Genomic DNA, 45,452 nt, shown 5'->3' with positions numbered 1-45,452 from the left:
TTAGGATACTTGCTTCGCAAGTTCTATCCGCCACCTCAAAGCAGTGCTTTGAGCACTCAACCACTGCGTCTTGCTCGGCAATCCCAAAATAATTAAGAGGCTAGGACTTTTGTCCCAGCCTCGTTTTTTGCAGATTGAAGATAAAGTCATCTTAGCAACTTTCCTTAGGTGAGTACGGACGTCAGCGAACTTCGAAGAAGTTCCATGACTAAATTAAGATACAAAGGGCGCGGCGGATAAAGTCAAAATAGGAAGTTTGACGCAGAATTTTTAGATTCTAGGAAGACTTATCTTTTTGACACGATCCGCAGCCCGTGTTCAATTCGTTTTGAACCCATTCGCTTTTCAAATTTTAGGCTCATACTAAAACAGTTCCCCGAACTGTTTTACTTCCAAAACTCCCGAGTGCTAGAAACAATCGTGTTTCTAGCACTTTTCTCACGGTGGAAAGTTTCTGTTGAAATGATTCTAATAGTATTAATTATTTTAATTTTTTCAACACCACTTAGGTTGTTTTATGTAAAATGCAATTTTTGATTAGAGTTCACTATCTGATAGGCTAAAGGTGTCCCCGTGCTGGAGGTCCCCATACTCATAGCCACGCTTGAACCAACGCATCCGTTGTTCCGAAGTCCCGTGGGTGAAGCTATCTGGCACCGAGTAGCCATAAGCCTGCTTCTGTAGAGTGTCATCTCCGACAGCATGGGCCGCGTTCATAGCTTCCTCGATATCCCCAACATCCAGGAGATTTCGGTCTTGAATTGATCGTGCCCAGACACCTGCTAGATAATCGGCCTGCAACTCGATGCGGACACTGATGGCATTGCGTTCTTTTTCAGAAAGTCCTTGCTGCATGCGGTGGTATTTGCCAAGGATTCCCAGCTCATTTTGCACGTGGTGACCAACCTCGTGGGCGATGACGTAGGCCATGGCGAAGTCCCCACTAGCCTTGTATTTACTCGTTAATTCCTTGTAAAAGCTAATATCCAAATAGATCTTTTTGTCTGTCGGACAGTAGAAGGGACCCGCCGATGCTTGTCCAACTCCACAGCCTGTCTTTGTCCGTCCAGTATAGAAGACTAGTTTGGGCTCATGGTAGGTGCGCCCTTCTGCTTGAAAGACCTTGTGCCAATGATCTTCTGTTGTCCCAAGGACTTTGCTGACGAACTGGACTTCCGCATCGTCGATATGAGCCTGATTGGTGCGCGTGATGTGGCTGGATTGGTAAGGTTGCGAAGTTCCTGAGTTAAAGAGGCCACCTAAACCTGCTCCCCCTCCAAGCAGAACCATCAAGAGGATAATGACGATCTTGCTCTTGAAGCTGCCCGGGGATAGAAGGACTTGCAAGATCCCCCCACCAAGGTTGTTGCCGCTCGACTGCGTATAGCCTTGCCCACGACGGTCCTCAATATTTCTACTTTCTTTTAGGTCATCACTTTTCATATGCGTCTCCTTTTGTTTTATTGTACCAAAAATGAGGCGAAAACCAGAGTGATAACGCTTTATATTTCCTTTTTTCTGGAGGTGGGGATTTCTGATCTTGTCAAAATGCAGAAAACTTGCTATAATGGGGTGAACGGAGGCGTTATGGCATTAAAAAAAGCAAGTCTAGCGTGTACGGTTTGTGGATCACGCAACTACTCCATCAAATTGAGTGGAACGCCCAAGCCAACACGTCTAGAAGTCAACAAATACTGCAAACATTGCAGCAAATATACCATCCATAAAGAAACACGATAGGAGAGAGTTGTGAAATTCATTAAAGATATTTTCGTCTTACTAAAAGATACAACTTGGCCAAATCGCAAGGAAAGATGGAAAAACTTTATCTCAGTGATTGAGTACACCGCTTTCTTTGTTGCTTTGATTTATCTGTTTGATAAAGTCATTGCAAAAGGCCTATTGCACATGATCAATTTCTTTTAAGATTTTAAGAAGAAAAGCTAAGTGGGATCCCAAGGGCCCCACTTTTTCTGGTCTTTTCTTAAAAATAAATCAGCAAACCCCTTTGCATTCCGGCAAAATGTGGTATAATGAAGCTAGGAAAACGAAAGCCAAGAGGCTTTTTTTAGTATGTTCAGAGATCTTTCGAGCAGGCTAAAAAGAAAGAAAGGATGCCCAAATGGACAGTTTTGATAAAGGCTGGTTTGTACTACAAACCTATTCAGGATATGAAAATAAGGTAAAAGAAAATCTATTGCAACGTGCGCAAACTTACAATATGTTAGAAAACATCTTGCGCGTAGAGATTCCAACGCAAACGGTGCAAGTAGAGAAAAATGGGAAGACTAAAGAAATCGAAGAAAACCGCTTCCCAGGTTATGTCTTGGTCGAAATGGTCATGACAGATGAAGCGTGGTTTGTCGTTCGGAATACCCCTAACGTTACAGGTTTCGTCGGATCACACGGGAACCGTTCAAAACCAACGCCATTGTTGGAAGAAGAAATCCGCAGCATCTTGCTCTCTATGGGTCAAACTGTTCAAGAGTTTGACTTGGATGTCAAAGTGGGCGATACGGTTCGCATCATCGACGGTGCCTTCACAGACTATACTGGTAAGATCACAGAAATTGATAACAACAAGGTCAAAATGGTTATTTCTATGTTCGGTAACGATACGGTTGCAGAAGTGAACTTGAACCAAATTGCTGAATTGTAAGGAAAAGAGAGAGTGGGACAGCTTCAACAGTCTGGGAGACTGTTGAAGGTTGCAGATAAAGTAAACATAGTTTCCGTCAACATAGGGCATCTTTGAAGCTTAAAAAGCGAACAAAGACTTAGGATACTTGCTTCGCAAGTTCTATCCGCCACCTCAAAGCAGTGCTTTGAGCACTCAACCACTGCGTCTTGCTCGACAATCCAAAAACAAGAAGAGGCTAGGACTTTTGTCCCAGCCTCCTTTTCATTGCTCATTATTGATTTTTATTCATGCCGGTGATGCCTTGTAAGCGCTTGGTTTCTTCAGCAGACATGACACTGAAAATCTTGTCTCCTTGTGTAGAGAAGCTAGATTCATCTCCGTTGCTGTCTTTATAGAGATAGCTGGTCCCATTTTCCGAACGCATGATGGCATAGGGTTTTCCGAGACGTTCAAGGGCGGATTTTGCTGAATCAGATTTGGAAATGCTAGCAGTAGACTGGTGGTTGGCATCTCCACCTTTCAAACGGAAGGTAATATTTGTTAGGACATTATTGTGGAAGAAAGCCATGATATCGCCATTGTCTGTCACCCAGACATTAACCCCGTTGCCAGGATTCGCACTGTCTGTACTATCTACGGGCTGGCCAAAGGCTGCAACGACGTCGTCGTAACTACTTATAGCTTTGGGCCCACCAACTTCTTGGCCATCTTGAGTTTTTAGTACAAAACCAGTCGTAGGATGAAGATTCTTAAGCTTTTCAATTTCAGGAATGGACGCAGCTCCAGGCACATATTGGAGAGAAGCCCCGTCATCAGGATCCATGCTGAAGCGATCTGAAAAATCATCTGAGCTGGAGCTTTCAGAAGAAGCACTCTTGTGTTTACTAGAGGAATTCTTGCTGGATGATTTTTTAGTAGAGGATTGTTTGATTGGCTTTCTTGAACTAGAAGTTGTCTTTGCTTGTTGCCCAGAGTTGGCAGGTGAGCAAGCAGCGAGTGTTAGCAGTGAGAGAAGCCCGATCGTATAAAGTCGAATGTTTTTCATAAAACCCCTTTCTAAAGTAAAGCGCTAATCGCGCGTGCCTTATTATATCAATAATCAAGAAAAGGAGCAAATGACAACAAAAAACCCCTATTGCTAGGGGAATTTTTAAAAGATAAAAGATGATAAAAAATTTTATTATCAAGGCGGTAGACGGATTTGAACCGACGATCAAGCTTTTGCAGAGCCGTGCCTTACCACTTGGCTATACCGCCATAACATATAATATTGTAACCTAAAAATCAAGATTGGTCAAGAAAAACTTTTTGAGTCAAACAATTCTTCAGCAAGTGAAAGCGATTGACGGGAAAAAATATCTCAAATAGCTTGCGAATTCTAGCGATTTCTGCTATACTTATAGAGTTGTCTAAGACAGCAAATACTCATCTCGGATCCATTGTGGCACCGTTGCCCTTGTGGTCGTGCTGCAAGTTGACGTCTGAGAGAGGAGAAAAAAACAAAAAGGAGAACTTACTCATGGCAGTAATTTCAATGAAACAACTTCTTGAGGCTGGTGTACACTTCGGTCACCAAACTCGTCGCTGGAACCCTAAGATGGCGAAGTACATCTTCACAGAACGTAACGGAATCCACGTGATCGACTTGCAACAAACTGTAAAATATGCAGACCAAGCATACGACTTCATGCGTGATGCAGCTGCAAACGATGCAGTGATCTTGTTCGTAGGTACTAAGAAACAAGCTGCGGATGCTGTTGCAGAAGAAGCAGTTCGTTCAGGTCAATACTTCATCAACCACCGTTGGTTGGGTGGAACTCTTACTAACTGGGGAACCATCCAAAAACGTATCGCTCGTTTGAAAGAAATCAAACGTATGGAAGAAGATGGAACTTTTGAAGTTCTTCCTAAGAAAGAAGTTGCATTGTTGAACAAACAACGCGCTCGTCTTGAAAAATTCTTGGGCGGTATCGAAGACATGCCTCGTATCCCAGACGTAATGTACGTTGTGGATCCACACAAAGAACAAATCGCTGTTAAAGAAGCTAAGAAATTGGGTATCCCAGTTGTAGCAATGGTCGACACAAATACTGACCCAGATGATATCGATGTTATCATCCCAGCGAACGATGACGCTATCCGCGCTGTTAAATTGATCACTGCGAAAATGGCTGACGCTGTTATCGAAGGTCGTCAAGGTGAAGACAGTGTTGCAACAGTAGAAGCTGAATTGGCAGCTACTGAAGGTCAAGCTGATTCAATCGAAGAAATCGTTGAAGTTGTAGAAGGCGACAACGCTTAATTCTATTCAATACGTAACGAAACCTAAGAGGGCAGGGCTCAGCCCGACCCTCTTATTTTATTAAAAAATATAGGAGAACAAAAATGGCAGAAATTACAGCTAAGCTTGTAAAAGAATTGCGTGAAAAATCTGGTGCCGGTGTCATGGACGCTAAAAAAGCATTGGTTGAAGTAGATGGTGATATCGAAAAAGCGATCGAATTGCTTCGCGAAAAAGGAATGGCTAAAGCAGCTAAGAAGGCTGACCGTGTTGCCGCTGAAGGTTTGACTGGTATTTATGTGAACGGTAACGTAGCAGCAGTTGTTGAAGTCAACGCTGAAACAGACTTCGTTGCGAAAAACGCTCAATTCGTTGACTTGGTAAACGAAACAGCGAAAGTCATCGCTGAAGGAAAACCAGCTAACAACGAAGAAGCTCTTGCTTTGACAATGCCTTCAGGTGAAACGCTTGAAGCTGCATACGTATCTGCAACTGCTACAATCGGTGAAAAAATCTCATTCCGTCGTTTTGCTTTGCTTGAAAAAACAGATGCACAACACTTCGGTGCTTACCAACACAATGGTGGACGTATCGGTGTTATCTCAGTTGTTGAAGGTGGAGACGAAGCTCTTGCTAAACAATTGTCAATGCATATCGCTGCGATGAAACCAACTGTTCTTTCTTACAAAGAATTGGATGCACAATTTGTAAAAGATGAGTTGGCACAATTGAACCACGTGATCGACCAAGATAACGAAAGCCGCGCAATGGTTGGTAAACCAGCTCTTCCACACTTGAAATTCGGTTCAAAAGCACAATTGACAGATGCAGTTGTGGCACAAGCTGAAGAAGACATCAAAGCTGAATTGGCAGCTGAAGGTAAACCAGAAAAAATCTGGGATAAAATCATCCCGGGTAAAATGGACCGCTTCTTCTTGGACAACACCAAAGTTGACCAAGCCTACACTCTTCTTGCACAAGTTTACATCATGGATGACAGCAAGACAGTGGAAGCTTACCTTGAATCTGTTAACGCTTCAGTAGTAGAATTCGTTCGCTTTGAAGTTGGTGAAGGTATTGAAAAAGCTTCAAATGACTTTGAAGCAGAAGTTGCAGCTACAATGGCAGCAGCCCTTAACAACTAAGAATAAAAAAGGAGGTTTCGATGGAAACCTCTTTTTGGTATGGGAAATATCTTATATCATTGTTTAAGCTGTTTTATAATATTAACAAACTTTGTTTTCATAAAATATCAGACGTTACCGAAGATTCAGAGAAGATATTATCTGAAATGAAATCATTTTTGCTTAATGTGCAAAGGTATTGATTCCTAGAAGAAGGGATAGTGTGCCCATGATGAGCCCAGCTAGGATGACGCCAAGCATCACAGCGAGGCTGCTCCGTTTGAAATCCCAGTCCAAGATAGAAGCAGCAAGGGTCCCTGTCCAGGCACCTGTCCCAGGAAGGGGAATGCCAACAAAGAGCAATAAGGCCCAGAAGATTCCCTTATCTCCTGCGGCTTTTTCTAACTTTTGTCCGCCCTTATGGCCCTTTTCCAGACACCAGCTAAAAAAGCCACCGATGATGGGTTTATTGGCACCCCAGGTGAGTGTGCGACGGGCGAAAAAGAAGATAAGAGGGACAGGGAGAAGATTTCCGATCACGCCGATGAAGAGGGCGGTCCACAAGGAAATGCCATTTGCAATGGCAAAAGGAATAGCTCCACGCAACTCAACAAGTGGCACCATGGAGATCAAGAAGGTAAAAATGTATTTCATGAAGTCTGCCTTTCAATTTGTCTTCTTCATTCTATCGTATCTTGCTATAATTGACAACTATTCCAACTGTAAATATCTTACTTTTTTAAGTCTTTTATCTTGACTTTCCTAGTGACTAGGCATATAATAAAGACATAGTTAATTAGAATCATTATAAAAAGGAGAAATGATATGACAATGTTAAAACATGAAGCTGCTACGGATGTAGCAACATTTGCATCTTCAAATAAAGAAAGTCTTCCAGAAACAAAAGCGATCTTGAACCAAGTGGTAGCGGATCTCTATGTAGCTCATATTGCCCTTCACCAAGTACACTGGTATATGCGCGGACGTGGCTTCCTTGTATGGCATCCAAAAATGGATGAATACATGGATAGCTTGGATGCTACTTTGGATGAAGTGAGTGAACGCTTGATCACAATTGGTGGTGCTCCTTACTCAAGTATGACAGAATTTTTGGAACACAGCAACATTGAAGAACGCCGTGGAGCATTTACAAAAGATGTAGAAGAAAGCTTGACACGTGTTCTTGAAATCTTCCGTTACTTGGACGGGGTGTACCAAAAAGCTTTGGATGTTACAGATGCTGAAGGTGACGATGTAACCAACGATATCTTTGTTGGAGCAAAAGCAGAACTTGAAAAGAACATCTGGATGGTAGCAGCTGAAGTTGGTCAAGAACCAGGATTATAAAAGGGATGCATAGAAAGCCGAGGTAAATAGCTAACGCTCTTCTAGCAGAATAATTTGAGCCATAAAAAAAGCAGGAAAGAATGAATGTTTCATCATTTGTTCTGGCCTGCTTTTTTTTGCGCATTCTATCTGTAGGAAAGCGCAAGCACAACTTAGACGTTTTTCCTAGGAAGAGGCTGGGACAAAAGCCCTAGCCTCTTCTTGTTTTTGGATTGTCGAGCAAGACGCAGTGGTTGAGTGCTCAAAGCACTGCTTTGAGATGGCGGATAGAACTTGCGAAGCAAGTATCCTAAGTCTTTGTTCGCTTTTTAAGCTTCAAAGATGCCCTATGTTGACGGAAACTATGTTTCCTTTATCTGCAACCTTCAACAGTCTCCCAGACTGTTGAAGCTGTGCGGAGGAGGGTCAACGAAATCGAATTCTAACGAATGACCGATTTTCGTCACACTCTCTTTTTCTCCGCTGGGATGATTGGAATCAACTACGGGCTATCACCTGCACGAAAAGCGTCAGAGCTTCGCATTTTGCATAGTCTTTGCTTTATTTACAGAACTAAAAATTGTATAATAGTCAGAGAAGGTCAATTTTGATCTGTGGCTGCTGAACCTCAACTAAAAACGAGCAGACTAGAAAGGAGCATCATGGCAAATAAGAACACATCTGATAGCATCGAAGCCTATATCAAGGCCATCCTGGCCCAGGCTGGAATGGCGGAACTCAAGAGAAGTGAATTGGCAGATGTTTTTCAGGTCGTTCCGAGTCAGATTAACTATGTCATCAAGACGCGCTTTACAGAGAGCCGGGGCTATGTGGTGGAAAGTAAGCGTGGCGGTGGTGGTTATATTCGTATTGGCAAGGTTCAATTTTCAGATCACCATCAGATGCTTCAGGATTTAGCAGCCAGTATCGGAGAGCAAATCAGCCAGCATGTCTTCAATGATATTTTGCAGATGCTCTATGAAGAACAACTATTGACACAACGAGAAACACAGCTATTGCTGGCTACGACTTCAGACGAGGTCTTAGCTCAGGATGCTCCGATTCTGAGAGCCCATATGCTGAGAAAAATCATTCAACAAGTAGATAGAAAAGGAAATAGCGACTAGATGAACTATTCAACAGCACTGTTAGAAAGTATAGAAGCAGCCCAGCTACTAGCAGGTCATTATGAGGGGGAGACCTTAGATACCTGGCATCTCTTGACGGCCATGGCCAATAATCCCTATAGTGTAGCAGGATCTGTCTTGAGTGACTACCCAATGCAGATCGACGAGTTTCAGGATGCGGCAGAGCATATTACGGGCCAGGCTTTTCATAGCGACAACAGCTATAAGGTTTTTCCATTTTCTTATCGAATGGAAGCCATCATGAAACATGCTACAGAGATTGCGCAAGTCCTTCATGCCAAGGCGATTGGAACAGAGCATGTCTTGCTCTCTCTTCTTGCAGACCGTGGGACATTGGCGAGTCAAGTCATGGAGTTTGCTGGTTTTGCCTTTACCGAAGAAGATAAAGGTGTTCCTATTGCTTCGCTTCGTAAAAATTTGGAAGTGAAGGCGGGATGGGACAAGGCTGACATCAAAGCGATCCGCAGCCTCTACCGAACTCAAAATCCTAACCGTCAAACCATGGGCAATATGATGGGAATGCCTCCAACGACCAGTGGTGGGCTTGAGGACTATACCCGTGATTTGACCGAGATGGCCCGTACAGGCCAACTGGAGCCTGTGATCGGTCGTGATGCTGAGATTTCGCGCATGATCCAAATCCTCAGTCGCAAAACCAAGAACAATCCGGTCTTGGTTGGAGAAGCAGGGGTCGGAAAGACAGCTCTCGCTTTAGGTCTAGCCCAGCGGGTAGCTAGTGGCAATGTTCCAGCTGAGATTGCACAAATGCGCGTATTGGAGTTGGATCTCATGAGTGTGGTCGCAGGGACCCGTTTTCGCGGGGATTTTGAAGAACGGATGAACAATATCATCCAGGACATCGAAGAAGACGGTCACGTCATCCTCTTTATCGATGAGCTGCATACCATTATGGGGTCAGGATCTGGCATTGATTCGACCTTAGACGCAGCTAATATTCTAAAACCAGCCTTGGCACGAGGAACCTTGCGTACAGTTGGAGCGACGACTCAAGATGAGTACCAAAAGCATATCGAAAAAGATGCAGCCCTCTCTCGTCGCTTTGCCAAAGTCACCATAGAAGAGCCTAGTGTTGCAGATAGCATCCAAATTCTCCAAGGCTTGAAAGAGACCTACCAGGACCACCATCATGTGACCATTACCGATGAAGCGATCGAAACAGCTGTCAAATATGCCCACCGCTATTTAACCAGCCGTCAATTGCCAGATTCAGCCATTGATCTCTTGGATGAAGCAGCAGCTACCGTACAAAACCGCGATTCCAACGGTCACGTAAAAGAAGAGTTGACTGCCTTGGATCGGGCCTTGATGGATGGCAAGTGGAAGAAAGCAGCCCAGCTCTTACAAGTAGAGGCTGCTCCCATTGTCTACAAAAAAGAAGTCACTGACCAAGATGTTTTGGTGACCTTGAGCCAATTATCGGGTATCCCAACTCAAAAACTGACTCAAACAGATGCCAAGAAGTACCTCAACTTAGAAGCAGAATTGCACAAGCGCGTGATTGGGCAAGACCAAGCCGTTTCGAGCATCAGCCGGGCGATTCGGCGCAACCAATCGGGTATCCGTAGCAACAAGCGTCCAATAGGATCTTTCATGTTCCTAGGCCCTACCGGTGTCGGAAAAACGGAACTTGCCAAAGCCTTGGCAGAAGTGCTGTTTGATGATGAATCGGCTCTCGTTCGTTTTGACATGAGTGAGTACATGGAAAAATTCGCAGCGAGCCGCCTCAATGGTGCCCCTCCAGGCTATGTGGGCTATGAAGAAGGGGGCGAATTGACCGAGAAAGTCCGCAACAAGCCTTATTCGGTCCTCTTGTTTGATGAGGTGGAAAAAGCGCATCCGGATATTTTCAATGTCCTCTTGCAAGTCTTGGATGATGGGGTTTTAACCGACAGCAAAGGACGGAAGATCGATTTCTCCAATACCATTATTATTATGACTTCAAACCTTGGTGCAACAGCCCTTCGAGATGATAAGACAGTCGGCTTTGGCGCCAAGGATATCCGCTTTGACCAGGCCAATATGGAAAAACGCATGTTTGAAGAATTGAAGAAAACCTATCGTCCAGAGTTTATAAACCGGATTGATGAAAAGGTGGTCTTCCATAGCCTGTCAAGCGAAGACATGCAACAGGTAGTGAAAGTCATGGTGAAACCGCTCGTTGCGACCTTGGCCGAACAAGGCATGACCCTCAAATTCCAGCCGTCTGCCCTCAAATTGCTTGCGACCAAAGGATATGATCCTGAAATGGGAGCACGTCCTCTTCGTCGTGTCTTGCAGACTGAGGTGGAAGATCAGTTGGCTGAGCTTCTTCTCAAGGGAGAAGTCCAGGAAGGCCAAACGATCAAGGTTGGAACGACAGCTGGCGCTGTCAAATTTGAAATTATCTAGGAGATAGCGATGACACTGCAGCGATTGACTCGGATTTCGCTTCTTGCCGCACTGTGTGTGGCACTGCGTCAGGCCTTTGCTCCGTTTCCCAATGTCCAGCCTATCTCAGCCATCTTCTTTCTCTTGGTGATCTTTGAAGACTATATTTTCGCCTTTCTTGTCATGGCGCTGACCATGTTTGTCTCAGCTTTTTTTATGGGGATGGGTTTGATTGTTTTCTTTCAGATTGCCGCATTTGGCTGTTGGATGCTTCTTTGGCGCATGTGTTACAAGTGGCTCCCCCTTGCTATCCAGATCCTTTTGGTGGGCTTAATGTCCTTTGGCTATGGGGTTTTGATTGATAGCGTTTATGCCGTCTTCTACCACATGCCATGGTGGACCTATGCCTTGGTCAATGGCTTTAGCTTTAACCTAGCCCATGCTCTGTCAACCATTGGCTTTTACCCTCTACTCTATCGTATTTTTAGGAGATTCTATGTTGAAAAAAACCATTTCTAGCTGGATGACCTTGCTTGCAGCCTTACTTTTAGTTGGTTGCACGTCGTCGAACAGCACAAACCATAAAACAAACTCTGCTAGCACAGAAGTTGCAAAGAAAAATGCAATTTCGATTACCGTTACCATCACCCCAGATGGGCAAAGTGCCCAAAGCAAAACCTTAAAGGTTGAAGAAAATAGCAACCTCATGAAAGTGCTCAAAGCCAACTACAAAATTGAAGAAAAAAATGGCATGATCACTTCGATTGACGGTCATAGCCAAGATGAAGTCAAAGGCCTCTATTGGATGTACAAGATCAATGGTGAAATGGCTCCAAAAGGAGCAGCAGAAACCACTGTTAAAAAAGGGGACAAGATCGAATTTTATCAAGAAGTATACAAATAAGAAGTAGAAGTCGGGCAGTCTGTCCGGCTTCAGATTAAAGATAAAGTTACCTTAGAAACTTTCCTTAGGTGAGTACGGACGTCAGCGAACTTCGAGGAAGTTCCATGACTTAGTTTTGAGCCCAAGGTCTCAAAACTCCCGAGTGCTAGAAACAATCGTGTTTCTAGCACTTTTCTCACAGCGGAAAGTTTCAGTAGATAATTGAGTAATTCTAACGAATAAAATTATTTTATCTTTATAGAAAGTATTAGATTTATATAAAAGAACAGCCTGTCCGGCTTTTTGTCTGCTACAGTTTAGGAACTGACCTAAAACTTCTTTTTACGTTCATTTTTTTATTTGAAAATCTATTGACAACCTCATATAACAGTGTTACAATAATGTTACAAAATATTACAAATGTTACAAAAGAGGTCCGATGATGAAAAAGAAACAAATCATTTCCCTAGCAGCGCTAGCCCTTACAGCTAGTCTTTTCTTAGGAGCTTGTGGTGGAAATAAAGAAGAAAAGACATCAGAAGCAAGCTCTTCAAAAACGACTCAGGTCAAACAAACTTCTTCTTCCAAGAAAAAAGTGATTACGAGTAAGGATCCGATTGCTTCCTCATCTTCTGATAACAAATCAGAAGAAAGCCATACCATTGGCAGTAAGAACAGCCAAGCTGGGGCCAGTCAGACGCCTGCACCAGCCAATGCGGCAAAGCCAGCCACTCAACAAGTAGCGAAGGCCAAGAAAGAAGAGGCTAGACCAGCTCAACCAGCCAAGGAAAAACTTCCAAGTATCGAAGAAGGCCATGCCCATGCCAAGCAACAAGCCTCTAGTACTGAAAACGCTCAGTACAAGGGAGTATACTCTGTGGCAGGAGGAGATTTCTCTGCTGCTGCGGGAACATGGTCGGACGAGCGAGATACTGGTGTCAGTATAGCTCAAGGTGGTCAAGTCACCGTCCAACTTCCAGGTGGTCAGCCCGAAGCTTATGGAATCAGTAGATACAACTACACCTTGGATGATGGTCACTACCACGCCGACCTTTCTTCTAGCAAGGGTTCTGGAGCGACACTGGACATTATCGTTGGAAAAGATGGTTCCGTATCTAGCGTGACCCTTGTCAAAGACGGTGTCAGCCATGCATTAACTCGTGAATAGAAATGAAAAAATCTGAAAGGGAGTCAACCCTTTTCAGATTTTTTATTCTGAATAAAAATATATTTTTTTATAAAAAACTCTCGACAGATGAAAAATATAGTTTATAATAAAAACATAAAGAAAATCTATTTATAAAAAATTATAAAAAGGAGTTGTTATGCAGAAAGAAAGAATTGCCTTGGTATTTGGGACCTTTGCCCCCTTACATCAGGGACACATTGACCTGATCCAGAGAGCGAAACGCCAGTGTGATCGTGTCTGCGTGATTGTGTCAGGTTACCGAGAGGACCGTGGAGACAAAGTTGGTCTTTCATTGCAGAAACGCTTTCGGTACATCCGTGAAGCTTTCTCCAACGATGAATTGACCAGCGTCTATAAATTAGATGAAACCGAACTCCCTCGCTACCCTCTTGGCTGGGAACCTTGGCTGGAGACAGCACTTGCGACCATCCAGTTTCAGAGGGAAACTCAGGAGTTGATCTTCTACGTGGGAGAGCAAGCCTACAAGGAAGAGCTGGAGTCACGAGGCTTTGAAGCGTACTTAGAGGAGCGTCGGTTTGGAATCTCTGCGACCATGATCCGCGAAAATCCTAGTAAGTACTGGAAATACATTGCCCAACCTTTCCGCCGTCAATTCACGAAAAAGGTCTTGATTATGGGGAGTGCCAGCAACGGGAAGACGACGCTTGCCAAAGACTTGGCCCGCTTCTATGATGCCCCCGTTAGTCTGGAGTATGCTCGTGAATACCAAATCAAGAACAATGTTCGAGATGATGAGCTGACGCCAAAAGATTATTATTATCTTCTTTTAGGCCAATATGCTCAAACCTCTACTCTCATTGATAGTAGTGCCAATCGTGGCCTCGTTATTGCAGATACCAATTCCCTGGTCACAAAAGGCTACTATGACTACTATATGGAAGTCGAAGGGCAGGATGCCAACTTAAGAGATACCTTTGACAATCTCTTTATCAGTATCTTGTCCAAGGAAAAATGGGACCTGATCCTCTTTGTACAACCGATCGGCTCTTATGTCAACGATGGCTTTCGAGATATGACCATGGCTGATGAAGAGATTCGGACCAGCTTTTCCAACTACCTGGACCAATTGCGCCAGAAATACTTGGGCAATATTCCTACCGCATTTCTAGCAGCAGATTACCTGGGCAATTATGAAGAAGCAAAACAGGTGATCGATGCCATCTACCAAGCCGACTAAGGAGCAGCTTATGAAAAAACTATCTGAAAAATTTGCAACTTTTAGCCAAGACTTCAAAAATGTTCACCGAGAAGCGAAAAAGCAAGGTTTTGTCAATATTATGAAACTCCTATGGAAGGACCTTTTTGTAGGACGTACAGCCTTTCAATGGATCTATCTCCTGCTTCTTTCCAGCGTTCCCTTTTTCTTAGAATGGACCAAAGCCCTCAAGAAGGAGGTGGCCTAAATGACCAATCTCTTGATTCCAGCAGGAATGACAGAGAAAGAGTATTTTGAGACGGTCGCTAGTGAAGCAGACTTTCTCAAATGGTACAAGGAGCAAGACCTGCCGACTTATGAAACCCCAAGTGTCACAGCGGACATGGTAGCCTACTGTTTTGTCGAAGGCCAGCTCAAGCTCTTAGCCATTCGCCGCAAGGCCCACCCTTATCAACACCGCCTCGCCTTGGTTGGGGGCTTTGTGAATAAGGATGAAGATGCGACCCATGCCTGCATCCGAGAAGTCAAAGAAGAAGTCGGGCTAGATCTTCCAGTTAATAAGGTGGAACAGCTCATAACCGTTTCCACTCCTGGGCGGGATCCCAGAGGCTGGGTCATTACCATCGCCCATCTGGTCTATCTACCTGCTGAAGCGGTAGACTTAGTCCATGCAGGAGATGATGCCAAGGAAGTTGTTTTTCTGGATGTTGATTTCAAAAATGCCCAGTGCTTGCTCGACGGAAACACCCTAGTTGCTTCTGATTTTGCCTTTGACCACTATCGCATTATTCAAGAATCCATCAAGCGGATCCAAGGACGTTTGGACTGGAATCCAACCTTCCTCTATCTGTTAGAGGAACCTTTCACCGTTTATGAAGCAACCGAATTAGTCAATCTGATCAATCCTGGACGTCCTATCGTTAGCAATAACTTTCTCGTAAAATTCGGAGAATTTGTGGAAGAAGTGGGTGTCAAGCGGGTGCCTAAGAAAAAACCACGCAAGACCTATCGCTTAAAACAGTAGATTGAACGGGGTTCATTCCGGAAATCTCTCCAGTTACTATTAGTAGCTGGAGGGATTTTTTGTTTTATCAAAAAATATTTAAAAAAATGTCAAAAATAGTTGACATTTTATGTTTGAAATACTATACTATAGTCAAATATATGCGACATTAATTTAATAGGAGGAAACATGAACCGTGTGAAAGAACTCCGCAAGGAACTGGGAAAATCCCAACTTGAACTTGCCAAGGATATTGGTGTCTCTAGGCAAACCATTAACATGATTGAAAACGACAAGTACAATCCTACTCTGGAACTCTGTCTCAATCTCGCTCGTAGTCTTCAAACAGATCTCAACAGTCTCTTTTGGGAAGATGATTTTTAACAAGAAGGAGAAAGAAATAATGAAAAAAGAAACTCTCACTGAAAAACTTATGAAACGGACCTATGGCATTTCAGGACCACTTGATGAACACAAACAACGCGAGGCTGACCGCATTGGAAATAAAATCTTTATGGTTCTCTTTTACCTCATGATTTTTGGAAATCTCATTCCCTTTGTCCTTGCTTATAAATATCCCCAAATTGTTGCTTTCGGATATCCAATCATTATTTTTATGATTTCCATGATTTGTGCAATCTATGTCACCACTCAAACTAAAAAAACTGGTATTACTGCTATTGACCCTGATATGTTGAACCAGAAAGAAAAGAAACAGTTACGCTACCCTGGCCTTAAAGCCGGACTTGTCTATGGAGTTTTGATGTTCTTTGGAATGCCTCTTCTCAATGTCTTAACGGATGATAGCAAGGACTATCTTAGTTCCCTTTTCAATCTAGGTCATTTCACATCAATTCTTTTCGCAGCTTTCCTTTTCGGATTAATGATGCAAATTGTCGTCTGGCTTCGCATTCGAAAAGCCAAGGAAAATCAAGACGACTAATAGGAGGAAACTTATGAAATCACTACAAAATTTAATTCTCAGCCATATTTTGGTCAGCATTTTTGTTACCTTTTTCCTAGTTTATGGCCATATTACGCGTCCTTTTCTAATCATCTTCCTTCTGGCTCTTCCAGTCTTTAATAAGGGACAGAGATTTCAGAAAATCAAATCCCAAAAAATACGCCTCTTAAACGCATCTCTCTGCTTTATCCTCGTATCTCTCCCACAACTGATAATGAATTCTATGGATTGGAGATATCTCCTATTTCTAACCATCTGTATTATTTTTAGTCTCATTTATATCTATACTCTCTATCAACTCTTTAAAGAAGGCAAACAATGTTTTTAAGAGGTCACTACCATGAAAAAAGAAAACAGGTCAACTGAATTATTTTGAACTTTCTTTCAGGAACCACGAAGGTTATTAATATGATTCTTCATAGCACTATACAGTGATAGGGAAATTCTAATTATCTAGAATTATAGTCTTGACGTAAACCACTTGTTTGATGAGTAGTTATGATTGATTTTCAATACTCAGCTCTGGTGCAAAGTGGTATAATAAAAATAATTGAAATCAAAAGGGATACGACTATGGAAGAAAAAATTATCTTACCACAAAATACACGACTGATGGGCGCTCTACTTGGTTTTATCGGTGGAGGTCTAGATGTCTTTTGCCATATGCACTACCGAAGTTTGGTTGCAACACAAACAGGGAATCTCTTGCTGCTCATTGCCGATTGGCATGATCCCAATGTGACCAATACCATCATGCGTTTTTCGTCTATCTTCTTTTTCTCGATTGGCTTTCTTGTGGCCTTGCATATCAAGGAATATCGCAAAACAGCCTTTTGGCGAACCAAGATGCTCATTCCCTTATTTGTTGTCACTTTATTGATTCCTCTGGTATCTTGGATGCCGCCTTTTGAGGTTCCCTTTATTGCCTTTGGGACAGGAATGATGATGCTGACCTTTACTGGTACCCTGATTGAGAATCACCCCTATGTGATTTTTATGACGTCAGGAAATTACCGCAAGATGCTGACGGCTTTGTATCGTATAGCCCGAGGGGAAGGCGATTTGGTAGAATACCGTCGCCAGGCCATGAACTATGGGATTGTTGTTGGAAGCTTTGTCGGTGGAGCTGTTAGTGTTGCCTTCGTCATGCATTTCATTCACCAATGGTCCATCTGGCTGATTACGATTAATCTCTTTTTGATTATGACCTACTATACCGCAAGAGTCAAACAACTCGGCTTACAGACAGATAATCTATAATAGGACCTCACATGAGGTCCTATATAGATTGTAGACAAATTGTTTTTAATATTAAGCAATCTAGGTGATGCAAAAAAATTAAACTGATATATACTATTAGGATTGTTCAAATATACACTGAAACTTTCCGCCGTGAGAAAAGTGTCTGAAACACAATTGTTTCAGACACTCGAGAGTTTTGAGACCTTAGGCTCAAAACTAAGTCATGGAACTTCTTCGAAGTTCGCTGACGTCCGTACTCACCTAAGGAAAGTTTCTAAGATGACTTTGTCATAAATCTAAACAGGACCTCATGTGAGCTCCTGTTTGTTGTATTTCTATACTTTTTCTAATTGTAAGAGTTCTTCAATCTCTGCCAAGGTGCTGGCTTGGGAGATGGCTCCACGGAGTTTGGCTGCACCTGAGGTACCACGAAGGTAGTGAGGAGCAAGGCCACGGAATTCGCGGACGGCAATGTGCTCACCTTTGAGATCGATCAAGCGTTTCAAATGTTCGTAAGCAATCTTCATCTTGTCTTCGAAGGTCAAATCAGGCAGGATTTCTCCTGTTTCGAAGTAGTGATTGATTTGGTTGAAGAGATAAGGATTTCCCATAGCAGCGCGACCAATCATAACAGCATCAGCACCGACTTCTTCGATGCGTTGTTTGGCATCTTGAACCGTACGGATATCACCATTAGCGATGAATGGAATCTTGGTTAGAGCTTGGGCAACCTTGTGAAGGGTCTCAAGGTCTGCATGACCTGTATACATTTGCTCCCGAGTCCGTCCGTGCATGGCAAGGGCAGAGACACCCGCAGCTTCAGCAGCGAGCGCATTTTCAACTGCTAGAGAAGGGTCCGACCAACCTGTCCGCATTTTGACAGTCAGAGGGATATCAAGGACAGACTGAACCTTGTTGATGATGGAGTAAATCTTATCTGGATCCTTGAGCCACATAGCACCGGCCTCGTTTTTGACGATTTTATTGACTGGGCAGCCCATGTTGATATCGACGATATCAGTCTTGGTATGTTCTTGGATGAATTCAGCTGCGCGTGCCAGGCTGTCTTCATCGCTCCCGAAAAGTTGGATGGATACAGGATTTTCTCCTTCATCGATATGAAGCATATGTAGGGTCTTTTCGTTATTGTATTGGATGCCCTTGTCTGAGACCATTTCCATGACGACGAGGCCTGCTCCCAGTTCTTTGGCAATGGTGCGGAAGGCTGAATTGGTTACTCCAGCCATGGGGGCCAAGACAGTACGGTTAGGGATTTCGACATCCCCGATCATAAATGGCGTATTAAGATTTGTCACGAATGAGTTCCTCCAAGTCATTTTCGTCAAAGTGGTAGTGGGTTTGGCAGAATTGGCAGGTAATCTCTGCACCGTGATCTTCATCTTTCATCTCTTTTAGATCACTAGCTGGCAGACTTGCTAGAGCGCTCAAGAAACGCTCACGGCTACAGTCGCACTGGAAGCGAAGTTCTTCTTCTGACAGGCGTTTGTATGGTTCATCACCATAGATTGCCTTGAGAAGGGCTTCAATATGGTCTTCACTTTCAAGGAGTGTTGAGATAGCAGGCATTTCCTGGATCCGTTTTTCAAAGCGGGCGATTTCTTCTTCCTTGGCATTTGGCAAGACCTGAAGCAAGAAACCACCAGCCACCTTGACCTTGTCCTCGTCATCCAACAGAACATTGAGTCCAACTGCTGAAGGCGTTTGCTGGCTTTCCGTCAGATAAAAGGCTAGGTCTTCGCCAATTTCACCGGTGACAAGAGGTGTCATAGAGTTATAAGGATTTCCAGTGCCATAGTCCGTGATGACTAGAAATTCTCCGTTTCCGACAAATGGTCCTACTAAGACTTCACCTGTCGCAGTCTTCTTGATATCCACTCCAGGATTTTGCACATAACCTTTGACATTTCCCTTGGTATCTGCCACGGTGATGATGGCTCCGAGTGAGCTAGTTCCAAGGACTTTGACCGTAATTTTAGTATCTCCTTTCTCATTTGCCGCCAAGATTTGACTAGCGATGAGGGTACGGCCGAGTGCGACCGTGGAACTTGCTTGCGTTTGATGTTTTTCTTGGGCAGTTCGTACTGTTTCCGTACTATCAAGTACATAGGCACGAAAAGCACCACTTTCTGAGATTGTTTTAATAATTTTATCCATACCTACTATTTTAGCACAAATCAGCCAAAGTGGGGCTAGGGAGAATTTTGAAAATCAGGAAGGTTGAAAGAGGCAGAGAAAATCTAGGAGATGCGAGTGAATCTTGAAAAAATGCTAAAAATTGCTTATAATAGAGTGTAAGACAAACTTGCAGGTGAGACTCCTGCCCTGAGTTTGAAGAAAGGCCTAGATAGCTTCTATCTAGGGAATATGAAATAGATTATGACATCAGTTGTAGTAGTAGGAACCCAATGGGGAGACGAAGGAAAAGGAAAGATTACAGATTTCCTTTCTGCAAACGCCGAAGTCATCGCGCGCTACCAAGGTGGGGATAATGCGGGACATACCATCGTGATTGATGGCAAAAAATTCAAGCTTCACTTGATTCCTTCAGGAATCTTCTTCCCTGAAAAAATCTCTGTCATCGGAAATGGGGTTGTGATCAATCCTAAGTCATTGGTCAAAGAATTGGCCTATCTTCATGAGGAAGGGGTGACAACAGATAGCTTACGTATTTCAGACCGTGCCCATGTCATCCTTCCTTACCATATCGAATTGGACCGTCTCCAAGAAGAAGCCAAAGGGGATAACAAGATTGGAACGACCATCAAAGGGATTGGCCCAGCCTACATGGACAAGGCTGCGCGTGTGGGAATCCGGATTGCGGATCTGTTGGATCGTGATGTCTTTGCAGAACGCCTGCGCATCAACTTGGAAGAAAAGAACCGTCTGTTCACTAAACTCTACAATGCTCCAGCTCTTTCCTTTGATGATATCTTTGAAGAATATTATGAATATGGTCAACAAATCAAGCAATATGTAACCGATACTTCCGTCATCTTGAACGATGCTTTGGATAACGGCAAGCGCGTGCTCTTTGAAGGTGCCCAAGGGGTTATGTTGGATATCGACCAAGGAACCTATCCATTTGTAACCTCTTCTAACCCAGTTGCAGGTGGGGTAACTATCGGATCAGGTGTGGGGCCAAGCAAGATCGACAAGGTTGTCGGTGTATGTAAAGCCTATACTAGCCGTGTCGGAGACGGACCATTCCCAACAGAATTGTCTGATGAAATTGGGGACCGCATCCGTGAAGTCGGCCATGAGTATGGAACCACAACCGGTCGCCCTCGTCGTGTGGGGTGGTTTGACTCTGTGGTGATGCGCCATAGCCGTCGTGTGTCAGGAATTACCAATCTCAGCTTGAACTCCATTGACGTCTTGTCAGGCTTGGATACGGTAAAAATCTGTGTAGCTTATGACTTGGATGGCAAACGCATTGATTACTACCCAGCAAGCTTGGAGCAACTCAAACGTTGCAAGCCAATCTATGAAGAATTGCCAGGTTGGTCAGAAGACATTACAGGTGTCCGTCACTTAGATGAGCTTCCAGAAAATGCCCGCAACTATGTGCGCCGTGTCGGTGAATTGGTAGGTGTGCGCATTTCAACCTTCTCAGTCGGACCAGATCGTGACCAAACCAATATCCTTGAAAGTGTCTGGTCTAGTTTATAAGCAAATGAAGATAAGAGAGTGGGACAGAAATCGGTCATTCGTTAGAATTCGATTTCATCGTCCCACCTCCGCACAGTTGAGTAGGGCTGTAAAAGCTGATGAAATCAGCGTAGTAGAGCCCACTCAACCACTGCGTCTTGCTCGACAATCCAAAGACAATTGAGAGGCTAGGACTTTTGTCCCAGCCTCTTTTTGAAAGCAGAAAGAGGAAAAAATGTATCAAACGATTTTATTTGACCTAGACGGCACCTTGACCAATTCAGAACTAGGGATTACCAACTCGGTGGCCTATGCCTTAGGAAAATATGGGATTCAAGTGCCAGACAAGAAAGCATTGAGAGTTTTCATCGGTCCGCCCTTGCAGGAGTCTTTTGAGCGCTTTTATGGATTTTCTAAGGAAGAATGTTTAAAGGCCATTGACTACTATCATGAGTATTTTTCCGAAAAAGGCCTTTATGAAAATGAGGTCTATCTAGGCGTTCCTGACTTGCTGGCTTCTCTCAAGCAGGCTGGCAAACAGTTGATTGTAGCTACGTCAAAGCCTGAAGAATTTTCCATTCAAATTCTCAAACACTTTGGTTTGTATGATTATTTTGACTTTGTCGCTGGTGCGACCATGGATAGAAAACGTAGTAAAAAAAGCGATGTTATCCAGTATGCCTTGGAGCAAAATGGGATTACAGATTTGGCGCATACCATCATGATTGGAGACAGGGAGCACGATGTGCTTGGCGCTCAAGCGCAAAAGCTTGATTCTATCGGTGTCCTTTATGGCTTTGGAAGCAGGGAAGAATTGGAAGAAGCCGGCGCCACCTATATTGCTCAAGAAGTTGGCGAAATTGCAGCTTTTATAGGATAACCTTTTCCAAAATATTAAAAGTTGGAACTTTTCTAATCTGCTGAATATTGCTTGATTCAATATTTCTATCGGTGTATACTTACTGTAGGTTAAGTCACACAGATTTGATGGATGATAATTATGAGAAATATTTATAAGTACATTGATAAGAAGTATCTTTTTCCTATTTTTTTAGGGCGTATTGTGAATAGTGGTTTGGTGTTGGCGCAACCTCTGATTTTAACGAAGGCCTTGAAGTTAGATCAAGACGGCCTTTCTTATGGAAAAATTCTCAATTTTGTTTTATTTGGTTTGTCTGTCTATCTTGTTATTTATAGTCTGATGCTGTTTTCAAACTATTCGCACAATATATTCCGAAGAGAAATCAACAAAAGTGTCCGTGCCCTTTTATTTAAGAAAGTCATATTGAATCCTAAATTTTCCAATGATGAAAAAGTTAGTCTGCTAACTCAAGATATGGAATATGTGGGCGATAATTATTTGGAAAATATAAATGTTATGGTGAGTTGGGGATTTGTCGCCCTTGTTACAGCCATTTATATTGTTTCACAAAATTTTCTCTTAGGACTTATTTTTGTCATTTTTACGATTATGAGACCTATTCCTCAGTTCATCATGAATCGTCGTTTACAAGATTCGGGAGACAGCTGGTCCAAGCTTAGAACGAAATTACATGGGCTTGTCTCGGATAGTATGCAAGGCAGCCAAACCTTACGGATTAATCAGGCCATGAGGCTGAATGAAGAGCGCGTGAATGATTTAAACGGAGAATATCAAAAAGCCATCCAAAGATTTTGTTTCACACATAATATTATTTTTTTCTTTAATGGATTTATGGTCTTTTTTAGTCAGGTTGTTCCTCTTGCTTTAGGCTTTTATTTGAGTTTACAGGGAAATTCTATTTCTATTACAAGCCTCATCTCTATGTATGTTGCTGCGGGGATGCTGGTAGAACCGATCCAAACTCTGATGTACAGTGCAGCCAATCTCCAAGGTGCCTTGCCGACTGCGAACCGCCTGTTTAAGATTATCGAGGAAGAACCTGATTTCGAAGAGACAAAGGATCAATTTGTTGAAAATCTCGAATCGTTGCGCTTAAATCATATTTCAAAAAGTTTTGCTGAACGTCAGCTTTTTTCTGATTTGACGGCGACGATTTCAGTAGGTCAGAAGGTCTTAATCAAAGGACCGAGCGGGTCTGGAAAGACGACTCTTTTTCGCTTGATTTTAGGAGAAGAAGTATGTGATGAGGGTGACATTTTCGTTCAGTATGATGGAAATCAAATAACGAGTCATTTCCAAGGGAATATCGGTTTAATTAGCCAGCATCCCTTCCTGTTTAACGATACTATCCGCTATAATCTAACTTTTGGTCAGCCTTTTCAGGACCATGAATTATTGGAGGTATTGGACCGAGTTGGCTTAATAGATGAATTTCAGGATATTTTGAATGTAGAAATTCATAATAATGGTGAAAACATTTCAGGAGGTCAGCGTGTCAGATTAGAGTTGGCTCGTTTTCTCTTACGCGAGAAGGATATTTTATTAGCGGACGAAGTGACATCAGCTTTGGACGAAAAAAATAGTCGTCTGGTTAGAGACCTAATCTTTTCTTTGCCGATCACGGTACTAGAAATAGCCCATCATATTGATGAAGAAGAGCGCTATGACCAAATCCTTGAGTTACGTAAAGGATGAGCGATGCCACAATAGTTGGTTCTGCGACAAAGCGGATAGTAGTAAGCCAGCAATTTGTCAGATATTTTTGAGATTCTAAGTGGTGATATTTCCAAAATCATCAATACTCAGAGAACTTAAGCTTTATTTAAGATAGGCCAGCTATACTAGAAGCATAAACAAAGACCTCCTAACTTTGTTTAAACCTCCTAAACTTTTTCATAATAATCTCCCTATAAGAAGTCACCCATTGGTGGCTTTTTTTGTGGCTTCATCATATAATAGAACATGAACATAAAAAGTAAGTGAGTGTTATCAGTGAGAGACTATACCCTAGAAGAGAAAGAAACCTTTATGCGAGAGGCCTTAAAAGAAGCAGAAATTGCCCTAGCCCATGAGGAAATTCCCATCGGTTGTGTCATCGTCAAAGACGGTGAGATCATTGGGCGTGGGCACAACGCGCGGGAAGAATTGCAGCGAGCGGTCATGCATGCGGAGGTAATGGCGATCGAAGAAGCCAATCAGCATGAAGAGAGCTGGCGTTTACTAGATACCACCCTGTTTGTCACCATTGAACCCTGTGTTATGTGCAGCGGTGCCATTGGTCTAGCCCGGATCCCCCAAGTGATCTATGGCGCGACCAATCAAAAGTTTGGCGGAGCAGGGAGCCTCTATGATATTTTGACAGATGAGCGCCTCAATCACCGGGTAGAAGTGGAAACAGGAATCTTGGAAGCAGAATGTGCAGCCATCATGCAGACCTTTTTCCGCCAAGGTCGGGAACGAAAAAAACAAGCCAAACTCGCAGCCAAGGCCAAAACACAAGAATAAAAACCGGACCTTTGCAAATCGAACAAATTATGATATAATACCTATCGGAGCAACAGTTCTGCGTGAAGCGGGTCAGGGGAGGAATCCAGCAGCCCTAAGCGAAGTGAACTGTGTGCTCTTTTTCTATAGCTCTTAGTGAGGTAAGCCTGTAAGGCGCAACCGAACTTAGAGATATTGATCCTGAGGAGCAAAGCGACGTGAGGGCTATAGCGTAACATGAAATTAGCCTGTAAGGCGCAACCGATCATAGAGATATTGATCCTGAGGAGCAAAGCGACGTGAGGACTATAGCGTTGATGAGGTAAGCCTGTAAGGCGCAACCGAACTTAGAGATATTGATCCTGAGGAGCAAAGCGACGTGAGGGCTATAGCGTAACATGAAATTAGCCTGTAAGGCGCAACCGAACTTAGAGATATTGATCCTGAGGAGCAAAGCGACGTGAGGGCTATAGCGTAACATGAAATTAGCCTGTAAGGCGCAACCGAGCTTAGAGATATTGATCCTGAGGAGCGAAGCGACGTGAGGGCTATAGCGTAACATGAAATTAGCCTGTAAGGCGCAACCGAGTTTAGAGATATTGATCCTGAGGCGCGAAGCGACGTGAGGGCTATAGCGTAACATGAAATTAGCCTGTAAGGCGCAACCGAGTTTAGAGATATTGATCCTGAGGCGCGAAGTGACGTGAGGGCTATAGCGTGAAATGAAATAAGCCTGTAAGGCGCAACCGAGTTTAGAGAGTTTGATCCTGAGGAGCACGGTGAAACTCACAGCCTGCGATAGACAGATCATTGCTTTTTAGAAGAGAATAAGAGGATTATGCAAACGATTGCTATTGCGTCATTGCTTGATTTGTGAAAATTCAAAATTTAAAGAATGAAAACGTTTTATAGATCTATTTCCCTTGATAAAATCTGCGTAAAGAGATATTATAGAGAGGAACAAAATTTGGAGGATAGATATGTCTCATATTACATTTGACTATTCAAAAACTTTAGAAAAATTTATTGCCCCACATGAAGTGGAATACATGCAAGCACAAGTCACAGCTGCAGATGAAATGATCCGCAAAGGGACTGGTGCTGGTAGTGACTTCCTAGGTTGGTTGGACCTTCCTGAAAACTACGACCGTGAAGAATTTGACCGCATCTTGAAAGCTGCTGAACAAATCAAATCAAACAGCGATGTTTTGGTAGTGATCGGTATCGGTGGATCTTACCTTGGAGCAAAAGCTGCCATTGACTTCTTGAACCACCACTTTGCAAACTTGCTAACCAAAGAAGAACGCAAAGCACCACAAATCCTTTACGCTGGAAACTCAATCTCATCTACTTACCTTGCTGACTTGGTAGAGTACGTTTCAGACAAAGACTTCTCAGTGAACGTGATTTCTAAATCTGGTACAACAACTGAACCAGCCATCGCTTTCCGTGTCTTCAAAGAACTTTTGGTGAAGAAATACGGTCAAGAAGAAGCTAACAAACGGATCTACGCAACTACTGACCGCCAAAAAGGTGCTGTGAAGGTTGAAGCAGATGCGAACGGTTGGGAAACATTTGTGGTTCCAGATGATATCGGTGGACGCTTCTCAGTATTAACAGCGGTTGGTTTGCTTCCAATTGCTGCATCAGGTGCAGACATCAAAGCCCTTATGGAAGGTGCGAATGCAGCTCGTAAAGATTACACTTCAGATAAACTTTCTGAAAATGAAGCTTACCAATACGCAGCTGTTCGGAACATCCTTTACCGTAAAGGTTATGCAACTGAAATCTTGGTTAACTACGAACCATCCCTTCAATACTTCTCAGAATGGTGGAAACAATTGGCTGGTGAATCAGAAGGGAAAGACCAAAAAGGGATTTATCCAACTTCAGCTAACTTCTCAACAGACTTGCATTCACTTGGACAATTTATCCAAGAAGGTGCTCGCATCATGTTTGAAACAGTTGTCCGTATCGACAAACCACGTAAGAACGTCACCATTCCAACTTTGGAAGAAGATTTGGACGGACTTGGTTACCTTCAAGGTAAAGACGTTGACTTTGTAAACAAAAAAGCAACAGACGGTGTTCTTCTTGCCCACACTGATGGAGATGTTCCAAACATGTTTGTAACTCTTCCTGAGCAAGATGCCTTCACTCTTGGCTACACGATCTACTTCTTCGAATTGGCGATTGCCCTTTCAGGTTACTTGAATGCGGTGAATCCATTTGACCAACCAGGTGTAGAAGCATATAAGAAAAATATGTTTGCCCTTCTTGGAAAACCAGGTTTCGAAGACTTGAGCAAAGAACTCAACGCTCGCCTTTAATCGACAGACAAAACGATCTCGAAAGAGGTCGTTTTTTTGTGCTCGATGCCTCTATATAGTGATGAATTGGCGCTTTTCAACAATTTATGATATAGTAGAAGAACGATTTTATACTTTATCTATCAAATGATTTTTGCTTAGAATGAGAGCCGAGAGAGATAAAGAAGATCAGAAAAGGAGAATGCAATATGTCAGAGAAAGATCAGGATTCTTTTGTAAAAGAGCAACCTTTTGAAGGTGCTCCTCAGTTTGATGTAACGGCACCAGACTTTGTTCCGAAAGATGAAACAGAAAATCTAGTAGAAACTCCTAACTTGGAGACTGACACGGTGGTAGAAGTAACAAGAGAACCAGTGACTCCAGCTAGCTTAGAAGGCGAGCCGGCTCTTGAAGCTAATCCAGGTGTCACTCCTTCTCCTCAGCTGAGCACCTCCCCAGTAGTTCCTTCAACGGTTCCCCCAACCCAGGGCCCTACAATGCAAGTGCCACAAGCACCCGTTTTCCCTGTGAAACAGGGAATGAATCCAGCTGATAAAAAAGCGATTCAAGTAGCCCTAGGGATTTTTGTAGGCCTCTTGATTGGTGGTGTCAGCGGGTATTTGATCGGCCATGCCAAGCCAAGTAGTACGCAACCAAGCAGTCATCAGGAGGCTTCATTTGATAGAGAAGAGGATCCATCAGATGGAGTGGATTTGAGTCAATTGGTCACCGGAGATAACTCAAAAGCCAAGTTTGAATGGGAGCCAGAGGATCTAGGAAATCTACAATTTTTGACAGACTCAGATCAAGGTGAGACGCCGGAAGATACAGTGAAGACCTTTGGAAAGGCGGACTATATCAAATTTGAGAATGGAGAGCTGGAATTGCGTTGGGGGGATATCTATGATGACAAAACTGCAGTTCAAGCCACCTATTCTAAAAAAGGGGATCGTTTCGAACTCATTAAGATTGACTTTGGTGGTTATGGTTTGAAAGAGGGCATTGAAGACAAGCTGATAGATGATCTAAAAGAAGGCGATTCCACGACAGGTAAGGGCGGTAGTTCCTATAAAGAACTTTTGAAGGACAATGCTGACAATATGGAGATGAGTATTAAGTCATCTGATTATTCAGACACTGTAGAACTCACCATGAATCTCCAGAAGAAAAACGGGGACTATGTAGATCTGACCTTTATCCGCCAATCTGATGGTGATTTTCTCTTAAGTCGTAAAGTTAGCTACTAAAGAAAAAGTAGCGTCCTACATGAATGCGATGATTCGTTGAAGGTTGGGTACTTTGGTCCCAGCCTCTTTCAGAATTGTCAAGACAAATAGGCTTTTTTCCTATACAATAGAAGTAATATTTATAGAAAGATTGTGGATCATGGGAGAAATAAAACAATGGATCAGAGAGCATAAAGAGTGGATCCTGGACGGCTGTATGGCTGTATTGGCCTTTGTAGTTGGCCTTGTGATGGTGTTTGTGATCCACCCTGTTGGGACCTTATCAAAGGAGCATATGCTGTCTTTCCCTCAGATACAAAAAGAGAGTGAGCCTTTTGTTGGGTTGCCTACCAAGGAGCCTGCTATGGAAGATTTACTCCGTGTCGATCTAGCAGATATTCATGGCAAAGTTCAAAAAAATTGGCTGAGTTTGCCTGCCTTTGTCAAGAAATTTGGGAAATCAGAAAGCTATACACAAGAGAAAACCAATTTTGAAACAAAGGTGCAACTGGGTTATGGAAAAGCGGTAAAAGGCATTTATCCCTACAAACTAGAGTTTCAAGAGAAGGACAAAGACTTTTATTTGAGTGCGATCCAAGGTTTTGCTCCTAGGTCATCTCGTTACAAGACGAGAAAAAATTTGAAAAAAGAAGATTTTACCCATTACAAGACCATGGATGGGCAGAAGGAAAAAGGAAGTAGCATTGAAGAAGTATGCAAACAAGCAGGTCTTCCCAACTCCTTTAGTCTGATGCGGACAAAGGACAAGCAAATTGCCGCGATCTCTTATCAGGCAAAGGATGGCTTGGTTTCTCTAACCTTTGAACGGGACGCTAGTGGCCAGTATCGCTTGAGTAAGAAGGGGTGACAAGGATGCTTGAATGGATCAAACAAAATCGAAGAAAACTCTTATTACCAGGGCTGTGTTGTCTATTGGGAGTGCTACTTGGCATTTCAAGTATTCAAATCCAAGAGGAAGGGACCAATATCAAGGAAGACCGAACCCTCCAGACTTTCCAACCCAAAAAGTATCAGAACTTGATTGCTGGCGAACAAGAGAGTAAGCAGTTTAAATGGACCCTTGAAGCGGTCTCTAAATTACAGCTTCACCTCAAGCAAGACAGGCAAGCAGGGACACGCTTGGAGACCGTCATTTCGAAATGGGGAAAACCTCAAAAGTTTTCCTTTACGAAAACTGCTGGAGATGCCAAGACCCAAATCGTCTTGACCTATGCTGCTAAACAGACAGATCAGGGGAAAAAGAGTGTAAGCCTGTGGTTTGAACAGGTTGAAAACAAGGGCTATCGCTTGACCATGGTGGATGCTACCAATCTGTTGGGCCACCAAGATCAAGAAGCAAGTGGCAAAAAATAAGCTGGAAAAGACAAGGAAGTTCAGGGAGTGGATCAAATTCTCAATCGTTTAGGCAATCCGCAACGCCTGGTCTGGGATGAATTGCTTGAAGGGGGACAAGGGTTCCGAGCGAGTTATCAAGAACAAGGTCAGCCAGAAGTTGTCATGGAGTTTAAGGTCAAAGGCTCTAAGTTAATCATGGTCTAAGAAGGGAGAAAAATTGGATAATCATCGGACGGACATAAAGGCAGCTTCGTCTCACCATAGTGGCACACGCTTGATTTCGGAAGAAGATCTCGCTTCATTAGGTGGTGGGAGAACCCAAGAAGTACGAACGAAGCTCGGAGATATTTCGCCTGCTACAGCGAGCGTCTCTTCGTCCTCTAAGCCGGCGGGTTCTTTTTTCCTAACCTTCCTTGCTTCTATAGGCCTACTAGGCTTTGCTGTCTTGCTAATTGTAGGGGCTATCGATACCGATCCTCCTTCTTCTACTAGTAGCGCGCCCAAAAGCACTTCTTTCTCTCGTGGCATCAGGAAGGTCACCCTCCAGAGTGGGAATAGTACCTTGATTGCACCGGAAGGGGAATTTCAATTTCAAGTAACCTATGAGAAGGCGATTTCTCTGATTCCAGGTTTAAGTGAAGGAGGGCAAGACCGTTCTTATTCAACTTCTCTTTCTCCGCAGGGTGTCGTAGAGGTACTGGGCAAGGCTAGTAGGGGTGAAGAAACTTACCAAGAAGGCAGTGTTGGTCCTTTCATGACAAGTTTGGATTATGGATCTGAAGGGTCCCCTTCTTCCGTAACCGTTTTACTTTCAAAAATTGGTGTTGACCGTTTATCTTCTCTTGATTTTGAAAACTTAAATAGTGAGCGATTGGCCAATAAAAACGGCAGTTTGAACAAAGAGGATTTCGCCAATATTAAAATAGGGACCAGCTATTCAGATCTTGTGAATACAGTAGGAATTCCTAGCAGTGTTTCTTGGTCGAGTATGATGAGTTCAGAATCCTTCTTAATCTTTTACTATAAGCTTTCTGATTCGCGCTCTGTCATTATTCAATTTGGAAGCAATCGTACCATTAGTGAAATCAAGGGTCTAGAAGATCCGGCGACATCAGCTTCCACAACGCCTTAGGTGTTCATCTCCCTAAGATTATGGTATAATATGAATACGCTTATTTGAAATGAATGGAGAAACTCATGACTGCACAAAAGATGTCTGCTCAAGAAATTATCGCTTTTATCGGAAATGCCGAAAAGAAAACCAATGTGAAAGTTACCTTTGAAGGGGAATTGGCAACCGCTGTTCCAGAATCTGTGACAAAACTTGGCAATGTTTTGTTTGGTGACTGGAAAGAGATCGAGCCCCTTCTTGCCAACTTGACAGAGAACAAGGATTATGTGGTTGAACAGGATGGCCGTAATTCAGCTATTCCATTGCTTGATAAACGTCACCTGAATGCACGGATCGAACCAGGTGCTATTATCCGTGACCAAGTAACTATCGAAGACAATGCGGTTGTCATGATGGGCGCTGTGATCAACATCGGTGCGGAAATTGGTGCTGGGACTATGATTGATATGGGCGCGATCCTTGGTGGACGTGCTACTGTTGGGAAAAACAGCCACATCGGTGCAGGTGCGGTCCTTGCAGGTGTCATTGAGCCAGCTTCTGCTGAGCCTGTTCGGATTGGGGACAATGTCTTGGTCGGTGCCAATGCTGTTGTGATCGAAGGAGTTCAAGTTGGAAACGGATCAGTCGTTGCTGCTGGAGCGATCGTCACCCAAGACGTTCCTGAAAATGTTGTTGTAGCTGGTGTCCCAGCTCGCATCATCAAGGAAATCGACGAAAAAACACAACAAAAAACAGCGCTCGAAGACGCCTTGCGTAATTTGTAACATATTGATAGTAGAGGCCGTAAGGCCTCTATTTCTAGATTCTCTATTAAATAAGACAAAAAAGGAAAATAAAAATGACATTGGACTTAATCAAAATCAGACGGGATTTGCACCAAATCCCTGAAATTGGCTTGGAAGAATTTGAAACCCAAGCCTACCTCTTAGAGCGAATCGCAGAGATCACAGAAGGCAAAGACTTTGTAGAGCAACGGACTTGGCGGACGGGGATCCTGGTGTATCTCCATGGGTCTGCACCTGAAAAAACCATTGGCTGGCGGACGGATATCGATGGCCTACCCATCGTGGAACAAACTGGTCTTGATTTTGCATCTAAGCACGAAGGACGGATGCATGCTTGTGGTCATGATATGCACATGACGACAGCCCTTGGGCTTTTGGATCGACTAGTTCAAGTGCAACCAAAAAATAACCTACTCTTTCTCTTCCAACCAGCTGAAGAAAATGAGGCTGGTGGAATGCTCATGTATAAGGACCATGCTTTTGGCGACTGGCTCCCTGATGAATTTTATGGTCTGCATGTACGCCCTGATTTGAAGGTGGGAGACATTGCGACCAACACCGGTACCCTTTTTGCAGGGACCTGTGAAGTCAAGATCACCTTTACAGGTAAGGGAGGTCATGCGGCCTTTCCACATGAGGCCAATGACGCTCTTGTAGCAGCCTCTTACTTCATTACCCAAGTCCAATCGGTTGTCAGTCGAAATGTCGATCCGATTGAAGGGGCGGTGGTGACCTTTGGTTCCATGCATGCAGGAACAACCAATAATGTGATTGCTGAGACGGCCTTCCTTCATGGGACCATTCGGACCTTGACCATGGAGATGAACCTCCTGACTCAAAAACGAGTCAAAGCCATCGCAGAAGGGGTGGCAGCTGCCTTTGATGTAACATTAGATCTGGAACTCAAGCAAGGTGGTTACCTGCCTGTGGAAAACCAACCAGAATTGGCCAAAGAACTCATGGACTTTTTCACAGCTGAGGAAGACGTTCACCTGATTGATATTTTGCCAGCGATGACAGGAGAAGACTTTGGCTTCCTCTTGAGCAAGGTTCCTGGCGTCATGTTCTGGTTGGGAATTGATACGCCCTATGCCCTGCACCATCCAAAGATGAGCCCAAATGAAGCAGCTCTACCGTTTGCTGTCGAACATATCGGTAAGTTTTTGAAAATGAAAGCCAACCAATAATCACTTCATCCAACTCCGCCTAGAGTTGGATTTTTTATGTTCCTGTGTGGAATGATTTCGGATGTCCTAAAAAAATGGTACAATGAAAGCTAGACAAAAGGAGTCAGCATGAAGAAAATACTACGAAATAAGACCATCGCAGCCATGAAAGAGTTGCCTCAATCAGTGAAAGCGGAGGCCGATAGCCAATTAACCCAGCGTTTCACCCAGCTTTCTGCCTTTCAGGAGGCCCAGACCCTGGCCACCTATCTGTCCATGGGTCATGAATTTTCCACAGCTAGCTTGATCCAAGCAGCTCTTCAAGATGGGAAACGTGTCTGTGTGCCTCGGACCTATCCACAAGGTCGGATGGAATTTGTGGAATACGATCCAGAAATTTTAGAAAAAACACGTTTTGGTTTGCTGGAGCCCAATGAACAGGGCAAGGTTGTGGATAAATCAGAGATTGATCTGATCCATGTACCGGGAGTGGTCTTTCAATCAGAAGGCTACCGGATTGGTTACGGCGCTGGTTATTATGATCGTTATTTAGCCGATTATAGCGGGAAAACGGTCAGCACCATTTATTCCATCCAAGAGGGGGAATTCCAGCCCGATGCTTTTGATATAGCCGTTCAGGAGGTACTAGTCTATGAAACACATCTATGATCGTCGGTATCCTGTAACCAGCATCCTGCTACTGGTCACCACAGCCGTTTTTCTTTCTATGTTTATCCGATTTGGAGGAGACTACCAGACGGGTGCTGCGGTGTTTTATAGTGGCGGAGTGGTTGGTGACATTATAAAAGCAGATTCAAGCCAGTTATGGCGTTTGCTGACGGCCGTTTTTGTACATATCGGCTTGGAGCATTTTGTGCTCAATATGATCACTCTTTATTACTTGGGCCGTCTGGCAGAGGATCTCTTCGGATCGAAAGCTTTCTTGGCGATCTATCTCTTATCAGGTATAATGGGCAATGTTTTTGTTGCGATTTTTACACCAGATGCTGTCGCAGCAGGGGCTTCTACAGCTCTCTTTGGTGTTTTTGGAACCATTGGTGCGCTCCGCTTTATTGTCCAAAGTCCCTATATCCGTCACTTGAGTCAGTCCTATACCAGCTTGATTCTGGTCAATTTGATCTTTAGCTTTATGCCAGGGATCAGTATGGCGGGGCACATCGGTGGCTTAGTAGCTGGAGTATTGCTGGCCTATGTCTTTCCAGTAAGGGGAGAAGCCCGCTTCATGAAGCGGAGCTATCAGCTCAGCTCAGCCCTTGTTTATTTGGGACTCCTATTTTATTTCGTAGGGAACTTATTGAATCTTTTTTAGAAGGAATAGAGAGAAAAGAGAGAGTGGGACAGAAATTGGTCATTCGTTAGAACTCGATTTCGTTGTCCCACCTCCGCACAGTTGAGTAGGGCTGTAAAAGCTGATGAAATCAGCCTAGTAGAGCCCACTCAACCACTGCGTCTTGCTCGACAATCCAAAAACAATTAAGAGTCTGGGACAAAGTCATATTAAAAACTTTCCTTAGGTGAGTACGGACGTTAGGTGAAATTATCCAGTGGATGATTTCAGCAATCCAGGAAGTTCCATGACTAAATTAAGATACAAAGGGCGTCTGCGGATAAAGTCAAAATAGGAAGTTTGACGAAGAATCTTTAGATTCTAGGAGAACTTATCTTTTTGACATGATCCGCAGCCCGTGTTCAATTCTTATTGAGCCTCTTCGCTCTTTTGTTTCTTGGCTCAGGCTAAAACAGTTTCCCAAACTGTTTTACTCTCAATAATTCCGAGTACTTGAAACATCGTTGTTTCAAGTACTTTTCTCACGGCGGAAAGTTTCGTCATTTTCTTGAATCATTCTAAGAATTGTAGCAAATTTATATCTTTTGCATAATAGCCTAACTTAATTTACTTTAAAATAGTTCGTCTACATTCTAAAAGGAGTGGGAATCAAATCCCACTCCTTTTAGTCTGCAGTTTTTTCAGATGCTTCTAATTTCTTTCCAAGATCGATAATGTACTGTTTGAGATCGTCTTTGACTTGAGGATGTTTCAAGGCATAGTCGATCGATGTTTTCATGAAACCAAACTTATCGCCCACATCGTAGCGTTTGCCATCAAATTCACGAGCGAAAACACGTTGGGTTTTGTTGAGGGTATCGATGGCATCGGTTAATTGGACCTCATTCCCAGCACCTGGTTTTTGATTTTCAAGGATATCAAAAATCTCAGGTGTCAAGAGGTAGCGTCCGATGATAGCGAGATCGCTCGGTGCATCTTCTGGATCTGGTTTTTCGACAAAAGTCTCAACGCTATAAAGGCCATTGATTCCTTCGCCTTGAGGAGCAATGACCCCATAAGAGGAAACCTCTTCATGAGGCACTTCCATCACGGCAATCGTAGAAGCATGTGTCTCATCATAGTCATTGATCAATTGTTTGGTCAATGGCAGTGCATGATCGTCCGTGATATCCATGAGATCATCCCCAAGCATGACAACAAATGGTTCATTCCCAACAAAGGCCTTGGCTTGAAGAACAGCATCTCCCAAGCCACGAGGGTGACTTTGACGGATGAAGTGGAGGTTGATAGCCGTTGTATCATTGACTAACTTGAGGAGATCAGTCTTACCTTTTTGTTCCAAGTTGTATTCCAATTCAAAGTTTGAATCGAAATGGTCTTCGATGGAGCGTTTGGCTTTACCAGTTACGACGAGGATTTCCTCAATTCCAGATTTTAAGGCTTCTTCCACGATAAATTGGATGGTTGGTTTGTCTACGATTGGCAACATTTCCTTTGCCAAGGCTTTGGTAGCTGGAAGGAATCGGGTTCCCAATCCAGCAGCAGGGATGACTGCTTTTCTAACTTTCGTCATATCATTTCCTTTCTGAAAGGTCGGTTTGATGGAAGAATGGCTGCTTTATTTCCATTCGTTTTCTTCTTTAAATTCATTGCTCATCATGTGGTGGATGGCTTCACGGATGCCTTTTCCTTCGTAGATCACTTGGTAAATAGCTTGTGTGATTGGCATATAAACATCCAATTCTTGGGCCAGTTCATGGGCAACTTTGGTTGTTGAAATCCCTTCGATGATCATGCCCATGTTGGCTTCGATGTCTTCGAGCTTTTCACCACGTCCGAGCGCATCCCCAGCTCGCCAGTTGCGGGAATGAACAGAAGTACCGGTAACGATCAAGTCACCAACCCCAGACAAACCGCTATAGGTCAAGGGGCTAGCCCCAAGCTTCACACCGAGACGCGTGATTTCAGCGAGACCGCGCGTGATGATAGCTGCTTTGGCATTGTCCCCGTAACCAAGACCGTGCAATGCTCCAGCTCCGACCGCGATGATATTTTTTAAGGCACCAGCTGTTTCTACACCGATGACATCGGTATTGGTGTAGAGGCGGAAGTAGTGGTTGCTAAAGAGTTCTTGAACGTAGCGGGCAGCTTCTAGATCTTTTGAGGCAGCTGTAATGAGGGTGATGTCCCGTACGATAGTTTCCTCCGCGTGACTCGGTCCAGAAACGACCACGACCTCACTGCGAAGAGAAGCAGGAATCTCTTCTTCAAGGATTTGAGAAATCCTATCGTGTGTACCAGGTTCTAGTCCCTTGGAAGCGTGCATGACTGTTACAGGATGATCCAGTGTTTCAGCGACTTGCTTTGCGACCAAGCGCGTGACCTTGGTTGGGACCACAAAGAGGATGGCATCTACACCGTCCAAGGCTGCTTTGAGATCTGTCGTAGCTGTGATTTGATCGCTAATGACAGCCTCTTTAAAATAACGTTTATTGGTATGTTGGGTATTGATTTCGTCGATTTGTTCTTGGATATTTCCCCAGAGACGGACTTCATGGCCGTTATCATTGAGGACTTGTGAAAGGGCTGTTCCCCATGAACCAGGACCCAACACTGCAACGGTTTGTTTTTCCATTGTATCTTCCATTTCTATATGTATTTTCAAGCCAGGCTGGCAAGCAGCCAAGCCTCCTCCAATCATGCCTTCAAGCACGCCTTGAAGGACGATTCTATTCTCTTCTCTATTTTATCATAATATAGGTGAAAAAACTTGTATGATTGAACATTGTTTTAGAAGAAAATGAAAGGTGATAAATAAAATCTATCACACTTTTAAAAAATACATATTAGACACTATCACTAATAGGTGGTAAGATAAATACAAGAAAACGTAAAGGAGGAATGAATATGTGCAGAACAATCGTAGGAGTATCCGCTAATCTCTGCCCGGTTGATCCGGAAGGAAAAAACCTTCATTCCTCTGTATCTAGTCAGTTTGCCGAAGGCATTCGCCAAGCTGGAGGCCTACCAATGGTGATTCCAATGGGAGATCCTTCCTTGGTCAAGGACTATGTGGAAACCATTGATAAATTGATCCTGAGTGGTGGTCAAAATGTCGATCCAAGTCTCTATGGCGAGGAAAAAATGATTGAGAGCGATGATTACAATATCGAGCGGGATCAATTCGAACTTGCCCTACTGAAGGAAGCGGTTCGCCAAAACAAACCAGTCCTAGGCATTTGCCGCGGGGTACAGTTGATCAATGTTGCCTTTGGAGGAACGCTAAACCAAGCCATTGAAGGGCACTGGCAAGGACTTCCGTTTGGGACTTCTCATTCAATTGAGACTCAAAAAGGCAGTGTCGTCGAGCAACTCTTTGGCCAAGCGACACGGATCAATTCCGTGCATCGCCAAAGTATCAAGGATCTAGCACCGAATTTCCGCGCGACAGCTTTTGATCCACGTGATCATACCATCGAAGCCATCGAAGCAGTCGACGGTCATCGCATTATGGGTTTGCAGTGGCATCCAGAATACTTGGTCAATGAAGAAAAAGGGAATTTAGAACTATTTCGCTATTTGTTGCAGGAGTTATAATGAAGTTAGAGGTTGGTCTTGAGCCGATCTCTTTTTGTATACTGATTAGTACTATCTAGAAATAGTGAATTATTTATGCTAGAATAGGAAATAGAATTGGGAGGTATCAAATAGAATGAAATTGATTCGGACAGTAAACAGCCATTATGTATGGCTACTGTTTTCTTCTTATCTTTTTGGGGTGATCGTAAATTTAGTACGATTTCCAACAAATACTTTATTTTTAGAATTAGGGAAGACCAGTGGTACCAGTATTATAGTAGGAATGATGCTAAGTTTTCCTCTTTTTTGGCTATTGACGGAAAGTAAAAAGTATGTAACCATACGAAGTGTTAATATTTTTCTGGTAGCATTTATTTTATTTTTTTCGATTCTGAAAGGTCCAAGCCTGTTCATGTCACTAGGCTTAATCTTGCTTTCTTTGATTTTATTCCTATTTTTTTATCTGGAAAAAGAGAAGTTGTCCTATATATTCCTCGCTCCAGTACTCTTATCTTTTCCTAAATTGCTGCTCCAAACAAGTGTTAATTTTCAAGACCAAGGATTAGGAATCTTTTCATTTACTCTTTCTGAATCAAGGTTGCCAACCTTAATCTGGTCTGTTTTGATTTCGATCATTATAGCTATTTTGGTAGGTATCATTCTTTATAAACTACCTTTGGAGAAAGCAAGCGATATCTGGATTCGAAGACTAACAGTTGTTGTATTACTATGCGGTTTTTTCTATGTACTATACCTATCTGTGGTTGTGTATTATAAGGTGAAAGCCAATGCGGTCTCCTCGTTTGATATCGGAATCTTTTCGCAAATGTTTGAGAGAATGAGGCATGACCTTTCACAAATTACAACACTTGAAAGAGATAGAGCCTTATCTCATTTTTCAGTACATATTTCACCAATCTACTATTTGATTTTACCCTTTTATATGTTATTCCCGTATGTGGAAACATTAGATATTGTACAGAATGTTATTGTATTTTCAGGAGTGATACCATTGCTCCTCATTCTGAAAAAAATACAATTGCCAAAATTAATGACCCCTCTGTTTATTGCACTCTTTTTTGTCACACCTGTTATGACAACAAGTGGTGGCTTTCACCTGCATGAAAATTGTTTTTTGCCACCATTAATTCTATGGGTGTTTTATGGAATCATTTCCCAATGGAGATGGCGCTCGCTTTTGTTTGCACAGTTGTTACTCTTTGTAAAAGAGGATGCCTTCGTTTATGTCATTGCGTTAGGCCTTTACTTCACTTTTCAAAATCGTTTTACGTTCTCCGTTAAGTTTAAAAGATGGTTATATATAATTACTATTGCCCTACCGATTGTTTACTTTAGTTGTGGATTGCTTTACTTAGCAACGCATGGCGAAGGGGCGATGGTATCAAGGTACGACAACTTATTAGTCAGTGGTGAAAGTGGCTTGATGATGGTAGTGAAGAATGTTATCTTGAATCCACTTTATGTTATGGGCATGTTATTCACACCAAAGAGATTGGGATATATCTTTATAGTCCTGTTTTCATTAGGGTTCTTACCAGTTATTCAGAAACGTTGGGCGACCTATTTTCTCATCTTGCCTCTCTTTTTGGTTAATTTATTAATGGGGTGGCCGTATCAGCATGATATTGGTTATCAATATAGCTATGGTTCCATCACACTCCTATTTTTGATGGCCTTGTTGTCAGTGGATGATCTTAGTAAGCAACAGGTGATAAAAGAAAATGTATTGGTAGCCTTTGTAGCTTCTTGTGTGATTTTATCAGGTTCTATCCTTTATAGTTTTACGAATAATTGGACTTTTGAAATTCATTATTACCAAGATCGAAAGGATTATTTTGACGGAGTCCAATCAGTGTTGGATAAAATTCCCAAAGAAAAAGTGGTCTTGGCAGCAGGTGGTTACACTCCTGGCCTTCGAAAGAATGAAGCACTATATGATATCTTTTATCATCATGATAAAAAAGTGGATTCAAAAATTGACATCGTTGTAGTTCCAAGGGAAATGCAAGAGGAGAAAAATGGCTACTCCGAAACAGCAACTTTAAACCTCTATAAAGAGGCTGGGTACAAGGAAAGCCATCTCTCAACCAAGGATGTATTGGTCTTAGAGAAAGGACATTGATCGCTAAAGTTTGTCCAAGAACTAGGATAGTGATCCTTAAATGTACAAAAAAGGACTTTCTGTTCATGAAACTTGACAATTTTACTATGTTGTGCTATATTGAAAACGCTGATTTTTTTTAAATAATAAGTAAAAGGGAGAAAATATGAAAAAGTTAGCAGTTTTTTTGTCAATAGTTTGTTCGCTATTGATTGTGTCATTGACGCTTTTTTCTAAAACTGTACAGGCGGAAACGTCTAAAAAAGTCGATGTGATTACGGAAGTTAAGATTCAAAATGCTCAAGGTGAAGAATTAGTAACGGGCCTTGGTCGCTACGAAACTTTCCGTCTGAATGCAAAATTTGCTTTGGAGGGAAAAGGTGTTAAAGCAGGGGATACAACTGAAGTCACTATCGATGGACCAATCGATATCAAGTCTCAGGATTTTGAAATCAACGATACAATCACTGGTAAAAAGATTGCTGATGGGAAAGTTGACGCAGCTAGTGGAAAAATTGTCTTGACATTTACAAAATTTGTTGAAGACAATAATGACGTTTCTGGTTCATTCTTCTTCTACGCTTTGGTTAACAAAGACAAATTTCCTAACAATGGTGAAGTTCCTGTTAAGCTTTCTGTTAACGGTAAGGTAAAATTCAACGGTAAAGTACACAGCGGAATTGTTGGTGAAGGCCAAAGTTATACTATCGTCAAATCGGGTTGGGATAATGGAGACCACAAAAACCTTGGTTTCCGTATCTCTGTAAACAGAACTCATGAAGTAATCAACAATGCAGTTCTTTCTGATGCCATGCAATCAGTCGGTGTGACATACAAAAAAGATAGCTTCAAGATCTACAAGGGTACATGGGAATACAGTGGTGGTAAATGGATATTTAAAAATAAACAAGATGTTACCGCTAACTATGCAATAAATGCTACTGATACAACGTTCTCTATAAACCTTGGTAATATTTCTGAAAACGACCAATTTGCAGTAGAATACGAAGCAACTGTAAACTATACAACTGTCGATCGTGAAGTAATCAAAAACAAAGCGACTATCGTAGGTGACAATATAAAACCTTACGATACGAAGAGTAAAACACTCATCCAAATTGCTGGTGGTGAAGGTGTAGGTTATGTATTCAGTATTACAGTGAAAAAAGTAGATGAAAGTAACAAGCCTCTTAAAGGTGCAAAATTCCAAGTGATTCGTCAAGCGAGCGGTGAAGTGATGGGAGAATTCGAATCCAACGAAAAAGGTGAATTTTCTGTTAAGAAGCTTTTGAGAGATAAATACATTATCAAAGAAGTCTCAGCTCCGAAGGGTTATGAGTTGTCTAAGGAAGATACTGTTGTGGAAGCTGGTGAATTTAAAACAGCGGATAAACCTGTTACAAAAACGATTGTAAACAAAAAGGAAAAACCTGTAACAACTACCACAACCACCACAACGACCAAAGCACCGACGACGACCACAACAACGACGGAAGCTCCAACAACAACCACAACAACGACGGAAGCACCGACAACGACAACAACGTCGACGGAAGCACCAACAACGACAACTACAACGACGAAAGCGCCGACAACGACAACAACGTCGACGGAAGCACCAACAACGACAACTACAACGACGAAAGCGCCGACAACGACAACAACGTCGACGGAAGCACCAACCACCACGACTACAACAACGAAAGCACCGACGACGACAACAACGTCGACGGAAGCACCAACAACGACAACTACAACGACGAAAGCGCCGACAACGACAACAACGTCGACGGAAGCACCAACAACGACAACTACAACGACGAAAGCGCCGACAACGACAACAACGTCGACGGAAGCACCGACGACGACAACAACGTCGACGGAAGCACCAACCACCACAACTACAACAACGGAAGCACCGAAAACAACGCCGGAAGTACCAGGTAAACCAGGTAGAAAACAATCGACAACAACATCTGGAATCCCAGGAACAAAAGGCAGCAACCGCGGAGGAGGATACAGATCGCTTCTTCCGAATACAGGTGAAGTTGCAGCAACTGGACTTGTAGTCTCGGGAGTTCTTGTATTGTCAGGAGCTATTGTATTGAAACGGAAATTGTCCATGAACTAAGCAATGAGTTTCTATATCAGGGGAGAGCTTTTGCTCTCTCTTTTTTGAAAAAGGTAAATAGGAGTGAAGGGATGAAATTATCCATATTAATAACTCTATTGAATGAAGAGTTAGTACTACCTCAAACACATCGTGAGATTTCAAATCAGCTGGAGAAGATGTTAGATCATGAGCTCACAGATTATGAACTGCTTTACATCGATGATGGGAGTAATGATAAAACATTTGAACTGATTGAAGGATTTGCTCAAGAGAACAAACGGGTAAAATATATTCGATTTAGCCGAAATTTTGGCCGAGAGAGTGGGATCTTAGCGGGCTTTAAGTATGCAAGTGGAGATGCAGTGATGGTCATGGATGGGGATCTCCAACATCCGCCGTATCTGATTCCCTTATTCTTAGAAGCCTATAATGAGGGCTACGATATCGTTAGTGGACAACGTACTCGTGAGGGTGAGTCTTTCATTGGAAGTTCCTTTGCTCGTTTGTTTTATTTCTTGTCCAATCGTTCCATGGATGTCCATTTGACAGATGGGAAATCAGAATTACGACTGCTTAGCCGAAAAGCAATGGAAGCATTTGTATCCATGCCTGAGTATAATCGTTTTAACAAAGGTTTGTATGAGTGGATTGGATTCAAAGAAAAAGTCATCCCTTATAAGAATGAAATCCGTAAAGCTGGAAAAAGCAAATTTGGTTTTAAAAAATCATTGAACTATGCCATACAAGGGATTATTTCTTTTAATGATCGTCCTTTACGTGTATGTATTCAATTTGGTTTTGTCTCCTTAGGACTGGCCCTTCTATACCTGGTGTTTGAATTGGTAAAATATATTCTTTCTGCTGGGAATTATGTCAGTGGTTATTTTACGACGATAGCAGCCATTATCTTATTTAGTGGTGTTCAGTTAATTTTTATTGGGATTCTTGGAGAGTATATTGGTAAGATCTATTATGAAGTGAAGCGTCGCCCTCACTTTATTATTGAAGAAACAAATATTGAAAAAGCAAAAGAAAATCATATCGGATAAAAAAGATAGGAGAAAACATGTTAATCTGGTTTATGCGCTGGCAAGAGCTTTTGAAAAAATATCCAAAGAAGATTCTCTATGTAGCTAGTGCTCTACTTCCAATGACTATTATGCTTCTTGTGTGGGCATCAATAGGAATGTATCCCTTTGGTAATAAAAGTTTAATGGCTGTTGACTTTGGTCAGCAGTATATCAGTTTCTTTGGGCTACTAAAAAATGCTGTACTGACTGGAGATCTCTCCAGTTTAAGTTATTCATTTACCAAATCTCTTGGTGGAGATATGATTGGGGTTTTGGGTTATTATTTGATGAGCCCCTTCAATCTGATCTACATTTTAACACCACTAAAGTATTTTGGAGCGGCTGTATTCTTAACGATTTGGCTTCGTTATGGAGCCATGGGAATGTCCTTTGCCTTCCTTTTAATCAAGCGCTACAAAGGATCGGTCTCTAGAAGGTGGATGGTGCCACTATTTTCAACGGCTTATGCATTATCTGGTATGATGGTTTCCTATCAGATGAATGTCATTTTCTATGATGCTATGATCCTACTTCCAATTGTCATTGTGTATCTGGAAAAACTATTAGATGGTCAATCCCCTTATCAGTACGCCTTGGCTTTAGGCTTAACCGTCTTGCTCCAATTTTATATGGGGTATATGATCTCCATCTTTATTGTCTTGTATTCTTGCTATTATGTATCTCCAAGATTAATGGGTGACGGAGATTTCAAGACAAGGCTGAAAAACTTTAGTCTCCCTCTCTTACAGCTAGTCATTTATACCATAATCGGGATTGCGACAGCTGCTATTTTGATTCTACCGGTATTCTTTAATCTGATAGAAAGTAAAGGACAAGTCGGTGGAGGCATGACCTTCTCCTTTGCCTTCCAAATTAATCCACTAGATATTCTTGCGAAATTAGTAGTGGGAGGCTTTGATACAACTTCTGGTTGGTCTGCTGGTCCAAATTTACCCAATATCTTTATCGGCGCTTTGAGTTTTCTCGGCTATATCTTCTATTTCCAATCAAAAGAGGTCTCGAAAGCTAAAAAATGGGCTGCGGGGATTGTGACTTTAGTCTTTCTTATTTCCTTTGTGAATGAATTTGTCAGCAAGATTTGGCATATGGGTCAAAATCCAGCAGGTTTCTTCTTCCGTTTTTCTTGGCTATTTTCATTCTTTATGTTGGTCTTAGCCTACCAGGCTGTGAGGACAAAGGTGCTTATTTCAAAATGGACCAATTGTCTCATTGGCCTAGGTCTACTGTTATCAGTGGTGTATCTATATTTCCACCAATATAGCTTTATTGCAAAGACTCAGCCTAAAGCCATTACCCAATTCTTCTCAAAATTTTCTATTTTAAGTGTTCTTTTACTTGCAGCAATTATTAGCTTACTCTTTTATGCTTATTGGGAAAAATCCCAGAAGAGCCAATTGTCAAAAGCCATTCGTATGGGAGGCACTGGTGTTCTTCTAGTAGTAGCGGCGATCCTTTTAAAGACGGGTTACTTGTTGTCGCAGGTGGGAATTACAGTAATGCTTTACTTGGCTATCTTAGCAATTCTAAACCTTCAATGGTCGCGCATCTCGGTGATTGTTGTTTCGTTATTGACAATCTTTGAGTTAGGTTATAATGCGTATCTATCTCAAGTGACATTTGTTTATGATGATGTACGTAAATTTGCAGATGCTACTGTTTCAGTTAAGCGAGTGACAGATAGTGTTCAAGAAAATGCTGATCAACCATTCTACCGAATTGCAACTAATTTTGCTTATTCTAGAACGGTTCCTTCGCTGGTCTCTTATCCAGGATTAAGTACGTTTAGTTCGAGCTTGGAACGTAGTACAATGGATCATTTTGCTTACATGGGAGACCTAGGAGTTAATGCGGCGACCCAGTATGCTAATGGCACACCGTTGACAGATGCCCTGTATGGAATTCGATATTTTATGAGTACTAAAGACTGGGATCAAAAAGAGGTAGATGCACACCCTGAAAAGATGTACTCTTACCGCTTTACAGAGCGCTTTGATTTGAATCGCTACTTCTCAGACAAGGTCTATGAAGATGAGCGCTATGTCGTTTATAAAAATCCAAATTCATTTCCTCTTGCCTATGGAACCAATTCTCTAGTTAGAAATATTCGTTTTGGTGTCAACAATGCCTTTGCGAATCAAAACATTATCTTGAACTCGATGGAGGGACACCAACAGGAAAACAAGGATGTAGTTGAGTACTTTAAACCTCTAGCCTTTAGTTCAATCGAGACAGAAAATGTCAAGGAAGAAAAGGTCAATAAGGAGACTGGAGAAGCAATCTATAATAGGATTGATCCTTCAAAAGAAGCTATTATTCGTTACAAGGTCATTCCTCGTACCAATAATACTTATTACTTTTTCACGCCTGTATCTCTGATCCAAAATCAAGACTATTCTGTATTGCTAAATAATAAATGGTTACTAAATGATAAAATCTTTACCCAAAGACAAATTTGGCAGTTGACGGATCAAACAGAAAATCAAGAAACAGTTATTGAATTTAGATTTAAAACAGACCATATCGATATGAGTAATGCTGGTGTCTATCGTGCGGATATCGATCAGATTCAGCAAGTACTGGATAATCGTAAAAAACAAGGTTTGCATGTGACGAAGTTTGCAAATACCCATATTGTTGGAGATGTATCTATTACAGATGATAGCAACTATATGATGACCTCTATCCCTTATAGTGACGGATGGAAGGTGAAAGTAGATGGAAAATTTGTCCAAACCGAAAAAGCCTGGGACGCTTTCCTGTCTTTCCCAATTACAAAGGGAAATCATAAGATCGAATTTGTTTTTAGACAAAAAGGAGTTATTTTAGGAGCCCTTTTATCGATGATTTCGATGGGCTATCTCA

Annotated in this window: 43 protein-coding genes, 1 tRNA gene, 1 other RNA gene and 1 pseudogene; 38 read left to right on the top strand and 8 right to left on the bottom strand. The window is 42.6% G+C overall.

The features are described from left to right. Positions 1-537: 537 nt before the first annotated feature. Positions 538-1,443 carry a neutral zinc metallopeptidase gene (locus HA044_RS00815; RefSeq protein WP_187538362.1) on the bottom strand — a complete coding sequence of 302 codons (906 nt, stop codon included), beginning with the start codon at positions 1,441-1,443 and terminating at the stop codon, positions 538-540. 144 nt (positions 1,444-1,587) lie between these two features. On the opposite strand from HA044_RS00815, the gene rpmG reads away from it, so the two are divergent. The 3 genes from rpmG (at position 1,588) to nusG (ending at position 2,659) form a co-directional block, all read left to right on the top strand. Next, on the top strand, positions 1,588-1,740 hold the full coding sequence (gene rpmG / locus HA044_RS00810; protein ID WP_187538360.1) for a 50S ribosomal protein L33: 153 nt from the start codon (positions 1,588-1,590) through the stop codon (positions 1,738-1,740). 9 nt (positions 1,741-1,749) lie between these two features. Beyond that, positions 1,750-1,926 carry a preprotein translocase subunit SecE gene (gene secE / locus HA044_RS00805; RefSeq protein ID WP_187538358.1) on the top strand — a complete coding sequence of 59 codons (177 nt, stop codon included), beginning with the start codon at positions 1,750-1,752 and terminating at the stop codon, positions 1,924-1,926. Positions 1,927-2,122: 196 nt separating this feature from the next. Continuing rightward, a complete protein-coding gene (nusG, locus tag HA044_RS00800; RefSeq protein ID WP_003002077.1) occupies positions 2,123-2,659 on the top strand; it encodes a transcription termination/antitermination protein NusG in 537 nt (178 codons plus the stop codon). Between the two features lie 253 nt (positions 2,660-2,912). Here nusG and HA044_RS00795 read toward each other — a convergent pair whose 3' ends face one another. Both HA044_RS00795 and HA044_RS00790 read right to left on the bottom strand, forming a co-directional pair. Continuing rightward, entirely contained in the window at positions 2,913-3,686 is a 774-nt protein-coding gene (locus tag HA044_RS00795) for a hypothetical protein (RefSeq protein ID WP_187538356.1), read from the bottom strand. Positions 3,687-3,827: 141 nt separating this feature from the next. Then, a tRNA-Cys gene (locus HA044_RS00790) sits at positions 3,828-3,898 on the bottom strand. 262 nt (positions 3,899-4,160) lie between these two features. Here HA044_RS00790 and rpsB point away from each other — a divergent pair. Together rpsB and tsf are read left to right on the top strand one after the other, a co-directional pair. Next, positions 4,161-4,943 carry a 30S ribosomal protein S2 gene (gene rpsB, locus HA044_RS00785; RefSeq protein WP_003016971.1) on the top strand — a complete coding sequence of 261 codons (783 nt, stop codon included), beginning with the start codon at positions 4,161-4,163 and terminating at the stop codon, positions 4,941-4,943. 83 nt (positions 4,944-5,026) lie between these two features. Continuing rightward, on the top strand, positions 5,027-6,067 hold the full coding sequence (tsf, locus tag HA044_RS00780; protein WP_187538354.1) for a translation elongation factor Ts: 1,041 nt from the start codon (positions 5,027-5,029) through the stop codon (positions 6,065-6,067). A gap of 162 nt (positions 6,068-6,229) precedes the next feature. Here the strand turns inward: tsf and HA044_RS00775 are convergent, their stop codons facing one another. Next, positions 6,230-6,700, bottom strand: coding sequence for a small multi-drug export protein (locus tag HA044_RS00775; RefSeq protein WP_187538352.1), 471 nt, complete (start codon positions 6,698-6,700; stop codon positions 6,230-6,232). A 171-nt stretch (positions 6,701-6,871) separates the two neighbouring features. Between HA044_RS00775 and HA044_RS00770 the strand changes: the two genes are divergently transcribed. From HA044_RS00770 to HA044_RS00715, 13 genes and pseudogenes are all read left to right on the top strand, one after another. After that, complete coding sequence (locus HA044_RS00770) at positions 6,872-7,393, top strand: DNA starvation/stationary phase protection protein (RefSeq protein ID WP_187538350.1); 522 nt, start codon at positions 6,872-6,874, stop codon at positions 7,391-7,393. A 641-nt stretch (positions 7,394-8,034) separates the two neighbouring features. Beyond that, positions 8,035-8,499 (top strand): CtsR family transcriptional regulator, encoded by a 465-nt coding sequence (locus HA044_RS00765; protein WP_187538347.1) that lies wholly within the window; start codon positions 8,035-8,037, stop codon positions 8,497-8,499. Then, the gene (locus tag HA044_RS00760; protein WP_187538345.1) at positions 8,500-10,929 is read left to right on the top strand and encodes an ATP-dependent Clp protease ATP-binding subunit; all 2,430 of its coding nucleotides are present in this window, start codon (positions 8,500-8,502) and stop codon (positions 10,927-10,929) included. A gap of 9 nt (positions 10,930-10,938) precedes the next feature. Then, complete coding sequence (locus HA044_RS00755) at positions 10,939-11,427, top strand: ECF transporter S component (protein ID WP_187538343.1); 489 nt, start codon at positions 10,939-10,941, stop codon at positions 11,425-11,427. Beyond that, complete coding sequence (locus HA044_RS00750) at positions 11,405-11,812, top strand: DUF4430 domain-containing protein (RefSeq protein ID WP_187538341.1); 408 nt, start codon at positions 11,405-11,407, stop codon at positions 11,810-11,812. Before HA044_RS00755 ends, HA044_RS00750 begins: the two co-directional genes overlap by 23 nt. Positions 11,813-12,230: 418 nt before the next feature. Further along, the gene (locus HA044_RS00745; protein WP_262407437.1) at positions 12,231-12,959 is read left to right on the top strand and encodes a hypothetical protein; all 729 of its coding nucleotides are present in this window, start codon (positions 12,231-12,233) and stop codon (positions 12,957-12,959) included. Positions 12,960-13,116: 157 nt separating this feature from the next. Further along, positions 13,117-14,178 carry an AAA family ATPase gene (locus HA044_RS00740; protein ID WP_187538338.1) on the top strand — a complete coding sequence of 354 codons (1,062 nt, stop codon included), beginning with the start codon at positions 13,117-13,119 and terminating at the stop codon, positions 14,176-14,178. A gap of 10 nt (positions 14,179-14,188) precedes the next feature. Beyond that, positions 14,189-14,380, top strand: a pseudogene (locus HA044_RS00735) (nicotinamide riboside transporter PnuC); the annotation flags it as partial. Between the two features lie 24 nt (positions 14,381-14,404). Beyond that, positions 14,405-15,181: an NUDIX hydrolase gene (locus HA044_RS00730; RefSeq protein ID WP_187538334.1), complete on the top strand. Its 777-nt coding sequence runs from the start codon at positions 14,405-14,407 to the stop codon at positions 15,179-15,181. Between the two features lie 168 nt (positions 15,182-15,349). Beyond that, positions 15,350-15,544 carry a helix-turn-helix transcriptional regulator gene (locus tag HA044_RS00725; RefSeq protein ID WP_187538332.1) on the top strand — a complete coding sequence of 65 codons (195 nt, stop codon included), beginning with the start codon at positions 15,350-15,352 and terminating at the stop codon, positions 15,542-15,544. A 19-nt stretch (positions 15,545-15,563) separates the two neighbouring features. After that, positions 15,564-16,103 (top strand): DUF3278 domain-containing protein, encoded by a 540-nt coding sequence (locus tag HA044_RS00720; RefSeq protein ID WP_187538330.1) that lies wholly within the window; start codon positions 15,564-15,566, stop codon positions 16,101-16,103. A 13-nt stretch (positions 16,104-16,116) separates the two neighbouring features. Then, positions 16,117-16,452, top strand: coding sequence for a hypothetical protein (locus HA044_RS09935; RefSeq protein WP_262407436.1), 336 nt, complete (start codon positions 16,117-16,119; stop codon positions 16,450-16,452). 245 nt (positions 16,453-16,697) lie between these two features. Next, positions 16,698-17,384 (top strand): YoaK family protein, encoded by a 687-nt coding sequence (locus HA044_RS00715; protein WP_187538577.1) that lies wholly within the window; start codon positions 16,698-16,700, stop codon positions 17,382-17,384. Between the two features lie 317 nt (positions 17,385-17,701). Here HA044_RS00715 and dusB read toward each other — a convergent pair whose 3' ends face one another. Together dusB and hslO are read right to left on the bottom strand one after the other, a co-directional pair. After that, positions 17,702-18,682: a tRNA dihydrouridine synthase DusB gene (dusB, locus tag HA044_RS00710; protein ID WP_187538328.1), complete on the bottom strand. Its 981-nt coding sequence runs from the start codon at positions 18,680-18,682 to the stop codon at positions 17,702-17,704. Next, positions 18,669-19,541, bottom strand: a complete 873-nt coding sequence (hslO, locus tag HA044_RS00705; protein ID WP_187538326.1) for an Hsp33 family molecular chaperone HslO — start codon at positions 19,539-19,541, stop codon at positions 18,669-18,671. Before hslO ends, dusB begins: the two co-directional genes overlap by 14 nt. A 222-nt stretch (positions 19,542-19,763) precedes the next feature. Between hslO and HA044_RS00700 the strand changes: the two genes are divergently transcribed. From HA044_RS00700 to HA044_RS00635, 15 genes are all read left to right on the top strand, one after another. Further along, positions 19,764-21,056 (top strand): adenylosuccinate synthase, encoded by a 1,293-nt coding sequence (locus HA044_RS00700; protein WP_187538323.1) that lies wholly within the window; start codon positions 19,764-19,766, stop codon positions 21,054-21,056. A 214-nt stretch (positions 21,057-21,270) separates the two neighbouring features. Then, complete coding sequence (locus HA044_RS00695; RefSeq protein WP_003002091.1) at positions 21,271-21,915, top strand: HAD family hydrolase; 645 nt, start codon at positions 21,271-21,273, stop codon at positions 21,913-21,915. A 120-nt stretch (positions 21,916-22,035) separates the two neighbouring features. Continuing rightward, positions 22,036-23,613 (top strand): ABC transporter ATP-binding protein, encoded by a 1,578-nt coding sequence (locus tag HA044_RS00690; RefSeq protein ID WP_003016812.1) that lies wholly within the window; start codon positions 22,036-22,038, stop codon positions 23,611-23,613. A gap of 297 nt (positions 23,614-23,910) precedes the next feature. Then, complete coding sequence (tadA, locus tag HA044_RS00685; RefSeq protein WP_187538321.1) at positions 23,911-24,423, top strand: tRNA adenosine(34) deaminase TadA; 513 nt, start codon at positions 23,911-23,913, stop codon at positions 24,421-24,423. Between the two features lie 39 nt (positions 24,424-24,462). After that, an RNA gene (gene ffs, locus HA044_RS00680) (signal recognition particle sRNA small type) lies at positions 24,463-24,557 on the top strand. An 825-nt stretch (positions 24,558-25,382) separates the two neighbouring features. Beyond that, entirely contained in the window at positions 25,383-26,732 is a 1,350-nt protein-coding gene (locus tag HA044_RS00675) for a glucose-6-phosphate isomerase (protein ID WP_187538319.1), read from the top strand. 188 nt (positions 26,733-26,920) lie between these two features. After that, a complete protein-coding gene (locus HA044_RS00670; RefSeq protein ID WP_187538317.1) occupies positions 26,921-27,958 on the top strand; it encodes a hypothetical protein in 1,038 nt (345 codons plus the stop codon). 139 nt (positions 27,959-28,097) lie between these two features. After that, positions 28,098-28,805, top strand: a complete 708-nt coding sequence (locus tag HA044_RS00665) for a hypothetical protein (RefSeq protein WP_187538315.1) — start codon at positions 28,098-28,100, stop codon at positions 28,803-28,805. A 5-nt stretch (positions 28,806-28,810) separates the two neighbouring features. Continuing rightward, positions 28,811-29,311: a hypothetical protein gene (locus HA044_RS00660; protein ID WP_262407434.1), complete on the top strand. Its 501-nt coding sequence runs from the start codon at positions 28,811-28,813 to the stop codon at positions 29,309-29,311. 27 nt (positions 29,312-29,338) lie between these two features. After that, positions 29,339-29,497 (top strand): hypothetical protein, encoded by a 159-nt coding sequence (locus HA044_RS09930; RefSeq protein WP_262407433.1) that lies wholly within the window; start codon positions 29,339-29,341, stop codon positions 29,495-29,497. A 13-nt stretch (positions 29,498-29,510) separates the two neighbouring features. Continuing rightward, positions 29,511-30,425, top strand: coding sequence for a hypothetical protein (locus HA044_RS00655; RefSeq protein ID WP_187538312.1), 915 nt, complete (start codon positions 29,511-29,513; stop codon positions 30,423-30,425). A gap of 65 nt (positions 30,426-30,490) precedes the next feature. Then, the gene (gene dapD / locus HA044_RS00650) at positions 30,491-31,189 is read left to right on the top strand and encodes a 2,3,4,5-tetrahydropyridine-2,6-dicarboxylate N-acetyltransferase (protein WP_187538310.1); all 699 of its coding nucleotides are present in this window, start codon (positions 30,491-30,493) and stop codon (positions 31,187-31,189) included. A 74-nt stretch (positions 31,190-31,263) separates the two neighbouring features. Next, positions 31,264-32,397: an N-acetyldiaminopimelate deacetylase gene (locus tag HA044_RS00645; RefSeq protein WP_187538308.1), complete on the top strand. Its 1,134-nt coding sequence runs from the start codon at positions 31,264-31,266 to the stop codon at positions 32,395-32,397. 108 nt (positions 32,398-32,505) lie between these two features. After that, a complete protein-coding gene (locus HA044_RS00640; RefSeq protein WP_187538306.1) occupies positions 32,506-33,045 on the top strand; it encodes a 5-formyltetrahydrofolate cyclo-ligase in 540 nt (179 codons plus the stop codon). After that, positions 33,029-33,706, top strand: a complete 678-nt coding sequence (locus HA044_RS00635; RefSeq protein WP_187538304.1) for a rhomboid family intramembrane serine protease — start codon at positions 33,029-33,031, stop codon at positions 33,704-33,706. The genes HA044_RS00640 and HA044_RS00635 overlap by 17 nt, the downstream gene beginning before the upstream one ends. 643 nt (positions 33,707-34,349) lie before the next feature. Here the strand turns inward: HA044_RS00635 and galU are convergent. Further along, the gene (galU, locus tag HA044_RS00630; RefSeq protein WP_187538302.1) at positions 34,350-35,258 is read right to left on the bottom strand and encodes a UTP--glucose-1-phosphate uridylyltransferase GalU; all 909 of its coding nucleotides are present in this window, start codon (positions 35,256-35,258) and stop codon (positions 34,350-34,352) included. Between the two features lie 45 nt (positions 35,259-35,303). Further along, on the bottom strand, positions 35,304-36,320 hold the full coding sequence (locus HA044_RS00625) for an NAD(P)H-dependent glycerol-3-phosphate dehydrogenase (RefSeq protein WP_187538300.1): 1,017 nt from the start codon (positions 36,318-36,320) through the stop codon (positions 35,304-35,306). Between the two features lie 272 nt (positions 36,321-36,592). Here HA044_RS00625 and HA044_RS00620 point away from each other — a divergent pair, with 272 nt between their 5' ends. The 5 genes from HA044_RS00620 to pgfM1 all read left to right on the top strand — a co-directional run. Beyond that, positions 36,593-37,282 (top strand): gamma-glutamyl-gamma-aminobutyrate hydrolase family protein, encoded by a 690-nt coding sequence (locus HA044_RS00620; protein ID WP_187538298.1) that lies wholly within the window; start codon positions 36,593-36,595, stop codon positions 37,280-37,282. Positions 37,283-37,397: 115 nt separating this feature from the next. Continuing rightward, entirely contained in the window at positions 37,398-39,407 is a 2,010-nt protein-coding gene (locus HA044_RS00615; protein ID WP_187538296.1) for a DUF2079 domain-containing protein, read from the top strand. Positions 39,408-39,552: 145 nt separating this feature from the next. Continuing rightward, positions 39,553-41,517: an Ig-like domain-containing protein gene (locus HA044_RS00610; protein ID WP_187538294.1), complete on the top strand. Its 1,965-nt coding sequence runs from the start codon at positions 39,553-39,555 to the stop codon at positions 41,515-41,517. A 71-nt stretch (positions 41,518-41,588) separates the two neighbouring features. Continuing rightward, positions 41,589-42,548 (top strand): glycosyltransferase PgfS, encoded by a 960-nt coding sequence (gene pgfS / locus HA044_RS00605; RefSeq protein ID WP_187538292.1) that lies wholly within the window; start codon positions 41,589-41,591, stop codon positions 42,546-42,548. 17 nt (positions 42,549-42,565) lie between these two features. Continuing rightward, the coding region (gene pgfM1 / locus HA044_RS00600; RefSeq protein WP_187538290.1) for a glycosyltransferase PgfM1 at positions 42,566-45,452 on the top strand (2,887 nt) is incomplete at its 3' end.

The organism is Streptococcus sp. IMAU 99161, from assembly GCF_014435245.1.
Lineage (GTDB): Bacteria > Bacillota > Bacilli > Lactobacillales > Streptococcaceae > Streptococcus > Streptococcus lactarius.
This window is presented reverse-complemented; position numbering and strand designations above follow the sequence as displayed.

Bases quoted from the DNA above. Each gene is read 5' to 3' on its own strand.
- HA044_RS00815 (WP_187538362.1), bottom strand. From the start codon at position 1,443: ATGAAAAGTGATGACCTAAAAGAAAGTAGAAATATTGAGGACCGTCGT.
- rpmG (WP_187538360.1), top strand. From the start codon at position 1,588: ATGGCATTAAAAAAAGCAAGTCTAGCGTGTACGGTTTGTGGATCACGC.
- nusG (WP_003002077.1), top strand. From the start codon at position 2,123: ATGGACAGTTTTGATAAAGGCTGGTTTGTACTACAAACCTATTCAGGA.
- HA044_RS00795 (WP_187538356.1), bottom strand. From the start codon at position 3,686: ATGAAAAACATTCGACTTTATACGATCGGGCTTCTCTCACTGCTAACA.
- rpsB (WP_003016971.1), top strand. From the start codon at position 4,161: ATGGCAGTAATTTCAATGAAACAACTTCTTGAGGCTGGTGTACACTTC.
- tsf (WP_187538354.1), top strand. From the start codon at position 5,027: ATGGCAGAAATTACAGCTAAGCTTGTAAAAGAATTGCGTGAAAAATCT.
- HA044_RS00775 (WP_187538352.1), bottom strand. From the start codon at position 6,700: ATGAAATACATTTTTACCTTCTTGATCTCCATGGTGCCACTTGTTGAG.
- HA044_RS00770 (WP_187538350.1), top strand. From the start codon at position 6,872: ATGACAATGTTAAAACATGAAGCTGCTACGGATGTAGCAACATTTGCA.
- HA044_RS00765 (WP_187538347.1), top strand. From the start codon at position 8,035: ATGGCAAATAAGAACACATCTGATAGCATCGAAGCCTATATCAAGGCC.
- HA044_RS00760 (WP_187538345.1), top strand. From the start codon at position 8,500: ATGAACTATTCAACAGCACTGTTAGAAAGTATAGAAGCAGCCCAGCTA.
- HA044_RS00755 (WP_187538343.1), top strand. From the start codon at position 10,939: ATGACACTGCAGCGATTGACTCGGATTTCGCTTCTTGCCGCACTGTGT.
- HA044_RS00750 (WP_187538341.1), top strand. From the start codon at position 11,405: ATGTTGAAAAAAACCATTTCTAGCTGGATGACCTTGCTTGCAGCCTTA.
- HA044_RS00745 (WP_262407437.1), top strand. From the start codon at position 12,231: ATGATGAAAAAGAAACAAATCATTTCCCTAGCAGCGCTAGCCCTTACA.
- HA044_RS00740 (WP_187538338.1), top strand. From the start codon at position 13,117: ATGCAGAAAGAAAGAATTGCCTTGGTATTTGGGACCTTTGCCCCCTTA.
- HA044_RS00730 (WP_187538334.1), top strand. From the start codon at position 14,405: ATGACCAATCTCTTGATTCCAGCAGGAATGACAGAGAAAGAGTATTTT.
- HA044_RS00725 (WP_187538332.1), top strand. From the start codon at position 15,350: ATGAACCGTGTGAAAGAACTCCGCAAGGAACTGGGAAAATCCCAACTT.
- HA044_RS00720 (WP_187538330.1), top strand. From the start codon at position 15,564: ATGAAAAAAGAAACTCTCACTGAAAAACTTATGAAACGGACCTATGGC.
- HA044_RS09935 (WP_262407436.1), top strand. From the start codon at position 16,117: ATGAAATCACTACAAAATTTAATTCTCAGCCATATTTTGGTCAGCATT.
- HA044_RS00715 (WP_187538577.1), top strand. From the start codon at position 16,698: ATGGAAGAAAAAATTATCTTACCACAAAATACACGACTGATGGGCGCT.
- hslO (WP_187538326.1), bottom strand. From the start codon at position 19,541: ATGGATAAAATTATTAAAACAATCTCAGAAAGTGGTGCTTTTCGTGCC.
- HA044_RS00700 (WP_187538323.1), top strand. From the start codon at position 19,764: ATGACATCAGTTGTAGTAGTAGGAACCCAATGGGGAGACGAAGGAAAA.
- HA044_RS00695 (WP_003002091.1), top strand. From the start codon at position 21,271: ATGTATCAAACGATTTTATTTGACCTAGACGGCACCTTGACCAATTCA.
- HA044_RS00690 (WP_003016812.1), top strand. From the start codon at position 22,036: ATGAGAAATATTTATAAGTACATTGATAAGAAGTATCTTTTTCCTATT.
- HA044_RS00675 (WP_187538319.1), top strand. From the start codon at position 25,383: ATGTCTCATATTACATTTGACTATTCAAAAACTTTAGAAAAATTTATT.
- HA044_RS00670 (WP_187538317.1), top strand. From the start codon at position 26,921: ATGTCAGAGAAAGATCAGGATTCTTTTGTAAAAGAGCAACCTTTTGAA.
- HA044_RS00665 (WP_187538315.1), top strand. From the start codon at position 28,098: ATGGGAGAAATAAAACAATGGATCAGAGAGCATAAAGAGTGGATCCTG.
- HA044_RS00660 (WP_262407434.1), top strand. From the start codon at position 28,811: ATGCTTGAATGGATCAAACAAAATCGAAGAAAACTCTTATTACCAGGG.
- dapD (WP_187538310.1), top strand. From the start codon at position 30,491: ATGACTGCACAAAAGATGTCTGCTCAAGAAATTATCGCTTTTATCGGA.
- HA044_RS00645 (WP_187538308.1), top strand. From the start codon at position 31,264: ATGACATTGGACTTAATCAAAATCAGACGGGATTTGCACCAAATCCCT.
- HA044_RS00640 (WP_187538306.1), top strand. From the start codon at position 32,506: ATGAAGAAAATACTACGAAATAAGACCATCGCAGCCATGAAAGAGTTG.
- HA044_RS00635 (WP_187538304.1), top strand. From the start codon at position 33,029: ATGAAACACATCTATGATCGTCGGTATCCTGTAACCAGCATCCTGCTA.
- galU (WP_187538302.1), bottom strand. From the start codon at position 35,258: ATGACGAAAGTTAGAAAAGCAGTCATCCCTGCTGCTGGATTGGGAACC.
- HA044_RS00625 (WP_187538300.1), bottom strand. From the start codon at position 36,320: ATGGAAAAACAAACCGTTGCAGTGTTGGGTCCTGGTTCATGGGGAACA.
- HA044_RS00620 (WP_187538298.1), top strand. From the start codon at position 36,593: ATGTGCAGAACAATCGTAGGAGTATCCGCTAATCTCTGCCCGGTTGAT.
- HA044_RS00615 (WP_187538296.1), top strand. From the start codon at position 37,398: ATGAAATTGATTCGGACAGTAAACAGCCATTATGTATGGCTACTGTTT.
- HA044_RS00610 (WP_187538294.1), top strand. From the start codon at position 39,553: ATGAAAAAGTTAGCAGTTTTTTTGTCAATAGTTTGTTCGCTATTGATT.
- pgfS (WP_187538292.1), top strand. From the start codon at position 41,589: ATGAAATTATCCATATTAATAACTCTATTGAATGAAGAGTTAGTACTA.